The following is a 55,245-nucleotide window of genomic DNA, read 5'->3' on the forward strand; positions in this document are numbered from 1 at the left end:
CCGCGGCGGTTCTGCGGCGGGGGGTGCGCTTTGTTCAGGTGCCGACCACGTTGCTGGCGCAGGTGGACAGTTCCGTCGGCGGCAAGACGGGGATCAACTCCGCCCAGGGCAAGAACCTGATCGGCGCGTTCCATCAGCCCAGCCTTGTTCTTGCCGATATCGGCGTTCTGGAAACCCTGTCTGCGCGGGATTTTCTGGCCGGGTATGGTGAGGTCGTAAAATACGGCCTGCTGGGAGATGCCGCCTTTTTCGAGTGGCTGGAGACGAATGGGCCGGTGCTGTCGAAAGACAGGACCGCCCGTGCCCGGGCCGTGCGCCGGTCTTGCGAGATGAAGGCCGGGATCGTTGTCCGCGACGAAACCGAACAGGGCGACCGCGCGCTTCTGAATCTCGGTCACACCTTCTGTCATGCGCTGGAGTCCGCCACCGGCTATTCCGACCGCCTGTTGCACGGGGAGGGGGTGGCGATCGGCTGTGCGCTTGCGTTCGAACTGTCCGCGCGGATGGGGTTGTGCCCGCAAGAAGACCCATCGCGTCTGAGGGCACATTTGCGCGACATGGGGATGAAGGTGGACCTGTCCGACATTCCCGGCGATCTGCCCGGTGCAGAGACGCTGATCGGCCTGATGGCGCAGGACAAGAAGGTCCGGGACGGGCGCTTGCGGTTTGTCCTTGCGCGGGGAATCGGGCACGCCTTCGTGACCCCGGATGTGGATATCCCTGTCCTGCGCGGGATGTTGGAAGAAGCTTTGACGGGCTGAAATTAAGGTTGAGAAAATCAATATTTCGATTATTCTCGAAATATGGAAGAAAAAGCCGCCATCGCCGCCTTTGCTGCCCTGGCCCATGAAATACGCCTCGATGTTTTCCGGCTGCTTGTAAAGGTGGGACCGGGGGGGATGTTGGCCGGGCAGATCGGTGAAAAGCTGGGCGTATTGCAAAACACGCTTTCGACGAATCTGACCATCCTTCTCAACGCCGGGCTGGTGAAAAACCGGCGTGAGGGGCGCGCGATACGATATTTCGCGGATATGAATGGGGTCGGAATCGTACTGACCTACCTGCTGGAAGATTGCTGCGGCAATCGTTCGGAGTTGTGTCGCCCTCTTCTCGAAAACCTGCTGAAGGACAAGACAATGGCGGATGTGTACAATGTCCTGTTTTTGTGTACGGGAAACTCGGCCCGGTCGATCCTGGCCGAATCGATCCTGAACGCCGAAGGGGCAGGCCGGTTCCGGGCCTTTTCGGCTGGTTCACGCCCGGCGGGAAAGCCGCATCCTTTCGCGGTGGACCTGTTGGAAGGGCTGAAGCACGACACCTCTTTCGTGCGGTCCAAAAGCTGGGACGAGTTTTGCGGCCCCGGCGCACCGAAAATGGATTTCGTGTTCACTGTCTGCGACAGTGCAGCGGCAGAGCCGTGCCCCCTGTGGCCCGGTCATCCGATGAGCGCCCACTGGGGTATGCCGGACCCGGCCGCGGTGACCGGAACGGATGCCGAAAAGCGTCTGGCGTTTGCCGAAACCTACCGGATGCTGAACCGGCGCATCCTGGCCTTCGTGAACCTGCCGCTGGCGACGTTGGACGGGATGTCCCTGAAACAGCGCCTGGACACTATCGGCAAGGCGCGGGTGGGGCAGGAATGACCTTTTCACATTCGCGCAGGCTGGCGGCAGAGGCGCTTGGCACCGGGGCACTTGTGGCTGGGGTGGTTGGCTCGGGAATCATGGCCGATGGCCTGACCGGGGATGTGGGGCTGGCCCTTCTGGCCAATACCATCGCGACAGGCGCAATCCTGGCGGTTTTGATTACCGTGCTCGCCCCGGTTTCCGGGGCGCATTTCAACCCTGTGGTCAGCCTTGTCTTCGCGCTGCGGAAGGAGTTACGGGCTACGGAGGCCCTTGGCTATGTCGGGGTACAGGTCGGCGGGGGCGTGCTGGGCTGTTTTCTGGCCCATGCGATGTTCGATCTGCCGGTTTTTCAGGCCGGCACGACCCTACGCGGAGGTTCGGGCCAATGGCTGGCTGAAATCGTGGCGACCTTTGGTCTTGTCGGGACGATTCTCGCGGCTGTCCGGTTCCGGCCTCAGGCGGTCGGGGGGCTGGTGGGGCTCTATATCGCGGCGGCCTACTGGTTTACATCCTCAACCAGTTTTGCGAATCCGGCCGTGACAATCGCACGGGCCCTGACCCAAAGCTTTGCCGGAATCCGGCCCATTGATGTATTGCCCTTCGTGTCGATGCAAATTCTCGGTGCGCTTCTTGCGCTGGGGGTTTTCGGCTGGGTGCTGCGCGAAAACGAAAGCCCCCGAAGGGGGGCTTAGCGTCAAAAGGGAATTTCGTCGTCCAGATCGTTTGCCGGCCCCGAAGGGCCGCCATAGTCCTGCCCGCCGGAACGTCCGCCGTCATGGCCGCCGCCATACCCGCCATCGCCGCCGCGGGAATCGAGCAGTGTCAGCTCCCCGCGATAGGGGCGCAGGACGACCTCGGTGGTGTAACGGTCCTGCCCGGACTGGTCCTGCCACTTGCGGGTTTCCAGTTGACCTTCCAGATACACTTTCGACCCCTTGCGCAGGTATTGTTCCGCAATGCGGGCGAGCGGTTCCGAAAAGATGGCAACGGAATGCCACTCGGTGCGTTCGCGCCGTTCGCCGGTGTTGCGGTCCTTCCACGTTTCGCTGGTGGCAATGCGCAGGTTGCACACCTTGCCGCCATTGTTGAACGTGCGCACCTCCGGGTCGCGGCCCAGATTGCCGACGAGAATGACCTTGTTTACCGATCCGGCCATGATGGCTCCTTCGATTCTGAGGAAATATTCTGTTTGACATGTTTACACCATTCCCGCCGTTCCATGAAAAGCGCAAAAAACCGCGTATTTCGTATCCGGGCTTTGCAATGGTTGGCGGAGCGCCTTGTTGTAAGTATAGTTAACGCGCGGTGATCGAGGGAGACGACATGAAGGCGGGTATTGCGGCAGGGCTGAGTGCCATGCTGATAGCGGCTTCGGCACAGGCCGACAGCGCCCTTTCATCCAAATCGCGCGCGTCGCTTTTCCAGTCCCAGACACGGGTGCTGGATACACGCGCGGCATCCCAGTACGCGAATTCGATTCGCTTGCAACCCAAGCCGTTCGTGACGCCTTCGCGCTATGGCGGGCCGGGATATTCGGGCAAGTACCGTGGGGAGTACCTCAATCTTGCGCGGGCTGCGGCCCGTCAGCACGGGGTGCCGGAAGATTTGTTTCTCAGGCTGGTGCAGCAGGAATCCGGCTGGAACCCCCGCGCCCGATCACACAAGGGTGCAATCGGGTTGGCGCAGCTTATGCCGCAAACTGCACGCTATCTGGGCGTAAACCCCCACGATCCCCGGCAAAATCTCGAAGGCGGGGCGCGTTACCTCAAGACCCAGTATGACAAGTTCCGGTCCTGGCGGCTGGCCCTGGCGGCTTATAACGCCGGACCCTTGGCCGTGGAAAAACATGGCGGTGTGCCGCCCTACCGCGAAACCCGCAATTATGTGCGTGCCATTCTCGGCGGGTAGGATCGGCGCGGGGCGCGCGCAGATGCCTTCGGCGAGGATATTTTAACCAAAGCAAGGGTCTGTCAGGTGTCTTCTGTCTGGATGACGGGGCGCATGAGATGCAACTGTTCCTCCGAAAGGTGGCATTTCAGGCTGTGCCCCGGCGCGATTTCCCGCAAGGGCGGGGTTTGCGTTTCGCAAAGGGGGCCGACCTTGTCTTTCCAGCGACAGCGCGTCTGAAACGGGCAACCCGGAGGCGGGTTCACGGCGGAGGGGATGTCGCCCTCCAGCACAATGCGCTCTTTCTTCACTTTGGTGTCCGCGATGGGGACGGCGGAAAGCAGCGCCTCCGTATAGGGGTGATAGGGGGGGGCAAAAATCTGCGCAGTCGTGCCGAGTTCCACGACATGCCCCAGATACATTACAAGAACCCGATCGGCGAGGTACCGTACGATCGACAGGTCATGGCTGATGAACAGGAGTGTCGTGCGTTTTTCCCGCTGCAATTCCATCAGCAGGTCGGTCACCGCTGCCTGGACTGAAACGTCCAGCGCCGAGACCGGTTCATCCGCCACCACCACGCGGGCATTGCCGGCAAAGGCACGGGCAATGCCGACACGCTGTTTCTGCCCGCCCGAGAGCTGGCGCGGCATTCGGTTGGCAAAGGCTCGCGGCAGCTTGACCAGGTCCAGAAGTTCAAGCATGCGTTCGCGGCGCTCTGCCACGGTGGTACCGACGCCGAAGATTTCCAGCGCGCGCATGATCTGGTGGCCCACTGACATCGAGGGGTTCAGTGTGTCGAACGGATTCTGGAAAACCATTTGCAGGTTTCCAACCATCTCCCGCGGGCGTCTGGCCACGGGGATATTCTGAATTTCATTCCCGCCGAAGGTCACCGTGCCGCCGGTAGCGGGCTGGAGCCCCAAAATCACTTTGGCCAGGGTGGATTTGCCGCAGCCCGACTCCCCAACGATAGCGAGTGTTTCCGCCTCCCGTGCTTCGAAGCTGAGGGTTTCGTTGGCTTTGACCACGCGCTTTGCCCCGCCGGTCAGGGCATTGGCGGCGACGCGGTAGTATTTCTGCAACCCCTCGACCTTGAGCACCACCTCTCCCGGTTCGACCGTGCCGGTGGCGACCGGCAGCGGCGGGGGGGCCGACCAGTCGATTTCTGGCATGCGCAGGCAACGGCTTTCGTGGCGGTCATTGCCGGGGATGGGCTGCATCGTCACCTTGGCCGTGTCACACTGGCCTTCCCGGAAGAAGGTGCAGCGCGGGCCGAAATTGCACCCCGGCGGACGCTCGTGCGGAAGGGGAAAATTGCCCGGAATCGCCACCAGCGGGCGGGCGGTCTTGTCCGCGCCGGGCAGCGGGATCGAGCGGAACAAGGCCTGTGTATAGGGGTGGCGCATGTCCTCGAACACGTCGGAGATGGAGCCGCGCTCCACCGCCTCGCCGGAATACATCACGCAGATCCTGTCACAGGTTTCCAGGACCAGTCCGAGATTGTGGGAAATGAACAGCATCGAGGTGCCGTATTTGCGCCCCAGCCCCTTTACCAGATCCACGATCCCGGCCTCGACGGTCACGTCCAGCGCGGTGGTGGGCTCATCGAGTATCAACAAGGAAGGCTTCGACATCAGCGCCATGGCGATGACGATGCGTTGTTGCTGTCCGCCCGAAAGCTGATGCGGGTAGGCGCGGAAGATGCGTGCGGGATCGGGCAGGCGGACATCTTCGATCATCCGCAGCGCCAGCTTCCGGGCGGCCTCTTTGGAGGCGCTTTCGTGGATCATCGGGACTTCCATCAACTGCTGTCCCACACGCATGGCGGGATTCAGGCTGGCCATTGGTTCCTGATAGATCATGGCGATTTCATCGCCACGGATGTTGCGCAGTTCTGGCTCCCCCATCTTGCACAGGTCGCGCCCCTTGAAACGGATCGTGCCAGATGTGATCCGCCCGGTGCGCCCCAGATCCTGCATGATGCCCAGTGCCACGGTCGATTTTCCGCAGCCCGATTCCCCCACCAGCCCGACCGCCTCTCCCGGCTGGATGGTCAGAGAAAAATCCATTACCGCCGGGATTTCCCGCAACCGAGTGAAAAAGCTGATGGACAGGCGGTCGATTTCCAGAACGGGGCCTTCGTGGTGCCACTTCATGTCGTCTTCCTCAATCCTTCAGGCTTTCTTCCCGCAGGCCGTCCGCCAGCAGGTTCAGCCCCAGAACGAGGCTCATCAGTGCCAGTGCCGGCGGCAGGGCGGGGTGCGGATAGATCGAGAGCAATCCGCTGGCACTGGCGATGGTGGAACCCCAGTCAGGGCTTTCCGCCGACACGCCAAGCCCGAAGAATCCCAGCGTTCCCAGCAGGATCGTCGTATAGCCGATGCGCAGGCAGAAATCGACGATCAGCGGTCCGCGCGCGTTGGGCAAAATCTCCCACAGCATGATGTACCACGGCCCCTCGCCGCGGGTCTGGGCGGCGGCGACATAGTCGCGGGTCTGGATGTCCATGACCAGCCCGCGCACGATACGAAATACCGTGGGGGAGTTCACGAACACCACCGCCACGAACACGATCAGCGTGTTTGGGGGCATCGAGATAACCCCGAGCGGGTCGGCATCGAAGGCCAGCCCGGCGTAAAGCCATGCGCCAAGGGTTACGGTAATACCGACATACAGGGCGCGCTGGCTCGGTCGCGTCCGGTAGCGGGAATTCCACAAGATGACGAGGAACAGGATCGGAAACAGGAACAGAACCCCCGCCAGGCCCGAAGGAATGGCCGAGGCCATGATCTCCGGCGTAACCAGAAGATAGAACAGCAGGATGACCGGAAACGCGAGTACCAGGTTGGCGATGAAGGACAAGATCAGATCCAGCCGCCCCCGGTAATAGCCCGCAGGCACCCCCAGCGTGATACCGACCATGAAGGCGAAGGCCGTTGCCGCCGGCGCAATCTTGAGAACTTCGCGCGCCCCCATCACCATGCGCGAAAACACGTCGCGGGCCAGGTTGTCGCCTCCCAGAAGGTAGTAACCGTAGCCTTCGGCCCCGTCGGGAAGGGGGGTTCCGGGGGGCTTGTTCTTCATCCCAGACAGAACCTGGATCGGGTCATGGGGGGCGATGATGTCGGCAAAGAGCGCCGTGAAAAACCAGAACATCACCAACCCGTAGCCGATCATGCCCACGGGGCTGTCGAAAAGCTTCCCGTAAAGCCCCAGCCGCCGCCGGAAGGCGAAGGACAGGGCGAAACTGGTCGCCAGCGCCCCCCACACGGGCCAGAACCGAACGAACATGCGAGCAAGGATTTCGCCCCAGCCAAGAGCGTCCATCGCGGTCTCCTTATGAAATGCGGATGCGTGGGTTGAGAAACACGTAGCCGATATCCGAAATCAACTGCGTGACCAGCACCACCAGAACCGCAACGATGGAACAACTCAACAGCAACTCGATGTCGTTGGTGTCGGCGGCAGTGAACAGAGTCCAGCCAAAGCCCTTGTAATTGAACAGGGTTTCAACCACGACCACCCCGGTCAGAAGCCACGGAAACTGCAACATGATCACCGTGAAAGGGGCGATCAGCGCGTTCCGCAAGGCATGGCGCAGGATGATCCTGCGAAATTTCAACCCCTTCAGGCGGGCCGTACGGATGTATTGCGCCGTCATCACCTCGGCCATGCTGGCGCGGGTCATGCGGGCGATATAGCCCATCCCGTAAAGCGCCATGGTGGCGACCGGCAGGGCGAAGTTTTCAAATGTCACGTCGCGCATCGCCGACGCGGCAGAGCCTTTTACCCATTTCAGCCCCACCGCCGAAGATGCGAAAACCGCGATGAAGATCACGCCGGAGACGTATTCCGGCGTTGCCGTCCACAGGATCGAAAAAGACGACAGCACCCTGTCTGCGCGGGACCCTTCGCGCATCCCGGCCAGGACACCGATGATCAGCGCCGAGGGAATCATCACGATCATCACCCAGAACATCAGCGTACCGGTCAGGGCAAGCCGGGTGGCGATGATCTCTGATACATCGGCACGGAACCGGGTGGAGTAGCCGAAATCGCCCTGAAGGATACCGCAATAGGCCGGGGCGGTTTCCGGCGCTGCGCCACGATGGAGACAGCGCCCGGCAACGGTGCCGTCGGGGGCGGTTCGCGTCCAGCCGGGCACGACACCGATCCACTCTCCATAGCGGATCAGCAGCGGGCGGGCATAGCCGTTCTTTTCCAGCCAGCTCGCCACCTCGGCGTCGCTCATGCGGCTGTTGCCCTGGGTCTTGGCCAGTTTCTCGAGATTCGGATCGAGATTGGTCAGGAAGAAAACCACGAATGTAAGGCAGAGCGCCGTCAGGGCCATGACTCCGACGCGCTTGAGAAGAAACTTGATCATTCAGCCATCCTGTCACAGGGAAAGACGGGAGCAACCCGCTTAGGCCCAGCCCAGGTGGTGGATGTTGATTTCATCCTTCTGATGCCGGTCCGCATTCAGGACGCCGGGCCTCACATGTCGGTAAAGCGAACGCCAGTAAGGCTGAATGATGACGCCTTCATCACGCAGTATCTGCTGTAGTCGGGCCATTTTCTCTCGCCGGGAACCGGCATCGGCGATGGCCATGGCTTCGGTCAGAAGGGCGTCGAACTGCGCATTCGCAAAGGCGGTTTCGTTCCACGCGGCATCGCTGCGATAAGCCAGGGCATAGACCTGGACACCAAGTTCGCGCCCGTTCCAGTTGACGACGGCAAAAGGGTATTTCTGCCAGTCGTTCCAGAAAGATGTTCCGGGGATGATCGTGCGCTTTACCCGCAGCCCCGCATCGCGCAACTGTGCGGCGCAGGCATCGGCCGTGTTACGGCGCCAGTCGTCGTCAATGGAGATCAATTCATGCTCGAAATCCAGCATTCCGGCCTCTTCCATCAGGCGGCGGGCCTCGGCGGGGTCGTGTTTCAGCGGGGGAAGTTGCGCATATTCGGGATGAAGGGGGGAAACATGGTGGTTTTCGGCCACCTCGCCGCGCCCGGCATAACCCAACTCCAGAAGCACGGCGTTATCCACGGCCAGTTGCAGTGCCCGGCGCACGCGCACATCGGCATAGGGTTGGCGGCCATTCACCTGTGCTTTCTGGTTGGTGCGAATCACAACGGTGGAGGCGGTTACGATCTCGGACCGTTCCCAGCCGATGGCATCGAACACGTCGACGAAATCGCCGACGGAATCGTAGTTTACATCAAATTCCTCAGCCTCGGCGGCAGCGACGGTGGCGGCCGGGTCGGTGCCAAAATCGATGAACTCCACCCGGTCGAGATAGGCATCGCCCCAGTAGGTGTGATCGGGGTTACGCTCCAGCACCGCGGTCACGCCGACCTGATGCTCGGCAATGCGGTAAGCCCCGGTGCCCACACCGTGATCCAGCACGTTCTGTCCGATCAGGTCGCGGTGCTGCACGGCGGCAGGGTAATCCGCGAAACTGGGGATGAGCGTGATGTCGGAAACCGGCAGTTTCAGCCGCACGGTCAGCGCATCCTCGACCGCAACGGCACCTTCGACAATCCTGCCGGTTTGCGCATCCACCAGCGAGGCCAGACGCGTCGCCATGGAGTTACCCTCCACTTTGGTATCGCACCAGGCCTCGATATTCGCAACCACGTCCGCGGCGGTGAAGTCGTCGCCATTGTTCCATTTCACGCCGGGGCGCAGCTTCAGCCGGTATTCCGTGGCGTTCCCGTTGACTTCCCAGCTTTCCAGCAGAACCGGCCGGAAGCTGCCGTCGTGGCGGAGTTCGACAAGATATTCCAGAACGCCACGGCTGAGGTTGCCCATCTGGCTGAAGTCGTAGAGACGCGGCTCCTTGAGGGCAAGAACATCCATCTGGATGCGGAGGGTGCCCCCCTTTTTCGGGGTCGCCATATCCTGGGCGCGCGCCGGGGAAGGCAGCCCGGCCAATGTGCAGGCGGCGGCGGCAGTCGCGCCCAGCGCCGTCGCACGGGCCATGAATTCGCGTCGCGACATTTCCCCCGCACGGAACTCCCGGGCGAACATGCGCACGGCGGGGTGCACGGGCTTTCCGTTGATCGTATCCGTGGTCATTGCAATCTCCTTGTCCGGGCCACGCGACTGGCAGAGCGCGATACGCTCACGGGGCCCATGGGACCCGCCATGCCTGCAAGATGTGGAACGGCACATCTGTATCGATGCGTGGCGTCATGGTCTGAAAACGACATTCCGGCACAACAGAAACGACATTCTTCCAAAAGGCAACCCTCTAGGTTGGCGTGACGGCCCAGCGCGGCCAGTTGCCAAGCCGGGAACGAAACCAGGTGCGCTGACGTTTGGCATACTGGCGGGAGGCCGCCTGCGCCGCCGCCCGCGCCTCATCGAGTGACATTTCCCCCCGCAGATGGGCGATGAGTTCCGCGGCCCCGATCGCCCTGGAGGAGAGCAGCGCCGGGTTCCAGCGGTTCAGGTTGGCGCGGGCTTCGTCCAGGGCGCCGGTTTCCAGCATCCTGTCAAAGCGCGCCTCGATCCGCCGGGCCAGCCAGTCGCGATCAGCCTCGATCACCAGCGGTTGCGCCTGTGCCAGCGGCAAGAGCGGGGGGGGCGTATCATCCTGCCAGGCCGCCAGCCCTTTGCCGGTCGCCTGCAAGACCTCCCATGCCCGCTGGACCCGCGCGGGGTTGAACGGGTCAACGCGGGCACGGGTGGCGGCGTCCAGTTCTTTCAGCAGGGGGCGGTGGCCTTCCCTTGCGATACGCCGGTCGGCAAGGGCGCGAATCCCGGGCGGGGTCGGCGGGATATCGGCAAGCCCCCCGGTCAACGCGGAAAAATAAAGCCCCGTGCCGCCCACGACAATCGGACGCTCCGGGCCGCGCAGGATCGGCGCGATGTCCCTCAGCCAGTGGCCGACGGAATATGTTCCGTCAAAGGGCACATGCCCATACAGGCGATGGGGCCGTGCCGCCTCCTCCCGCGGGGTGGGACGCGCCGTCAGGATGCGCCAGCCCTCGAAGACCTGTAGCGCGTCGGCATTGACGATCACGCCGCCCACCTCGCGGGCGATCTCCAGCGCGAGGGCGGATTTTCCGCTGGCGGTCGGGCCGGCGATCAGAATCGGGCGGTCGTCAAGAGGCGGCAGAGACATGGGACAGAGGCCTGGGGCTGTGCTTCTTCGTTGAACCCGGAAGGATTTTCCGACATTTTGCGCGCAAACAACAATCCGGGATCGAACCATATGAGTGAGGCAAACGGCAATCAACCGGCACCCGCGTATAAACGCGTCTTGCTGAAAATCTCGGGCGAGGCCCTGATGGGCGATCAGGGATACGGCCTGCACCCGCCGACCGTGGAGCGCATCGCGCGGGAGGTTAAATCCGTTCACGACCTCGGGGTTGAGATCTGCATGGTCATTGGCGGCGGCAACATCTTTCGCGGGTTGCAGGGCAGCGCACAGGGGATGGAACGTACCACCGCCGATTATATGGGCATGCTGGCGACCGTGATGAACGCGCTGGCGATGCAATCGGCGCTGGAGGGTCTGGGTGTTTTCTGCCGGGTCATCACCGCCATCCGCATGGACGAAGTGGCCGAGCCCTATATCCGCCGCCGCGCCGTGCGTCACCTCGAGAAAAAGCGCGTCTGCATCTTTGCCGCGGGCACCGGAAACCCCTATTTCACGACCGACACCGCCGCCACCCTGCGCGCCAATGAAATGGCCTGTGAGGTGATCTTCAAGGGAACCAAGGTCGACGGCGTCTACGACAAGGATCCTGTCAGGTACGGCGATGCCCGGCGGTATGACGATATCACCTATGACGACGTCCTGCGCGACAACCTGGGCGTGATGGACGCCTCGGCCATCGCGCTGGCGCGGGACAACAATCTGCCCATCATCGTCTTCTCGCTGGATGAGCCGGGGGGGTTTCGCGGGATTCTCGCGGGGGAAGGCACCTATACAATCGTGCACGGTTGAGGCTATAGCAGAAGGCAGAGGCCCTGCCGGCAAAACAAGAGACAAAGACAATGGCTGACGAAGATCTTGAAATCGACCTCGATGACCTGGCGCGCCGGATGGACGGTGCGATGAATGCGCTCAAGCAGGAATTTGCGTCGCTGCGCACCGGGCGGGCCTCTGCGTCGATGGTGGAACCGGTGATGGTGGATGCGTACGGCGCCACGACCCCGATCAACCAGGTAGGCACCGTCAATGTGCCCGAACCGCGAATGGTCACCATCAATGTGTGGGACAAGTCCCTGGTGGGCAAGGTCGAAAAGGCGATTCGGGAATCCGGCCTGGGGATCAATCCGCAGACCGACGGCACCATCATCCGCCTGCCGATTCCCGAACTGAACGAAGAGCGCCGTCGTGAGTTGACCAAGGTCGCCGCCCAGTATGCCGAACACGCCCGCGTCGCGATCCGCAACGTGCGCCGGGACGGTATGGACCAGTTGAAGAAGGCCAAGGCCGCTGGCATGGGGGAAGACGACGTCAAGATCTGGTCGGACGAAATTCAGGAACTGACCGACGCTTACATCGGCAAGGTCGATGCGGCGCTGGAGCACAAGCAAGACGAGATCATGCAGGTCTGACGGGCCGCATGGCCGGAAAGGAACAGCGCGTGGCCGCGAAAGAACCAGAGCAGGGCGCGCCGACCCATGTTGCGATCATCATGGATGGGAACGGTCGCTGGGCACAAAAGCGGGGGCGGCCCCGGCTGTTCGGTCACAGGGCGGGGGCGCGGCGTGTGCGTGAAATCGTCACGGCCTGCCCTGACCTCGGCATCCGGTACCTGACGATTTTCGCCTTTTCCACGGAAAACTGGCGCCGCACGCAGGTTGAGGTGGCCGGGCTTATGAGCCTTTTCCGCCGGTATATTCAGAAGGAGGCGCTGGCCCTTCGGGCGGAGCGGGTCCGGGTCCGGTTCATCGGCGACCGTGACAGGCTGGATGCGAAACTCGTGGCGCTGATGCAGTCGCTTGAGACGATGACCGAGGCCAATGACCGCGTTCACCTGACGATCGCGTTGAATTATGGCGGACGCGACGAAGTGGCCCGTGCCACCCGCCGTCTGGCGCGCGAAGTGGCCGCCGGGCGGCTTTCGCCCGAGGATGTCGATGCCGAAACGCTGGCCAGTTTTCTGGATACCTGCCTGCTGCCCGACCCGGATCTTGTCATCCGGACCTCGGGGGAGGCGCGGATCTCGAACTTCTTGCTGTGGCAGTCGGCCTATGCGGAATACGAGTTCACGCCGGTGCTGTGGCCCGACTTCACGGCAGACCATTTTGCGCGAATTGTCGGGACTTATTCGACTCGGGACAGGCGCTATGGCGCGGTGAAAATATGATGGCACAAAAATGGGACGATCTGGCAAAGCGCACGCTTTCGGCCCTGGCGATGGCTGCGGTCGGGGTGGTGGCGGTTTGGCTGGGGGGCATCTGGTTTGCGGCTCTCGCGGCGCTGGCCTGTGGCGTGATGCTGTGGGAACTGGCGCGCATGCTTTCGCCCACGCAAACGCACCTGGCGCTGACGCTGGCCGCTCTGGGCGGGGGAGCCGTGCTGTTGGGGCGCGTGCTGCCCGGGTCTTTGGGCTATGTGGGGGTGGCGGGGCCTGCGATGGTCGGGGCGGCCTTGCTGATGAGGGAAAAGGCGGTCTTCGCGGTCTATGGGGTGGCGATAACCGTGGCAGCCTGCGGGTTGGTGGATTTTCGTGTGACGCACGGGGCGGTCTGGCTGGTCTGGCTGGTGCTGGTGGTTATCGCCACGGATGTGTTCGGGTATTTCGCAGGGCGGATGTTTGGCGGGCCGAAATTCTGGCCCCGTATCAGCCCCAAGAAAACATGGGCCGGTACGGTGGCGGGCTGGGTTGCTGCCGGGGTGATCGGGGTGCTGTTCCTGACTTTCACCAATGCCGGGCGCGATTTGCCCTGGATTTCAATGCTGCTGTCGCTGGCCAGCCAGATGGGCGACATTGCCGAAAGCGCGATCAAGAGGCGCGCAGGGGTGAAGGACAGTTCCTCGCTTTTGCCGGGTCACGGCGGGCTGCTCGACCGGTTTGACGGTTTGCTTGGGGCGTCGCTGTTCATGCTGCTGGTCGCCCAACTTGTCTATGTGCCCGAAGTGAGGTTTTGAAGAATGCGCAAACGCATCACGATTTTCGGTGCAACCGGATCGATCGGTGAAAACACGGTGGATCTTCTGACTCGCCAGGGCGGGGCGGAGGTTTATGACGTGGTTGCGCTCAGCGGGGGGCGAAATGTTGCCCGTCTGGCGGAGCAGGCAAAGGCGTTACGGGCCAGCCTGGCCGTGACGGCCTTTCCCGAATGTTACGAAGATCTGAAAGCCGCGCTGGCGGGCAGCGGTGTCGAGGCTGCCGCGGGCCCGCAGGCCCTGATCGAGGCGGCGGACCGCCCGTCCGACTGGATCATGTCGGCCATCGTGGGCGCGGCGGGGCTGGTGCCGGGGATGAGGGCGCTGCGCCACGGAACGACGCTGGCGCTGGCCAACAAGGAAAGTCTTGTGACTGCCGGGCCGCTTCTGATGGCGACGGCACGCGCAAACGGAGCACGCATCCTGCCGGTCGACAGCGAACATTCCGCTGTGTTCCAGGCGCTGGCGGGGGAGGATATAGACGCCGTGGAGCGCATCATCATCACCGCTTCGGGCGGGGCCTTCCGGGATTGGCCGCAGGAGGATATCGCCCGCGCCACGCCGGAGCAGGCCTCCAGCCATCCGAACTGGGCGATGGGGCAGCGGATCACGGTGGACAGCGCCTCTATGTTTAATAAGGCCCTTGAACTCATTGAAACAAAAGAATATTTCGGGATAGATCCCGGCAGAATAGAGGCTGTCGTGCACCCCGAATCCCTGGTTCACGCGCTGGTGGGATTTCGTGACGGGGGGATCATGGCCCATGTCGGCCCGCCGGATATGCGCCATGCCATCGGTTATGCCCTGAACTGGCCAAACCGGGCGGAACTGCCTGTCGCGCGGCTGGATCTGGCGGAAATCGGCAGGCTGACCTTTCGCCCGGCCTGCGAGACACGCTGGCCCGCGTTGCGGCTTGCGCGGCTGGTCATGGCGCAGGGCGGGTTGAGCGGTGCGGTTTTCAACGGCGCAAAGGAGCGCGCGCTGGATGCCTTCCTTGACCGCCGGATCGGGTTTTTGCAGATGAACGATGTAGTGGAGGCCAGTCTTGAGGTCCTTTCCGATCACATCGTTCACAGCGATACGGTTATGGACCTTGACGTCATCCTGCACACGGACCATCTGGCCAGAGAAGCCGCCGAGGGTGTGATCAGCCGCCTGCACGCCGCCTGACCGGAAGGAAAGCTCTTGGATATCCTCACATTGATTCCGTCATTCGGGAACCTCCTTTTCACAGGGGGGGCGTTCGTTGTCGCGTTGAGCGTGATCGTGGCGATTCATGAATACGGGCATTATATCGTCGGGCGCTGGTGCGGTATCCATGCGGAGGTGTTTTCCATAGGCTTCGGTCCGGTTCTTACCTCACGGGTGGACCGGCGCGGGACGCGTTGGCAGATCGCTGCGCTGCCTTTCGGGGGCTACGTTCGTTTCCTGGGCGATTCCGACGCCGCCAGCGGCAAGGATGGCCGCGCGATCGAGGCGATGGGGGCTGAAACCCGGCGCCGCACCATGCATGGTGCGCCCCTTTGGGCCCGCACGGCGACAGTGGCGGCGGGGCCTTTGGCAAATTTCCTGTTGGCGGTGGTAGTGTTTGCGGCACTTTCGCTGGTGCGCGGCACGGCGATTGAGCCGCCCACGGTCGGTGAGTTGAAGCCTTTGCCGCGGGCGGTGGCGGCGCTGGAGCCGGGGGACGAGATCGTGGCGATCAACGGGCAGGCGACGCCGGATTACGCCAGCTTCTACGGGGTGGTGGGGGGGCTGCCGCCCGGTGGCGCGGTGACTTATCGGCTTCGGCAGGGGGGGGAAACCCGCGAAATTACTGGCACGCATCCGTTTCCACCGATCATCGACGAGGTACAACCCGGCCTTCCGGCCGGGGAGGTCGGGCTGAAGCCCGGTGACGTAATCGTGTCGATCGACGGGCAGCCGATTTCCGCATTCCCGCAAATGCAGCAGGTGGTGAACACGGGCGGCGGCGCACCGATGGTGTTGGGCGTGTGGCGAGATGGCAGGGAGTTTGCCGTTACGCTGGCGCCGCGCTCGGTCGACCTGCCGCAGCCCGATGGCGGGTTTGAGACGCGCTGGCTGATCGGCATGACCGGCGCGCTGGCCTTCTCCCCGCAAACCCGGACCCCCGGCGTGATCGAGGCGCTGGCCTACGGGGGCAACCAGATCGTCTATATCATTCAGGCCAGCCTGTCGGGACTTTATCATATGGTGACCGGGGCGATCAGTTCCTGCAACCTGTCCGGGCCTTTGGGCATTGCCGAAAGCGCCGGCGCGGCGGCGGCTCAGGGACCTTCCAGTTTCATTTGGCTCATCGCCATGCTTTCCGTCGCGATAGGGCTTTTGAACCTGTTTCCGGTGCCGGTTCTCGATGGGGGGCACCTGGTCTTTTACGCTTATGAGGCAATCGCCGGGGCCCCGCCGCCCGAACGGGCGATGCAGGCCATGATGGCCTTCGGGTTTGCAATGCTCGTCATGTTGATGGGGTTTGCCATTTTCAACGATATGGTGTGCCGCTGATCCTGTTTTGACAAGGACGGGTTAAGCGGCTAGCAAAGCGCGTGAACATGCGAGATGCGGGGAGCGCAATGACCCAGAGGAATGGCAAGGCGGCAACCCTGTCGCGGCGGGCAAAATGGATGCTGACTGCGGCAGTGATCGGCGCGGTGTCCGTACCCGTGGACATGGTGCCCCCGGCGGCAGCGCAGAGTTACCGATTCACCCAAGTGGAGATCGAGGGCAACCAGCGCGTCGCAGGGGAGACCATCCTCAGCTATGCCGGGATCGGGCGCGGGCAGAACATATCCGCAGCGGAACTGAACGATGCCTATCAGCGCATCGTTGCCAGCGGCCTGTTCGAAACCGTTGAAATCGTGCCGCGTGGCAGCACGCTTGTTGTCAAGGTCAGCGAATATCCCACGATCAACGTTATCAATATCGAAGGCAATCGCGCGCTCAAGGATGAGGACCTGCAAAATATCATCCAGTCGAGATCGCGCCGGGTTTACAGCCCCGCCCTGGCCGAGGCGGATGCCGCGACCATCGCCACCGCCTATGAACAGACCGGTCGCATCTCCGCCACGGTAACGCCGAAGATCATCCGCCGTTCCGAGAACCGCGTTGATCTTGTGTTCGAGGTCGCGGAGTCCAAGGTCGTCGAGGTGGAGCGGATTTCCTTTGTCGGGAATCGCAGCTTCAGCGAACGTCGCCTGCGCCGGGCGCTGCAAACCAAGCAGGCCGGACTTTTGCGCATGTTCGTGCGCAGCGATACCTTCATTGCCGACCGCATCGAGTTCGACAAACAGGTTCTCAGGGATTTTTATGCCTCCCGCGGGTTCATCGATTTCGAGGTGCTTTCGGTCAATTCCGAACTGACCCGTGAACGCGATGCGTTCCTTATCACCTTCAATATCCGGGAGGGACAACCGTTCAGGTTCGGTGAAATCACCGCCAGCAGCGACTTGAGCGAAGTGGACCCGGAAGCGTTCGAACAGGCCATTCGGATTCGCGAAGGGCAGGGTTATTCTCCGCAGGCGGTGGAAAATACCATCGCCCGGCTGGAGCGTCTTGCCATCCAGAAGGGGCTGGATTTCATCCGCATCGATCCGCAGGTCACCCGTAACGACCGCGACCTGACCCTGGATGTCGATTTCCGCGTCGTGCGGGGGCCGCGCATTTTCGTGGAACGTATCGATATCGAGGGCAACGCCACCACGCTGGACCGTGTCGTGCGCCGCCAGTTCCGTACCGTCGAGGGCGATCCTTTCAACCCCCGTGAGATCCGCGAAACCGCCGAGCGTATTCGGGCACTCGGGTTTTTCAGAAAGGCAGATGTCGAAGCGCGGGAGGGAACCTCGCCGGGGCAGGTCATCGTCGATGTCGATGTGGAGGAACAGCCGACAGGGTCGCTCAATTTCGGGCTCAGCTACTCGGCTTCGTCCGGGCCGGGTGCGGCTCTGTCGTTCTCGGAGCGCAACTTTCTTGGCCGCGGGCAGCATCTGAACTTTTCGGTCAATACCGGGGCCGACAACGCGGTGTCGCGTTTCCGTTTTGCCGAGCCTGCCTTTCTGGGGCGCAATGTCCGCTTTGCCTTCGATGCGTCCTACGCGGTATCGGACGACCAGGACGATGAGCTTTACAAGACCCATCGCATCCGGCTCCAGCCTTCTCTGGAATTCCCGATCAGTGAGAACGGGCGGCTCGAACTTCGCTACACGCTTGAGGAAGACCGCCTCTATGACTACACGGGCGAGTCCAACATCATCGCCGCCGAGGCCGAGGAAAATGCCCTGATCGCGTCCAAGCTGGGCTATACCTACAGCTACGATACCCGAACCACCGGGCTGAACCCGAATGCGGGCATCGTGTTTCGATTCAGCCAGGATTTTGCCGGTCTGGGGGGAGACAGCGAGTATATAGAGACGACCGCTCTGCTGGGGGGGCAGACCCGCGTATGGAACGAAGAGGTCACCCTGCGTGCGGAGCTGGAAGGCGGTGCGTTGCACATGCTCAGCGGGAACAGCCGGGTGACAAACCGCTACACCCTTAACGGCAAGATGCGTGGCTTCCAGCCCAACGGGCTTGGCCCGCGCGATCCGGCGGAAGACGATGGCGAGGCGCTTGGCGGCAACATGTTCGCCGTGGCCCGGTTCGAGGCCGAGTTCCCCGTTGGATTGCCCGAAGAATACGGTATCACCGGCGGTCTTTTCGCAGATTTCGGGACGGTCTGGTCTCTGGACAATACCGATAACGGCCGCGTGGATGACGATTTCAACCTGCGCTCGGCTGTCGGGGTTTCCATTTTCTGGACCACGCCCATCGGGCCTTTGCGGTTCAATTTCGCCGCGCCGCTGATGAAGGAAGACTACGACGAGGAGCAGACCTTCGATCTTACGATTTCGACCCGGTTCTGATGTGGCGCATGGCTGGCATTGCGGTTTTTGCGGTGGCGCTGGGGGGATATTCCCCGGTGTGCGCCCAGGAACCGGTGTTGTCCACCCCCATCGTCACCGTCGATCAGGAGCGTCTATTCACCGACTCCGCCTATGGCGCCGCGCTTTTGAAACAGATCCATGAGGAATCCACCACGCTGGCCGCCGAGAACCGTGAGATCGAGGCAGAACTGATCGAGGAGGAGCGCGCCCTCACCGATCAGCGTGCCAGCTTGCCGCCGGAGGACTTCAGGAACCTTGCACAAGTCTTTGATGAAAAAGTCATTTCCATTCGGCAGGCGCAAGATGCAAAAACCCGTGCGCTGGCCCAGAAGCGTGAGGTTGCCCAGCAGGAGTTCTTTCAGGCCATCGTTCCGATCCTGACACAGATCGTCCGCGAACGCCGTGCGGTGGCGGTACTGGAAACCCGCGCGGTTGTGTTGTCGGCGGACCAGATCGACATCACCGACGAGGCCATCGCCCGGATCGACGCGCGCCTTGGCGAAACGTCTCAATAGGGCACGCTTGTACCGGGCGAGGCAAGTTGCTAACCCGGACTGCAACAAAACCAAAGCCGGGGGCACCCATGACCGATTGTCCGAAAGAGGCCGACATTCACCTGATCCAACGGATCATTCCACATCGTTATCCGTTTCTCCTGGTGGACAAGGTCATCGATATCGTTCCTGGCGAAAGCGCGGTGGGCCTCAAGAACGTTACCTTCAACGAACCTCATTTTCAGGGCCATTTTCCCGGCGCACCGATCATGCCCGGCGTCACCATCATCGAGGCAATGGCCCAGACGGCGGCTGTGATGGTGGGCGTATCGCTGGATATGGCCGACAAGAACATGCTGGTTTACTTCATGAACATCGACAAGGCCAAGTTCCGCCGCAAGGTCGTGCCCGGCGATGTTCTTGAACTGCACGTCCGCGCCACACGCGGGGGAAGCAAGGTCTGGAAGTTCGTGGGTGAGGCGAAGGTCGGGGCCGAAGCGGCCGCCCAGGCGGAATTTTCCGCCATGATGGATCTGCCGAAGGACTGATGATGCCGATCGACCCCACAGCGCAGGTACATCCCTCGGCAGTGGTCGATGAGGGTGCAAGCCTCGGCCCCGGATGCCGCATCGGGCCGTTTTCGGTGGTCGGTCCCAAGGTCGTCCTTGGACGGGGCGTGGTGGTGAAAAGCCACGCCGTTATCACCGGATTGACCGAAATCGGAGAGGAAACCGTCATCTTTCCCTTCGCCAATATTGGGGATATCCCCCAGGATCTGAAATTCAAGGGGGAAGAAACCCGCCTGGTCGTGGGGGCGCGCAACCGTATCCGCGAAGGCGTGACGATGAACACCGGAACCCAGGGCGGTGGCGGCATCACCCGTGTTGGCGATGACTGCCTGTTCATGACTGGCGCCCATGTCGGCCACGACGCACAGGTGGGCAACCGTGTGATCATGGCCAACAATGCCGCGCTGGCCGGGCATTGCATCATCGAGGATGATGTCATCATCGGCGGGCTGTCGGGCATTCACCAGTTCGTACGCATTGGGCGCGGCGCGATTATCGGTGCGGTGACAATGGTGGCAAATGATGTGATTCCCAATGGTCTGGTGCAGGGGCCGCGTGGCGTTCTGGACGGGCTGAACCTTGTGGGGCTGAAGCGCCGGGGCGTGGCGCGGACAGATATTTCCGCCCTGCGTGCCGCCTACCAGGAACTCGCCCAGGGCGAAGGCGCTTTCGCCGAACGTGCCCGCCGCCTGTTCGACGACTCCGACAGCGCCTATGTACGTGAAATGGCGGAATTCATCCTGGGCGAGAGCGACCGTTCCTTCCTGACCCCGAGGTGAGGCATGAAAACCGCGATCATCGCCGGACACGGGCAATTGCCGCTGATACTGGGCCGGGCCTTGACGGATCGGGGCGTGCCCTTTGTCTTTGCGCCTGTCATGGGTGCCGGGGCCGAGGTGCCCGCAGAGTGGGCGGCGGAGCCTTTCGCGGTGGAGAGGCTGGCGTTGTTTCACGACCGCCTGCACGAATTGGGAGTGACCCGCGTGGTTCTGGCCGGAGCCCTGACGCGTGTGCGGCTGGAACCGGAAAAGATCGATCCGAAAACCGCGATGCTTCTGCCGCGGGTTCTTCCTGCCTTGCAGCAGGGGGATGATGCGCTTTTGCGTACGGTCATCGCGTTGTTCGAGGAAGACGCGTTCGAGGTCACCGGGGCCGAGACGATCTGCCCGGACCTGTTGCCTGCCCCCGGCGTCACCGGGCCGCAACCGTCGCGGCAGGACAAGGCCGATGCCGCCCGTGCCGCCGATCTGGTGGCGCTGTTGGGGCAGGCGGATGTGGGGCAGGGGGCGGTGGTTGCGCAGGGGCAATGCCTTGCGCTGGAAACGTTGCCGGGCACGGACGCGATGCTGGGTTGGGTGGCCGATGTGGCCCATGCCCGCCGCCCGGATCCAAAGGGCGCGCGCGGAATCCTGTACAAGGCCTGCAAGCCGGGCCAGGACCGTCGTGTGGATCTGCCCGCCATCGGGCCAGACACGATCTCCAACGCAGCTGCCGCCGGGTTGGCCGGCGTGGTCCTCGAGGCGGGCGGCGTCATGGTTCTGGACAGCAACGATGTGGAGACTCGCCTGCGCGATACGGGCCTTTTCCTGTGGGTCAGACAGCCGTGAGACGCTTTTTTCTCATCGCCGGCGAACCCTCGGGCGATGCCCTTGGCGCCGCGCTGATGAGGGGGCTGCGCCAGCTTTGCCCGAAGGTGCGGTTCTGCGGCGTGGGCGGTCCGCTGATGCAGGCCGCGGGGCTGGAGAGTCTCTTCCCCATGGAGGAGCTTTCGGTCATGGGACTGGCAGAGGTCTTGCCCCGCTACCGCCATCTGATGCGCCGTATCCGGCAATGTGCGCAAGCGATCCTGGACGAAAGTCCCGATGCGCTTGTCACCATCGACAGTCCGGATTTCAGCCTGCGTGTCGCCCGTCGTGTCAAGGCCGCCAGCCGTATCCGCACGGTGCATTACGTCGCGCCCACGGTTTGGGCATGGCGCCCGCGCCGCGCCGTTCGCATGGCGGAGGTCATCGACCATGTTCTGGCACTGTTTCCGTTCGAGCCCCCTTACATGGAGGCCGAGGGCATGCGGTGCGACTTTGTCGGTCATCCGGTCGCCACCCGCCCACAAGCCAGTTCGCAGGATGTCGCACGGTTTCGTGCCGACCATGGGGTGGGCGACGCGCCGTTGCTTCTGGCGTTGCCCGGCTCCCGCATGGGGGAGGTCACGCGGCTGGCGCCGGTTTTCGGTGCGGCATTGCATCCGGTTCTGGCGCGCTATCCGCAGGCCCGCATCGTTGTCCCCAGCCCCGCGCCGGTGGCAGATACGGTTGCGCGGCTTGTTCGGAACTGGCCCGGCGCACCGGTGGTCCTGCGGGGCCAGGGCATGGAGAAAGGGGCAGCCTTCCGCGCGGCGGACGTGGCCTTGGCGGCGTCGGGGACGGTTTCGCTGGAACTGGCGGCGGCGGGCACGCCGATGGTCATTGCCTATGACATGAACTGGCTGACGCGTCAGATCCTCGCCCGGATACTGCGGATCGATACGGTGACGCTGGTCAATATCGTGAGCGAAACCCGTGCGGTACCGGAATTTCTGGGCGAACGGTGTCAGCCTGCGCAGATTGCCGGGGCGCTTGGGGCGCTGCTGGAGGACCCTGCCGCCCGTTCCGCACAGGCCACAGCAGCACAGATCACGATGCAGCGGCTCGGGCAGGGGGGGGAGGACCCGGGGGTACGGGCCGCGCGCGCGGTGCTGAACGGGCTTTAGCGACAGATCCAGCCGCCGCCCAGAACCCGTGTGCCGCCGGTTTCATAAAACACGCAGGCCTGTCCGGGGCTGACACCTTCTTCGGGGGTCAGCAGTTCGACCTTGGCCTCGGCGTCCGAGACCGGGCGCAGGATCGCTTCACGCGGGGGGCGGGTGGAGCGCACCTTGACCGACACCGCCCATTCGGAACGGGACGTCAGCGGCGCATCGCCGAGCCAGTTGATCTCCCGTACCGGGACGATGCGGGTTGCCAGCATCTCTTTCGGCCCGACAACCACCTTGCGGTTTTCCACATCCAGCCGAACCACGTAGAGCGGGTCCGACAGCCCGCCAATGCCAAGCCCGCGCCGCTGCCCGATGGTGTAATGAATGACCCCGTCATGCCGACCCAGAACGCGCCCGTCTGCGTGGACGATCTGCCCCGGTTCCGCCGCGCCGGGGCGCAGCTTTTCGATCACCGAGGCATAGTTGCCCTCGGGCACGAAGCAGATGTCCTGACTGTCGGGCTTGTCCGCCACGGGCAGCCCGTATTTTGCCGCCAGTGCGCGGGTGGCATCTTTGTTGGGCAGGTGCCCCAGCGGAAAACGCAGATAGGACAACTGCTCGGACGTGGTGGAAAAGAGGAAATAGCTCTGGTCGCGGGAAGGATCGGCAGCGCAGTGCAATTCCGGGCCATTTGGCCCCATCCTGCGCTGGATGTAATGGCCTGTGGCCATGCAGTCGGCCTCCAGATCCCTGGCGGTTTCCAGAAGGTCACGAAACTTTACCCGTTCGTTGCAGCGAATGCAGGGCACCGGCGTCGCGCCGGCAAGATAGCTATCTGCGAATTCTTCGATCACCGCGTCGCGAAAGGTATTCTCATAATCCAGAACATAATGGGGAAAACCCATGGCCTCAGCCACGCGGCGGGCATCGTGAATGTCCTGCCCTGCGCAGCAGGCGCCCTTTTTCGCCAAGGCCGCGCCGTGATCGTAAAGCTGAAGCGTTACGCCGACCACATCATAGCCTTCCCCGACCAGTTGGGCGGCCACGACGGAACTGTCCACCCCGCCCGACATGGCAACGACCACCCGTGTTTCGGCGGGCGGTTTCGCAAACCCAAGCGAATTCAGCGTGTGTGGGCTGTCAAGCGGCATCTCGGTCTCCTGGAAAGGTCCAAATATAGGAAAATGCCGGATACTCTCAACCCCTTGTTTCACCGGCTGTTAAAACGTGACCCCCAGTTTCTTCTGAACCAAAACGAGGGGGCAACATGTATATCAAGCGCACGGATGGGCCGCGCACCGTGACCTTGCCGGATGGAAGCCATCTGAGTCTGGGCGATCTGCCCGCCGCCGATACGACCCGGTGGGTGGCGCGGCGCAAGGCCGTGGTCGCGAACGCGGTGCAGCACGGGCTGATCGCGGCACAAGAGGCGCGGTCTCTTTATAACCTGTCGGAAGAGGAACTGGAGGGTTGGATCCGGGCCCTGAACGTCGAGGGGCTGAAAGGACTTAAAGTCACGAAAAGAAATACGAAGTAGAGGATGGACAACCAAAGAGAGATTAAAATAAATATTTTATGACGATAACGTGTGGTTAACCAAATTTCGACAGGGTGCGTCAGGAAAACAGAAACTTCGTGGAACGGAGAAGCAGAATGCGAGTCTTGCTGGTCGAGGACGACCCGACAACGGCAAAAAGTATCGAAATGATGCTGACCCACGCCAATCTCAACGTCTATGTCACGGATCTTGGGGAAGAAGGCATCGACCTTGCCAAGTTGTATGATTACGACCTGATTCTGCTGGACCTGAACCTGCCGGATATGACCGGGCATGAGGTCCTGCGGCAACTGCGCCTTGCCAAGGTCGATACGCCGATCCTGATCGTTTCGGGAGCAGACGACACGGACAACAAGATCAAGGGCTTCGGTTTCGGTGCCGATGATTATCTGACGAAGCCTTTCCATCGTGATGAACTTGTCGCACGCATCCATGCGATCATCCGCCGGTCCAAGGGGCATTCGCAGTCAGTGATTCAGACCGGGCGCGTGGCGGTGAACCTTGACGCCAAGACCGCCGAGGTGGACGGACAGGTCGTGCATCTGACCGGCAAGGAGTATCAGATGCTCGAACTTCTCAGCCTGAGAAAAGGGACGACGCTGACCAAGGAAATGTTCCTTAATCATCTGTACGGCGGCATGGATGAGCCGGAGCTGAAAATCATCGACGTCTTCATTTGCAAGCTGCGCAAGAAACTCAGCCAGGCGACGGGCGGTGAAAACTACATCGAAACCGTTTGGGGGCGCGGCTACGTCCTGCGCGATCCGGAGCCGGCGTCGAACACCGACATCGCCCTGCACGCCTGACCCGGCTGGACGTCTTCCGGGCATCGCCGTATCACCAGAGAACGTGATACCCGGGAGACAACCATGCATGCCGACACCCCCGTCGAAGCCCTGACAGAGGCCCAGGCGAAAGACGAGCTTGCCCGCCTTGCCGCAGAGATCGCGCGGGCGGATGCCGCCTATCACGGGGCCGATGCGCCGGAGATTCCGGATGCGGTCTACGATGCGCTCAAGCGGCGCAACACGCAGATCGAGGTCCGGTTTCCGACGCTCAAGCGGGCGGACAGCCCGTCGGAACGTGTTGGGGCGGCCCCTGCCGACGGGTTTTCAAAGGTCCGCCACGAACAGCGGATGCTCTCCCTGGGAAACGCCTTTAGTGCCGAGGATGTACAGGAGTTCGACGACCGTATCCGCCGGTATCTTGGGTTGGGGGCGGATGCCCCGCTGCCCTTCACCGCGGAGCCGAAGATCGATGGCCTCTCTCTCAGCCTGCGCTACGAAAGCGGGTGCCTGGTGCAGGCCGCCACGCGGGGGGACGGGGAAACCGGAGAAAACGTCACGGCCAATGCCCGAACGATTACCGATATTCCGCATACCCTGACCGGCGCGCCTGAGGTCCTGGAAGTTCGCGGAGAGGTTTACATGCCTCATGCGGATTTTGCGGCGCTGAACGCGCGTCAGGTGGAAGCCGGGGGCAAGACCTTCGCCAATCCGCGAAACGCGGCGGCAGGGTCGCTGCGCCAACTGGACGCCACCATCACCGCAACCCGGCCGCTGAAGTTTTTTGCCTATGGGTGGGGCATGGTGTCAGAGCCGCTGGCAGACACCCAGAAAGGCGCGCTTGAACGGCTGGCCGTGCTCGGGTTTTCCACCAACCCGCTGACGCGGCTTTGCGACGGGCCGCAGGCGCTTCTGGACCACTACACCGTCATCGAGGCACAGCGCGCCACGCTGGGCTATGATATCGACGGGGTGGTTTACAAGGTGAATGATCTCGCCCTGCAGGGGCGCCTCGGGTTTCGTTCCACGACGCCACGCTGGGCGATTGCGCACAAGTTTCCCGCCGAACTGGCCTGGACCCGGCTGGAAAAGATCGAGATCCAGGTCGGACGGACCGGCGCGCTCAGCCCCGTGGCAAGGCTGCATCCGGTGACCGTGGGCGGGGTGGTGGTGTCGAACGCGACCCTGCACAATGAAGATTACATTGCCGGGCGCAATGCCAGCGGGGCGGAAATCCGCAGCGGCAAGGATATCCGGGAGGGGGACTGGGTGCAGATCTACCGGGCTGGCGACGTCATCCCCAAAGTGGCGGATGTGGATCTGTCCAGGCGTCCCGCAGGCGCGCGCCCCTTTGTTTTTTCCCATGCCTGCCCTGAATGCGGCTCCGACGCAATCCGGGAGGAGGGGGACGCCGTCCGCCGCTGCACGGGGGGAATGATTTGCCCCGCACAGGCCGTGGAGCGGCTGAAGCATTTCGTCGGGCGCAGCGCCTTCGATATCGAGGGACTCGGCGCCCGGCAGGTGGAGCAATTCTACAATGACGGCTGGATCACGGAACCCGCCGATATTTTCACGCTGGAGGACCGTTTCGGCCACGGCGGCATGAAACAGTTGAAAAACCGCGAAGGCTGGGGCGAGAAATCCGCCGCCAACCTGTTTGCAGCAATCCGCGATGCGCGCCAGATTCCCCTGGCGCGGCTGATTTATGCATTGGGAATCCGCCATGTGGGTGAGAGCGCGGCGAACCTGTTGGCCCGAAATTACCTGACATGGCGGACCTTCGAAACCGCGATGACCAACGCCACCGTGGGCGAAGGGGCGCAGTGGGATCACCTACTCTCCATCGACGGGGTGGGGCAGGTGATGGCGGCCTCACTGATCACCGCGTTCCACCAGGAGGCTGAGCGCGCCTCGATCGACCGCTTGGTGCGTCACCTCACGGTGCAGGATGCGACCCCGCGCGGACAGGTGGATGGCCCCGTCGCAGGCAAGACGGTCGTCTTTACCGGAACGCTTGAAAGGATGACTCGCGCGGAAGCCAAGGCCCGTGCCGAGGCGCTTGGCGCGAAAGTTGCCGGGTCCGTTTCGAAAAAGACCGATATTCTCGTGGCCGGGCCGGGGGCCGGTTCCAAGGCGAAGAAGGCCGCGGAGCTGGGCATCGAAATACTGGACGAAGACGGCTGGCTGGCGCTGATCGGGGCATGAGCGGGCGGCCGGATATCCTGTTTCCGCTTTTCGCGGAGCTGGAGGGGTTGGACGGTGTCGGCCCCAGGACGGCAAAGCTTTTTGCCCAGATCGGGGTGGAAAAGCCGCGTGACCTGCTGTTCACCTTACCCCATTCGGGTGTGGACCGGAGTCGGCGCGTCTCCGTACGGGGCGTTGCGCCGGGGGAGGTTGTGACCGTGGAGGTTGCCGTAGGCCCCCACAGCCTCCCGCGCGGCAAGGGCCGCCCCTACCGCGTTCAGGTCCGGGATGCCGAGGCAGAGTTCGAACTGGTGTTTTTTCGCGGCAAACCCGATTATCTGCGTCGTCTGCTGCCAACCGGGGCACGGCGCATTGTGTCTGGCCGGCTTGAGATATTCGATGGCCAGCCCCAAATTCCCCACCCGGACCACGTTCTGTCGCCTGAAGATGCTGCCGGCCTTCCCGCTTTTGAACCTGTGTATGCCCTGACGGCCGGTCTGACGCAAAAGACCGTGCAGCGCGCGATGCGGGGGGCGCTGACGCGTGTGCCTGAGTTGTCGGAATGGATCGACCCGGCGCTGAAAACCCGCGAGGGATGGCCGGACTGGAACGTGGCCATCCGGCTTGCCCATGGCCCGGCCCGCGCGCAGGATCTGGCCGCAACGGCCCCGGCCCGCCAACGACTGGCCTATGACGAATTCCTGGCCCATCAACTGACCCTTGCGCTGGCCCGGCAGGACATGCGTCGGAGCAAAGGCCAGCCGACGCGCGGCGGGGGACACCTGCGCCGGACGGTTCTGGCGGCGCTGCCCTATGCCCCCACCGGCGCGCAAATCCGCGCAATAGAAGAGATCACCACAGATATGGCGGCGGATCTTCGCATGAACCGGCTGCTGCAAGGAGACGTGGGGGCGGGGAAAACGCTGGTGGCGTTCATGGCGCTGCTGGCGGCGGTAGAAGCCGGCGGGCAGGGTGTCATGATGGCGCCGACGGAAATTCTGGCGCGCCAGCATCTCGACAATTTGCGTCCCCTGGCCGAAAGCGCGGGCGTCACGCTGGATCTTCTGACCGGACGCGACCGGACAGCGGAACGCCGGGCGAAGCTTTTGGCGCTGGCTGCGGGGGAAATCCAGGTACTGGTCGGAACCCATGCGGTGTTCCAGAAGGATGTCGTTTTCCACGATCTGCGTCTTGCCATTGTCGACGAACAGCATCGCTTTGGGGTTACCCAGCGGATGGAGCTGTCCCGAAAGGGGCGGGGCGTGCATGTTCTGGTGATGACGGCCACGCCGATCCCGCGCAGCCTTGCGCTGGCGCAGTATGGAGACATGGACATATCGGTGCTGGATGAAAAGCCGCCGGGCCGCAAGCCGGTCAAGACCGCGCTGGTTTCCGCCGGGCGGATCGAAGAGGTCGTCAGCCGCCTGCGCCAGGTGATCGCCGAGGGGCGGCAGGCCTATTGGGTCTGTCCTCTGGTCGGGGAATCCGAAATGGTGGACATGACCGCCGCCGAGCAACGCTTCGAGAATCTGCGCGCCGCCTTTGGGGCGGAACGGGTCGGCCTTGTACATGGTCAGATGCCCCCCGCCGAGCGGGATGCCGCCATGGCCCGTTTCATAGCGGGGGAAAGTGCGGTTCTGGTGGCAACCACGGTGATCGAGGTGGGGGTAGATGTGCCCAATGCCTCGATCATGGTGGTGGAACGGGCAGAGAATTTCGGCCTGGCACAATTGCACCAGTTGCGGGGTCGCGTGGGGCGGGGGGCGGCGGCATCCACATGCCTGCTGATGTATCAGCCGCCGCTTGGCGAAACGGCACGACGCCGTCTGGAAATCCTGCGGGAGACGGAGGACGGCTTTCGCATCGCTCAAGAAGATCTCACCCTGCGGGGGGCGGGCGACCTGATCGGCACTGCACAATCCGGTCTGCCCCGGTTTTATATCGCCGATATCGAGCGGCAGGCGGGGCTTCTGGCCACCGCCCAAAGCGACGCACGCGCCCTATTGTCGGCTGATCCGGAGCTGTCCGGCCCAAGGGGGCAAGCGGCGCGCGTGTTGCTGTGGCTGATGGAACGGGACAAGGCCATCCGGCTGATCTCGGTCGGATAATTGGCGGTTTCCCTGCGGCATCGATGCGCCGGGGTGCCGGATCGGACAGGCCACCGCCCTGGTTTCCGGAACTCCTGCGGAGCAGCTTAATCAACGGGGTTTGCCCTTATGTTCCATTAATGTTCTTTACATTCCTTCCGAATCATGAGAACAAAAGAGAAACAAGAGGCCATAAGGAGAACGCGCCATGTTGACCGACCTCAAGGATGTACTGACGCGCTGCCACGCCACGCTGTTGCAAGACGCGTTGGGGGCGGCTTCTCTGGGTGTCATGCTTTATGTCGGGCTACACCTGCCGGTCCTTGTCTGACTGCCTGCGTTCCGACGGCTGCCCTGTCCCCTGCCTGTTGCCTCGGATCGCGCCTGCCGCCGCTTTCCCCAAAGCGGCGGCTTTTTCATGCGCAGGCGATGGATTCGGCGGCATCGAAGGCCGCCAGAGTCGCCTCAAGGCAGAGCAGGATGGAGGCGTGACGGTTCCTGTAGCTCCGTGCGGGAATCAGTACCTCAAGCCCGTCGAAGGGGGCGGACGGGGCGGGACCGTCTTCGTTCAACATTGCCAAAAGCTGGTCCCGGGCGGTTTGCAACTCATCCCGGCTGCGCCCGATCACATTTGCCCCGACGACCGAGGCAGCCGCCTGCCCAAGGGCGCAGGCCTTTACGTCCTGCCCGAAGGCACTGACGCGCCCCTCTGTCACATTCACATCCACCGAAACGGTCGATCCGCAGAGCGGCGCGCGCTTGCGGGCAGCTCCCATCGGGGCCTCCAGCCGGTCCAGATACGGAATATCCGCTGCGAGAGCCAGTATCCGCTGGGAATACAGTTTGATCAGATCGGAGTCGTCGGACATGGCTTTCCCTCGTGGCATATCCCCTATACCTACCTCCTTGAAACAGGTTTTCAAAGGAGAAGCCGCGATGGCTTTCGATCCCGATACCCTGCGTTTCAACGCCGACGGGCTGATACCGGCAATTGCCCAGGCAGAGGATGGGCAGGTTCTGATGATGGCGTGGATGAACCGTGAGGCCGTACTGCGCACGCTGAAGACCGGCAGGGTCACTTATTGGTCGCGTTCCCGGCAGGCGTTCTGGGTCAAGGGCGAAACCAGCGGCCATCTGCAAAGGTTGGTCGAAATGCGGGTGGATTGCGATCGCGACTGCCTGTTGATGATTGTCGACCAGACCGGCCCGGCTTGCCACACCAACCGGCGCAGTTGTTTCTACACCGCCCTGCGCAGGGGGGAGGAAGTCGAACTCATGACGCCGGACCGTTAAAGCCCAACCATACGGCGGATATCGCCGGGGGTGGCGCCCTCCGCCCGGTAGCGGGCAATGGCGCGGGCGTCATCGCGTTTGGCAAGGCGTCTTCCGGCGGCATCGGTGATCAGTCGGTGGTGGTGATAGCGCGGCGTGGGCAGGTCCAGAAGCGTCTGGAGCAGAACGTGAATCTGTGTCGCCTCGAACAGGTCTTGCCCGCGCACGACCTCGTCGATCCGCTGGCAGGCATCGTCCACCACCACGGCCATGTGGTAGGAAATGCCGATATCGCGCCGGGCGAGCACCACATCCCCGACATGGCAGAGCAACTGCGCGGGAGGAACGGTATGAACACCGGCATAAAGGCCGGTTTCGACAAACCGCAGCGGGGGGTCTTCCAGACAGTCCAGAGCCCGCGCCATGTTCAGGCGGATGGCGTCCGTCCTGGCGGCTTCCGCCATCGGACGGTTGCGGCAGGTGCCGGGGTAGACCAGCCCGTCCGGCCCGTGAACCGGCGTACCTTGCGGGGCGGAAAGGGCCTCTCGAATATCGCCGCGGGTGCAGCGGCAGGGATAAGTGAGGCCCATGCCCGCAAGCCGTGCCAGTGCCGCGTCATAGGCAGAACGGCGGTCGGATTGGCGCAGGGGCGTCTCCGGCCAGCGCAGACCCAGCCAGCGCAGATCTTCATGAATCGCGGCCTCGAATTCAGGCTTGCAGCGCGGGGTATCGATGTCTTCGATGCGGAGCAGAAAAACATCTGCCCGCGCCGCTGCCGTCAGGGCCGAAAACGCATGCCCAAGATGCAAAAGCCCCGTAGGCGAGGGGGCAAAGCGGGTGCGAATTACGCCGCCAGCCATTCCAGCCAGGCAGCTTTGGCACGGTCGGTATACGCCTTGTAGCGATCGCGACGTCCGCGCCGCCCACCGCGCAGCCCTTCGACCGGGGGGAACAGACCGAAATTGACGTTCATCGGTTGAAACGACTTCGCGTCTGCTCCGCCCGTGATGTGATGGAGAAGTGCGCCGGTGGCCGTGACGTGGGGGATTGGAGGCAGGGTGCGGCCCTGCATTTCCGCGACCGCCAACCGCCCGGCCAAAAGCCCCATTGCGGCACTTTCAACGTAGCCTTCAACGCCGGTAATCTGCCCTGCAAACCGGAGGTTTGGCCGCGACTTCAACCGAAGCCGGTCATCGAGCAGCGTGGGGGCGTTCAGGAACGTATTGCGGTGAATGCCGCCAAGGCGCGCGAAACGCGCATTCTCAAGCCCTGGAATCATTTTGAAAACAGCCGCCTGAGCTCCATATTTCATCTTGGTCTGAAAGCCCACGATGTTGAATAATGTGCCAAGGGCATTGTCCCGGCGCAGTTGCACAACGGCATGGGGCTTGACCTGTGGCTGGTGCGGATTGGTCAGGCCGACGGGCTTCATCGGGCCGTGGCGCAGGGTTTCGCGCCCCCGCTCGGCCATGACTTCGATCGGAAGGCAGCCATTGAAATACCCGGCGGTTTCGCCTGCGTGAAATTCGGTCTTGTCAGCGGCCAGAAGCGCGTCGATGAAGGCTTCGTACTGGTCGCGGTCCATCGGGCAGTTGAGATAAGCGGTACGCTCTTGCGGTGTTTCACCCTTGTCATAGCGGGACTGGAACCACGCCTTTTCCATGTCGATGCTGTCGGCGTAGACGATGGGCGCGATGGCGTCGAAGAAGGCCAGTGCCTCGGCCCCGGTTTCCGCACGCAAGGCCTCCCCCAGCGGGGCGGATGTCAGTGGGCCAGTGGCGATGATCCAGCTTCCATCTCCGGGAAGATTTTTGAGTTCAGTTGTTTGAAGGGTTATATTCGGGTGATGAATTAACTTCTCCGTCACCGCGGCAGAGAATGCCTCCCGGTCCACGGCCAGCGCGCCGCCCGCGGGCAGGCGATGGGCATCGGCCATGCTCATGATCAGCCCACCGGCCTGCCGCATCTCCCAATGGAGAAGGCCGACGGCGTTCTGCTCATCGTCGTCGGAGCGGAAAGAGTTGGAGCAGACCATCTCCGCGAGCTTGCCCGTCTGGTGGGCAAAAGTGCCTGTGGCGGGGCGCATCTCATGCAGAACGACCTTTGCCCCGGCCCGCGCGGCCTGCCAGGCGGCCTCCGACCCGGCAAGCCCGCCGCCAACGATATTCAGCGTTTGCGTCACTGCCTTGCCCTCCGGGGTCAGCCGTCCTGCTCATCCTCGTTATCCGCAATCCACGCGACGGAGACGACCTCCTCCCCCTCGGCGGTATTGAAGACACGCACGCCCCCCGCGCTGCGTGAGCGGAAAGAGATATCTTCTACCGGGCAGCGGATGGACTGGCCGGTAGACGTCACCAACATGATCTGATCTTCCATCGCGACCGGGAAACACGCAACCAGCGGGCCGCTGCGCAGGGCCTTGTCCATCGCCTGGACACCCTGGCCGCCGCGCCCCCGGACAGGGTAATCATGGCTGGAAGACAACTTGCCCGCGCCGCCCGTGGTAATGGTCAGCATCAAGTCTTCGCAGGCGGACATCTCGGCATATCGTTCGGGCGAGAGCTGGCCGGGCTCCACCTCGGTCTCGTCGTCTTCGGCGGTATCTTCGGTCGCGCCCGCGACGAGGCGGCGTTGCTTGAGGTAAGCGGCGCGTTCTTCTGGTGTGGCCTCAAAATGGCGGATCACCGCCATCGAGACGACATGATCCCTCTCCGCCAGCCTGATTCCCCGTACGCCGGTGGATTTACGCCCCTTGAAGACCCGCACAACGGTCGAAGGAAAGCGGATCGCCCGGCCAAGGGCCGTGACCAGCACGACATCGTCGTCTTCGGTACAGATGCGCGCGTTGACCAGGCTTACACCGTCGGGCAGGTCCATCGCGATCTTTCCGTTGCGCTTGACATTGGTGAAATCCGACAGCGCGTTGCGGCGCACGTCGCCCGCGGTGGTGGAAAAGACGATTTGAAGGTCGTCCCATTCGTCTTCGGGCCGGTCGACCGGCATGATCGCCGCCACGGACACGCCGGAGGGGATGGGAAGGATGTTGACGATTGCCTTGCCCTTCGCAGTGCGCCCACCCTGGGGCAGGCGCCAGCACTTCAGCTTGTAGACCATGCCGTCGGTGGTGAAGAACAAAAGCTGGGTATGCGTGTTCGCCACGAAGAGGGTGGTGACGACGTCCTCCTCCTTGGTCTGCATTCCCGAAAGTCCCTTGCCGCCCCTGCGTTGCGCGCGGAAATCGACCAGCGGGGTGCGCTTGATATAGCCCGACTGGGTAACCGTCACGACCATGTCCTCCCGCTCGATCAGGTCCTCGTCCTCCATGTCGCCGGACCAGTCGGCAATCTCGGTGCGCCGGGGGACTGCGAACTGCTCTTTCACATCGCGCAATTCGTCGGAGATGATCGACATGATCCGCTCCCGCGAGCGCAGGATGTCGAGGTAATCGCGGATCTTTCCGGCAAGCTCCCGCAACTCGTCGGTGACCTCTTTTACCCCCATCGCGGTGAGACGTTGCAAGCGCAGATCAAGGATCGCGCGGGCCTGCAGTTCGGAAAGATTGTAGGTGCCGTCCCCGTTCATCGTGTGGGTCGGATCGTCGATCAGGCGGATGTATTCCGCGATGCTTTCGGCCGGCCAGCGGCGTGACATCAGCCGCTCCCGCGCTTCTGCCGGGTCGGCGGAGGCGCGGATCGTGGCGACCACCTCATCGACATTCGACACCGCGACCGCGAGTCCGCACAGGATATGGCTGCGCTCCCGCGCCTTGCGCAAATCGTAGGCGGTGCGCCGGGCAACGACTTCCTCACGGAAGCTTATGAAGTAGCTTAGAAAATCATGCAGGGTCAATTGCTCTGGCCGGCCGCCGTTCAGGGCCAGCATGTTGCACCCGAAGGACGTCTGCATCGGTGTGAAACGAAAAAGCTGGTTCAGAACCACGTCGGGGGTGGCATCGCGCTTGAGCTCGATCACCACGCGCACGCCGACCCGGTCGGATTCGTCCTGGACATGGGCAATGCCCTCGATCCGTTTGTCGCGGGCGGCCTCGGCGATCCTTTCGATCATCGTGGATTTGTTCACCTGGTAGGGGATCTCATCGACGACGATGGCAAAGCGATCCTTGCGAATCTCCTCGATCCGCGTTTTGGCGCGAAGGATCACGCTGCCGCGCCCTTCCAGGTAGGCTTTGCGCGCGCCGGACCGGCCAAGGATCAGGCCGCCTGTGGGAAAATCGGGGGCGGGGACATACGCCATCAACTGCTCGGTCGAGAGGTCCGGATCCTCGATCAGGGCCAGCGTGGCATCCACCACTTCGCCAAGATTATGGGGCGGAATATTGGTGGCCATGCCAACGGCGATACCGCCTGCACCGTTGACCAGCATGTTTGGAAAGCGCGCCGGAAGGACAGTCGGTTCGCGGTCCTTGCCATCGTAGTTGTCCTGGAAATCGACGGTCTCTTTCTCGATATCCGCCAGCAAGGCCTGGGCGGATTTGTCCATCCGCACCTCGGTGTATCGCATGGCGGCGGGGTTGTCCCCATCCATGGAGCCGAAGTTGCCCTGGCCGTCCAGAAGCGGCAGCGACATGGAAAAGCCCTGCGCCATCCGCACCAGCGCGTCGTAGATCGCACTGTCGCCATGGGGGTGATATTTCCCCATCACGTCACCGACGGGGCGGGCGGACTTGCGATAAGGTTTTTCATGGGTGTTGCCGGTTTCGTGCATCGCGTAAAGGATGCGCCTGTGAACGGGCTTGAGACCGTCCCGCAGGTCCGGAATCGCGCGGGAGACGATCACGCTCATCGCGTAATCGAGATAGGAGGTTTTCATCTCCTCCTCGATCGCGACAGAGGGGCCATCGTAGGTGGGGCGCTTTGAGCCGGTTTCTTCTTCGTTTTCAGGTGTTTCCGGGGTGTCGGTCAACTTTTTTCCTGCCCTTTTGCCCGTGATCAAGATATTGTTGGCGGCACTATATCGCAGGGCGCATATAGGGTGCAACATACCCCCCGCACCAGGATTTGGCAGCAGGGAAGGAAGAGTGATAACAGATTGTTTTTATTGAAAACTCCTTTGTTTCAGGCATCATTTCCCATGCGGCAGGAGGATAAGGGATGTCCAAAACGGAAACGGAATTGATGTTGAAAGGCTACGGTCTGACCACGGCGGAGTTCTTCTACCGGATGCCGGATTACCTTAATGTGCTCAACAGTTTCGTCTGGCAGGACTACGATCTTGCGCCCGATCATCCGCGGCTTTTTCGTTTCATAGAGTACTGGCAGAAGGAGATCGAGGGGCCGCTCCACTCGGTCCGGTTTACGCATCGCAAGCTGATCGCACCGGGGGAATGGCGCAATGTGGTGGGGGAATTCACCTTGCACTGAGCCGGAGCGCCATCAGCCAGATTCCCGCCAGGACAAGCGACCCGGCGGCGTTGTAGGTTGCCATCGACAATCCCAGAAGAGACCATGGCACCTCATCGCACAACACGACGGCAGGCCCCGCGGCGTCAAAGCTCAGCAGGTCCGCCCCGGACATCTTTCCCAGTCCGCCGCCGGCGCTGGTGCATGAGGCCGGACCGGGCCACCAGCCGCGCTCCACTCCCGTATGGTAGCCGCCCAGCCCGGTGGATATGAGCATCGTTCCCAGCCCGGCCAGTGGCAGGCTGCGCCCCATCGACACAAGCGCCAAAGGCCCCAGCACCGCAGCGATCACATGGGGCCATCGTTGCCAGATACAAAGTTTGCAGGGCGCAATGCCGAAAACATACTGGAACACCAGCGCCGCGCCGATGATCGCAGCAGATCCAAGGGCCGCAAGTAAAACCATGTGGGTGCGGGTCATATGAACTTCACCAGATAGAATCCACCCAGAAGGATCACGACGAACAGGGTGAAGATCAACCCAAGACGCCGCTCTATGAAATCGCGAATGGGCCCCCCGAATTTCCACAGCAGCGCGGCGATCAGGAAAAACCGCAGACCCCGCGCCAGAATACTGGCCATCATGAAGACCCAGATGTTCAGGGCCGTTGCCCCCGACAGGATCGTGATGACCTTGTAGGGAAAGGGCGTCACCCCCGCGATCAGAACCGCCCAGGCCCCCCACTGGTTATAGGTTTCCCGAAACTCGTCGAAATAGGCGTCCTTGCCGTAGAACTCCAGCACGGGCTGCCCGACGGTTTCGAACACCCCCCAGCCGATATAATACCCCAGCAGCCCGCCCAGAACAGACCCCGCCAGGGCTATCCCCGCGATCCCCCAGGCCTGCGCCGGACGCGCTAGAATCATGGGAATCATCAGCACATCGGGCGGGATCGGAAAGACAGAGCTTTCGACGAACGCAACAATGAACAGCGCCCATAGCGCGTGGGGGCTGTGGGCCAGAGAAAGGGTCCAGTCATACAGGCGGCGGATCATGGGGGGCTCCGGCAGTGTCTTGCCCATGCAGCATGCGCGGCGCGAGGGGTCAAGCCTGAAGGCTGTGCGCTTGCCGGCAGGCAGACCGCCCGGTAAACGCAAGAGAACAGAGAAAAGGAGGCGCCATGACACTTTTATCCCTGTCTCTCACGCGCGTCGCCCGCGTGCTTGCGATGACGGGAGGGGCGGTGTTGCTGGCCATTGCCGGTGTCACGGTGGTTTCGATTCTGGGGCGTGCGCTGCCGGGGTTGCCGCCCGTTACGGGCGATTACGAACTGACAGAAGCCGGAACGGCCATCGCGCTGTTCTGCTTTTTGCCTTGGTGCCAGCTGAACCGCGCCCATGTCAGTGTCGATCTGCTGACCCGCCGTTTGCCCCGGAGGCTGGAGGCGCTTTCCGGCCTTCTGGCGGATGCGGTGATGATGGCTGTGGCCGGTGTCATCTTGTGGCGGCTGTGGCTGGGCTTTGCCGAGAAATTTCCCCATGGCGGCCCGGCCCTGCGTGCGGTGCTGAACATGGGGCCACCACCCGTCTTCGCAGAGACCACCTATGACTTGCAGATCCCGCTCTGGGTTCCATATGCGCTGTGCCTGCCGGGGGCGGGGCTGTTTGCGCTGGCGACACTGGCCAGCCTGATAGAGGCATTCCGCCGCGGGGCGGGGCATCTATGAGCGGGCCGGAAACCGCGCTTTATGGTTTTGCCGCGCTCCTGGCGCTGATCTTCCTGCGCGTACCGATCGGGGCGGCGATGGCTCTGACAGGGTTTTGCGGAACATGGATCGTCCTGGGAAGCCCGGCGGCAATGCTGGGACAGCTGAAAAGCCTCAGCTATGACAGCTTCGCCTCTTATTCGCTGTCGATCGTTCCGCTTTTTCTGCTGATGGGCCAGTTCGCCACCCGCTCGGGGCTGAGCGCGGCGCTCTTTGCCGCTGCGTCCGACTGGCTGGGCCACCGCAGGGGGGGCGTGGCCATGGCGGCCATCGGCGCCTGTGCCGGATTTGGGGCTGTCAGCGGATCTTCCCTGGCAACGGCGTCGACCATGGGGCAGGTGGCCCTGCCGGAGATGCGCAAGCGCGGCTACAGCCCGGCGCTGGCCACGGGCACACTGGCGGCGGGGGGAACGCTGGGTATCCTGATCCCGCCTTCGGTAATCCTTGTGATCTATGCAATCCTGACCCAGCAGAACGTGGTCAAGATGTTCCTTGCCGCACTGATCCCCGGTCTTGTCGCAACGCTGGGATACATGGGGGTCATCGCCATCTATGTGCGGGTCTGGCCCGATGCGGCCGGGGCCGGGATGCGCCTGCCGTTGCACACCCGGCTGCGCAGCCTGCGCGCGGTCTGGCCCGTGGCGGCGATCTTCGTGCTGGTCATCGGTGGAATCGTGGCGGACTGGAACTGGTTCCGTCCGGGCGTGCAGGCACTTTTCACCCCGACCGAGGGCGCGGCCGTGGGGGCCGTGGCAACCGGGCTTTACGCGCTCGCAACGGGGCGGCTAACCCGCGCGGCCCTGTCCGGGGCGTTGCTGGCCACGGCCAGCGGTACGGCGATGGTCTTTTTCATCCTGCTGGGGGCACAGATCTTCGGGGCATTCGTGGCATATACCCAGGCTCCCCAGGCGCTGAGCGCGTGGGTTGCCGGACTGGGCCTGCCCCCGATGGCGGTGCTGCTGGCGCTTTTACTTTTTTACCTTGTTCTGGGCTGTGTGATGGACAGCCTGTCGATGATCTTGCTGACCATCCCGGTTTTCTTCCCCTTGATCCAAAGCCTCGATTTCGGTCTCTCGCCGGAGGCGGTTGCGGTCTGGTTTGGCATCCTTGCGCTGATGGTGGTTGAGATCGGGTTGATCACCCCCCCGGTTGGCATGAACCTTTTTGTTATCAATGGAATGTCCCGCGACATTGATGTCACGAAAACCTATGCCGGGGTATTTCCCTTCGTTCTGTCGGACATTCTGCGGGTCGGGCTGATCGTCGCCCTGCCGGGCATGGCTCTTTGGCTGCCGGGGCTGTGATGGTACGGGTGGGGGGACTCGAACCCCCACGGCCAAAGGCCGGAGCATTTTGAATGCTCTGCGTCTACCATTCCGCCACACCCGCTCTGTGCTGCTTATCCCCCAGCCCGCGTGCGGACGCAAGACCCATCACGCGCCGTTTTCGCAGACGGTCTTTTCCGTCCCGACCCCGCGCCACCCGATGAAGGAACCTGCGCCTCGGTCTCGTTTTTCTCTTTTCAATGCAGCCTGCGCGGCCCGGTCCCCCATCCCGAGGATGGCGATTGCACAAATGTGGCGGAAGCGGGACGACTTGGGACACGCCGTGCCAGCGTGCAGCGGGACTTCGAACCGTGCCCGGTGGTTGTGAAGGGCCCATGGCCGCCCGTCAGGCCGGAAATCCCATCGTTTTCAGGGTTTCTTCGCGAATATCTCCAAGAATTTTCCGTTTCAGCGCGATGAACTCCGGCTCCGCGACGATGTCATAGGCGCGAGGGCGGGGCAGGGGAACGGGCAGGTCGCGCTTGATCCGCCCCGGACGGCTGGCCAGCACCACGACGCGGTCGGCAAGAAACACAGCCTCTTCGACATCATGGGTTACGAACAGCACCGTGACCTTGTGATCTTCCCAGACACGGAGCAACAGCTCCTGCATCATTCCACGGGTCTGGGCATCGAGCGCGCCGAAAGGCTCATCCATCAGCAGAATGCGGGGCCGGTAGACCAGCGCGCGCGCAATCGCCACGCGCTGGCGCATACCGCCGGAAAGTTGGGCAGGCCATGCCCTCTCAAACCCGGCCAGGCCGACGGCCTGGATGAAATGCGCGACACGTTCATCCTTTTCCGCCCGGCTGAGGCGGGTTTTCTCCAGCGCGAAGCGAATGTTGCTTTCGACGGTTTTCCACTCGAACAGGCTATAGCCCTGGAAAACGAAGCCCCGGTCCCGGCCCGGCCCTTCGACCGGGGAACCGCCGATACGAACCATGCCCGACGTGGTCTCCTCCAGACCGCCGACAATGTTGAGCAGCGTCGACTTCCCGCAGCCGGAGCTTCCCACGATCGAGACGAACTCGTTCTCCGCAACGCTCAGGTCCACGTGGTCGATGGCACAGATATCGTTGCCGTCGACGCGAAAGGTCTTTCCGATACCGTCGATTTCAAGAAGGGCCATGCCTACCTCTGCCGCTGCCAGGCGAACAGGGCCCGTCCGGTGCGTTTGAAGAAATAATCCGTCAGCAGGCCCAGAAACCCGATGAACAGAGTCCCGAACAGAATGGTTTCGGTGGCGAGGTAACGCTGTGCATCCATGATACGCCGGCCCAGCCCCGCATTTGCGGCAACCAGTTCCGCCACCACGAGGTAGGTCCATGTCCAGCCGATGGTGATGCGCAGCGTGTCCCAGATGCCCGGGGCGGCGGCGGGCAAGATGATGCGGGCCAGAATTTCGCCATTGGAAAAGCCCAGCGTCTGCCCGGCGCGGATCAGGTTTCTGTCGATTGTCTTGACGTTATCCATGACCATCAGCACCTGCTGAAAAAAGGTGCCCAGAAACAGGATCAGGATCTTTTGCGCATCTCCGATTCCCGCCCACAGGATCGACAGCGGGATCAGCGCCACCACCGGCATGTAACGCACGGTGGAGATCAGCGGCTCCAGCGCGCCTTCGATCAGACGATAGTTGCCCATGAGTATCCCCACGGGCAGCGCCACAAGGGTCGCCGACAGCCACCCGGCGAGAATGCGGTAAATGCTGACGGAGGCGTCCTCCCACAAGATACCCTCCCGCGCCTGGCGCAGGCCTTCGACCATCACGTCACCGGGGCCGGGCAGAAACAGCGGACGCACAAGGCCAAGTTCGCTTACCAGCCACCACATAAGAATCAGAGCCGCCGGGAAGGCGATTCCGGCCAGCGTGAACAGCCAGTTGGGTATGTCTTGGCGCAGGCGCATATAGCGCCCCCGGCGCCGGGAAGAAACGGGCATCAGTTCGCGGCGTTGTGCATCGGCTCAAGGGCCATAATGTCTGTTGCCGCGGGAATGATGGAAATTTCCCCGGGGTTGGTGGCTTTCATGATCTCGGCGATCTCACGCAGGGTGGCGGGGAATTCACCGTCGACCAAGGCGATATTGTCAGCAAGATCGTAAAGGCGCACGCCCTCGAAGGCGGGCTGGAATTCCTCCATCGGGCTGCCGACGGCGCGGGCAATCATCGCACCGCCGTCCTCGGGGTTCTCATGGATGAAGACGACCGCATCGTTCCAGGCGCGGATGACGGCCTCAACGGCATCGGGGTTCTCCGCGATCCAGTCGCCTCGGGCGGTCAGCAGATCCGAGATCAGGCCCGGCTTTTCCGCTGCGGTATAAACCACCTTGTAGCCCGCATCGCGCCCCAGAGCGGCGGAGACATACGGTTCATAGGTCACGGCGGCGTCGACCCGCCCGGACAAAAGCGCCAGCCCGGCCTCTGACGCGCCCATCGGGATATGCTCCACATCCGCAAGGCTCATCCCGCTGGCCTTCAGCGCATAGTTCATCAGCAGGTCCGAGGTTGCGCCCGTCTCGAAGGCGACGGTCTTGCCGCGCAGGTCTTCGAGACTGTTCACGTTTTCACCGGCGAGGATCGCATCGGCCTCATGGGCAACGTCCATCACCAGAACGCCTTTCTGGTCCACCCCCTGGTTGTAAGCGGCAATGACCGCATTCGTGGCGGTCGCGATCATGTCGAGATTTCCGGAAGCCAGCGCCGCGGTCATGTCCTGGTCCCAGTTGAAGCTGGACAGCGCCACATCCACGCCGTGCTTGTCAAAATAGCCCTTCTCTTCGGCCACCCAGAGCGGCCCATAACCCAGCCAGGGCTGAAGCCCGATTCTGACGGTTTCCGCGGTAACGGCCGTCGCCCCGAAAACGAGGGCGGCGGCCAGCATGATCTTGTTCGGCATAGGTCTCTCCGTGCTCGGCCCCCGGTCTGATACCCAGCCGCCCCGCAGCCTTCAAGCGCGCATTTTCACACACGTATAAAGCGCGCAATACCCCGAACGGGGTAGACAGAAGGTCATCTTTCGCGGCAGTTTGCCCGCAGGTTAACGCGTGAAAGGCAAGCTCATGACCGAAGACACACCGACATGGCACCTTTACCCGGTGGCTATTCTGGCCATCCTGTGGAATCTCGCGGGATGCGTCGATTATGTGATTACGCAATACGGAATTGAACCCTTCCTGACGCTCTTCACCCAGGCGCAGGCGGACTATTTCACCTCATTCCCGTCCTGGATCGACGGCATTTGGGCGATGGCGGTTTGGGGCGGCTTGCTGGGCGCGGTGCTGTTGTTTTTCCGATCGGGCGCAGCGCCATGGATTCTGGCGCTGGCGATGGGGGCGATGGCGGTTCTGGCGGTTTGGATGCTGGGCATCGCAACACCCCGCGTGACCGAAGTGGTTGGCCCGATGGCGGCCTATATGCTGCCCGCAGCGGTGGCGGTTGCGGCGGTATTCTACCTTTATGCCCGGTCGCTGCGGGTGGAGGGTGCGCTGGTCTGAGCCGCCAGCCACGCGGCCCAGTCCCGGGGCGTGTCAATGTCCTGAATCGCACGCTGACCCGGCAGGGGAATCCCCTGTACGCGGGCCTGGCAGGCGGCCAGAACCCGTTGTCCGCCGCGATCGCCCTTGCAGCCGCGCAACATGGGGATCAGATCCGCGGGGAAGACGACAGGATGCCCCCGGATTCCGTCTTCGGTTTCGCCATGAAGGATGGCATGTGGTGCATTGTCATGTGCCCGGGCCAGACGCCTGAAGTCTGAAGCGTCAAGGCCGGGCATATCCCCCAGAACGATCATGACGCCACTGGCGTCTTTGGGCAGAATCTCAAGTCCGGCCCGCAACGACCCCCCCATCCCATCATCGCCCTCTACCTGGGCCAGGGTAACCGCAAGCCCCGACAATGCGGTCACACGCGGGTGGGCGGGGCCGGGAACAGTTACCGTAACCGTAAGCCCCGCCTCCAGACAGGCCCGCGCCTGACGGCGCAGCATCGCAACCCCGTCCACCGGCAACAGAAGCTTGTCCGTCCCGCCCATGCGGCGGGACGCCCCGGCAGCCAGAAGCAGAACGGCAAGAGCAGTGTGCATGGGCCCAGGTTAGATGCACCCGCCCGGGCCGGCAAGTCATCGCTCGGGGATCAGCCCGCGCGGGCTGAAGCGCAGGACCAGCAACAAGATCACCCCCATGGTCAGCAGCCGCATATGCGCCACGCTGTCCAGCAGGTGTGTCTTGAGAGGCGATCCATCAGTCATTCCGGATGTGACAACCTCCATCAGGAAGGCGCCCAGCGGTTCGACCTGCACCCAGAAAAACCAGATAAGAAAACCTCCCAGGACTGCACCCAAGTTGTTACCGGACCCCCCTACGATCACCATCACCCAGACAAGGAAGGTAAAGCGCAGCGGCTGATAGGCAGAGGGAATGAACTGCCCGTCCAGTGTGGTCATCATCGCCCCTGCCAGCCCGCAAACCGCGGAGCCGAGGATGAAAATCTGAAGGTGCCGGGCCTTGACGTTTTTACCCATCGCCTCGGCGGCGGTTTCGTTATCGCGGATCGCGCGCATCATTCGCCCCCAGGGGGATTTCAGGGCCGTCTCCGACAACCAGATCAGAGCCAGAAGGATCACCGCGAAGATCCCCGCATAACACAGTTTGACGAACAGGGTCGACGCTATGACCGGGTCCAGCCCCAGTTGTTCGGCCTGAGCCAGGAATTCGGCGCTTTCCTGAAGGTCGACCTCGTAAGGGACGGGGCGGGGCAGGCCGATGACGTTCTTGACCCCACGGCTGAGCCAGTCTTCGTTTTTCAGGATTGCAATGATGATCTCTGCAATGCCGAGCGTCGCAATGGCCAGATAATCCGCCCGCAATCCCAACGCCGTCTTGCCGATCAGCCACGCGGCCCCCGCAGCCAGAAGGCCGCCCACGGCCCAGCCCAGCATGACAGGTAACCCCAGACCGCCCAGATAGCCGGTCGCGGCGGGGTCGATCGCCTCGATTGCCTGGACGGCCGGATCGAATACCGCGCGATAAAGGAAAAATCCGGCCACCAGCCAAACCGTCAGTACCGCCGGACGCAGTGGCCCCTTACGCATCCGCCGCCACAGCATCACCGCACCGGCAATTGTCCCCACGCCCAGCGCCAGGGCAGACAGGACACGGGGGCCACCCGCGGCCCAGGCGGGCTCCACCGGCGGCATGGCCGTGATGACCGCCCCCAGGCCGCCAAGCGCGACAAAACCCATTACGCCGATATTGAACAGGCCGGCATACCCCCACTGCATGTTCACGCCCAGCGCCATGATGGCTGAGATCAACCCCATGTTCACAATCGCCAGCGCCGAGTTCCAGCTTTGCAGGACGCCGGTCCCGGCGATCAGGGCCGCCACGATAACGAAAAGCGATGCGTCGCGTCTGGTCATGCCGTTTTCCCCCGGAACAGGCCCGTCGGGCGGAACAGAAGAACGATGATGAGGATCACGAAGCTGACCGCGAACTTGTAGTCGGTAGACAGGAGTTGCACCAACCCCTCGGGTTCCATGTTTTCAGGCAGCAAATACCCCAGGACCTTCTTGTAGGCATAGGTGACGGAGACCTCCGAAAACGCGATCAGGAACCCCCCGGCGATCGCCCCCAGCGGACTGCCCAGACCGCCGACGATCGCCGCGGCGAAAATCGGCAGCAAAAGCTGGAAATAGGTGAACGGCTTGAAGCTTTTGTCCAGCCCGTACAGCACCCCCGCGATGGTCGCCAGCGCGGCGACGATGACCCAGGTAATGGCAACGACACGTTCGGGATTGATGCCGGAGAGCAGTGCGAGATCCTCGTTGTCGGAGAACGCACGCATCGACTTGCCCGTTCGGGTGCTCTTGAGAAACCAGAACAACAGCGCCACGACGATCACGGCGGTAATGATCGTGATCCCCTGAGTGGTGCGGATTGCCAGGCCTTCCTCCAGCCCGGTGATTTCCTTGAAATCTCGCGCACTGATAAGAAAGCGTTCCCCATCCGCAAATCGCTGTTCATCCGGGCCGATGATGAAGCGGACAAGGCCGTTGAGGATGAACATCACCCCCATGGAGACGATGACAAGGATCACCGGCTTGGCCTTTTGTTCCCGGTAGAAACGATACACGATCCGGTCCGTCCCCAAAAGCAGCAGCGCCGTCACGACGATTCCGAAGGGCAGGGCGGCCAGGGCGGTCGGCAACGGGTCAAGACTCAGCCCCATGCTCTGAAACCACCAGGTAAACAGGATCGTTACCATGGTCCCGAAGGCCATCGTGTCGCCATGGGCGAAGTTCGAAAACCGCAGGATGCCATAGATCAGCGTCACCCCAAGCGCACCAAGCGCAAGCTGGGCGCCATAGGCCGTTGCCGGGATCAGCACGAAATTGGCAAGGGCCACGAATGCGTTCAGAAAATCCATGCTCAGCCCCCAAGAAACGTACGGCGGACGTCCGGGTCGGCCAGCAAGGCCTTTCCGGTATCGGTGTAGGCGTTCGCGCCCTGGACAAGAACAAACCCCTTGTCAGCGATCTCCAGCGCCTGTCGGGCGTTCTGTTCGACCATGAGGATGGAGATGCCCGTTCGGGCGACCTCTATGATGCGGTCGAAAAGCTCATCCATCACGATAGGGCTGACCCCGGCGGTCGGTTCATCCAGCATCAGAACGCCGGGACGGGTCATCAGGGCGCGGCCCACGGCGACCTGCTGGCGCTGCCCGCCGGAGAGTTCCCCGGCCGGCTGGCGGCGTTTGTCGCGCAGGACGGGAAACAGGTCGTAAACCTCCGCGATCGTGGCCGAGATGTCATCGCGGCGCAGGAAGGCGCCCATCTCCAGATTTTCCTCCACGGTCATCGAGGTGAAGATGTTGTTGGTCTGCGGAACAAAGGCCATCCCTCTGGCCACCCGCGCCTGCGGGGTCAGGCGGGTGATGTCCTCGCCGTTCAGCCGTACCGCGCCGCCGCGCAGGGTCAACATCCCGAACACCGCCTTCATCGCCGTGGATTTGCCCGCGCCATTGGGCCCCACGATCACCGCGATCTCCCCCCTTTCGACCGAGATCGTGCAGTCTTGCAGAATATTCGCGCCGGTGCCGTAGCCCCCGGTCATGCCGTCGCCGATCAGGAACGGACCATCGCCGTTCACGCGTTCCGCCCGGCCGCCGGAACGCACCGCGCCGGTCCATTCAGAGCCGCCGGTGTTGGTGATCGTCCGGTCCTTGTTGCCGCGGTCGTCCTGATAAGGGTTTCCGCTCATGCCTGAACCTTGTCCTTGTTCTTGAGACCGGTGCCCAGATATGCCTCGATCACGGCCTCGTTTTCCATGATGCGTTCCGCACTGCCCTCAGCCAGCACCTTGCCCTCGGCCATCACGATGACCGGGTCGCAAAGACGGGCAATGAAATCCATGTCGTGTTCGATCAGGCAGAAGGTGTAGCCACGTTCCCTGTTCAGTCGCACGATGGCATCGCCAATGGTGTTGAGAAGCGTCCGGTTGACGCCTGCACCGACCTCGTCGAGAAAAACGATTTTCGCATCGACCATCATCGTGCGGCCGAGTTCAAGCAGCTTTTTCTGCCCGCCCGACAGATTACCTGCCTTTTCATCGGCGAGATGATCGATTGTCAGAAATTCCAGCACGTCGTCGGCCTTGCGGGCCAGCGCCCGTTCTTCCCCGGCGACACGGCCTCGGGAAAACCAGGCATTCCAGAGCGTTTCCCCGGATTGACCGGCGGGAACCATCATCAAATTCTCACGCACGCTCATGGACGAAAACTCATGCGCGATCTGGAACGTACGAAGCAAACCCCTGTGAAACAGCTCATGTGGTTCAAGACCGGTAATATCTTCCCCGGCCATCGTCACGGATCCGGACGTTGGATTCAAAACCCCCGCTATCACATTGAAAAGAGTTGATTTTCCAGCTCCGTTTGGACCGATCAATCCGGTGATGGATTCTTCCGCAATTTCAAGGGACGCGCCGTCGACGGCGTGGAATCCCCCGAAATGTTTGTGCAGGTTTTCGACGACGATCATTTCTGACGTCCCGTATGAATTTTGATACTCGATGAAAGTCAGACAGCCCGGCGGGGCCGGGCTGTCATATCGGATGCGTTGTAAATGTCAACGATATCCGACCACTTTCATCTCGCCCCCTTCGAAGGTTACCTCACGATAGGATCCGGCGCTTTCGCCCGAACCGATGAGTTCGATCGACGAGACGCCGACATAATCTACATCGCCGCCATCGGCCAGGATTTGCAACGCCTTCCCGATTTCACCGGGCAGGATTGGCTCACCCGGTGCATTGGCGACCATTTCCAGCTTCTGGACATAAGCCTTCGGGTCGCTGGAGCCGGCGGCCTGCATCGCCAGAACCATCAGTGCGCCGGCATCGTAGGCCTCCCCCGAGAAAGCTGAAGTGCCGTCGTAGCCGGCGGCTTCGGCCATGCCGTTGTAAATATCACGGCCCTCTCCCGCAGCGGCGGGGTTTTGCCCGAAGGATCCGTCGATATCGCTGCCGAACCGTTCCACCAGTGCGTCTCCGACCATTCCGTCGGGGAAGACGAACGTGTCGAATGCGCCCGTATCCAGAGCCGCCTGAACGATGCCCGATCCCCCCTGGTCGACATACCCCACAACGGCCAGCGCGTCCCCGCCGGCAGAGGCCAGCGCGCCAACCTCGGCAGAGTAGTCGGCCTTGCCGTCCTCATGCGCGGCGTTGAGCGTCACGGTGCCGCCTTTCGCGGTAAAGGCCGCTTCGAAGGCCGAGGCCAGGCCCTTGCCGTAGTCGTTGTTGGTGTAGGTCACCGCGATTTCAGAAATGCCTTTTTCCAGGACGATATCGGCCATCACGGCCCCCTGGCGGGCGTCCGAAGGGGCGGTGCGGAAGAACAGGCCATTATCCTCGATATCGGACAGCGACGGTGAAGTGGCCGAGGCAGAGATGACCACCATGCCGTTGGGCACGGCCACGTTCTGCACAACCGACCCCGTCGCGCCTGAACACATCGGCCCCAGAATGCCCGAAACCCGATCCGAGGTAATCAGCCGTTCGACCGCAGCGGTGGCGGCGGCGGCGTCGATACATGTGGAATCGCCGCGGACGGGCGCGATGCTCGATCCGCCAAGGAATATCCCGGACTCACTGGCTTCCTTCAGGGCCAGTTCGTGGCCGGCCGCGATTGGCGGGGCGAGAGTTTCAAGCGGCCCGGTAAATGCAGCGACCACGCCGATCTTGACCTCTTCCGCACCGGCGGCACCGGCCAGAAGGGCTGTGGCGGCGGTGGCAAAAAGAAACTTCTTCATGTGTCAACTCCCATGTTGAACCTATCCCGGCGCAGACTATTCCGCGCAACCGGAAAAGGGAAGGCCGACACATGCGTCAGGCACGCACAATTTTAGCTATTGTTACGGATCAGAGGGGGCGTACTGAAAGAAAATTTGCCGCAGCCTCAAAAGGATTCGGATCGGTCCTATTCGGGCAAGGCCGGTCCGCGGGTGCCGCGCTCCCGGTAGGGGGTGGTGCTGTAATGGGCGCGGTAGCACTTGGAAAAATGGCTGGGCGAGGTAAACCCGCAGGCCAGCGCCACGTTGATGACGCTCATGTCCGTCTGCATCAGCAGATTGCGGGCCTTTTGCAGCCGCAATTCCATGTAATAGCGTTTCGGGCTGCGGTTGAGATAGCGGCGAAACAACCGCTCAAGTTGCCGGGTGCTCATGCCCGCATTGCGGGCCAGAACGACAGGGGGGATCGGCTCTTCGAGGTTGCCTTCCATCGTCTGGATGACCTGCGACAGCTTCGGGTGGCGCACCCCGATACGAGAGGGCACCGAAAGCCGCTGGGTGTCCTGATCCGTTCGGATTGCACTGTATATCAACTGATCCGCGACGGCGTGGGCCAGCTCCTCGCCATGATCCTGCGCGATCAGCCGCAGCATCAGATCGGCTGACGCCGCCCCTCCGGCAGAGCTCAGCCGGTTGCCGTCCAGAACGAAGACCGCCCGCGTCAGGTGGACGTTCTCGAATTCCTCGGCAAACCCGTCATGGTTTTCCCAGTGGACCGCCACGCGCCGTCCGTCAAGCAACCCGGCCCGCGCCAGCACGTAGCCCCCCGTACACAACCCGCCAATGGTCGCCCCGCGCCGCGCTTCGCGTCGGAGCCAGTTCACGAGACGTCTGGTGGTTGCCTTCTGGATGTCGAGACCGCCGCAGACAAGAATGATCTCGTCCCGGCCCAGTTCGGCCAGATCCATGTCCAGCTTCAGCACCGCCCCCGCCGAGCAGGCCATTTCCGTTCCGCCTTCTCCCGCCAGCCGCCAGCGGTAAAGCGTCTTGCCCGACATCCGGTTGGCCAGCCGCAGGGGTTCGATGGCACAGGAAAAACTCAGCAAGGTGAAGGACTCCACCAGCACGAACACCACGTCGCGCGGTCTTGTCTCCCCGATTGCGACCCGGAACTCTTCTTTCAGCGGCTCGCTCATGTGCCCCTCCGCTCCCCCAATCAAAGCGAAAGCAGGTTTGACCGGAGCGTTCAAGACCGGCCGTGGAAAATTGTCGGAATTCACTGTAGCCGGGCAGGCCCCGAGCTTTTATAACACCGGCCAGACGATAGCTGTGGAGCAAGACCAATGACAGACTGGCGAAAATCGGATTGGCGCAGCAAGCCCCGCATTCAGATGCCTGACTATACCGATCAGGCGGCCCTGGATGCCGTCGAGGCGCAGATTGCGAATTATCCGCCGCTGGTCTTTGCCGGCGAGACCCGCAACCTGACGCGCAAGCTGGGCCAGGTTGCACGGGGGGAAGCGTTTCTTCTTCAGGGCGGCGATTGCGCCGAAAGCTTTTCCGAGTTCTCGGCCGACACCATCCGCGATACCTTCAAGGTCTTGTTGCAGATGGCCGTCGTCCTCACCTATGGCGCGAAGCTTCCGGTTGTGAAGGTCGGTCGCATGGCCGGGCAATTCGCCAAGCCGCGCTCTGCCCCGACGGAAATCGCGGGCGGGGTGGAACTGCCCAGCTACCGTGGCGATATCATCAACGGCTTCGAGTTCACCGAGGCGGCACGCATACCCGACCCCGCGCGCATGTTGCAGGCCTATACCCAGGCGGCGGCCTCGCTGAATCTGTTGCGGGCCTTTTCAAAGGGCGGCTTTGCCGATATTCACCGCGTCCACAGCTGGATTCTGGGCTTCACCGACAGCGAGGAAGCCGAACGTTACCGCGAGATGGCGACGCGTATCGGAGATACGCTGGATTTCATGACCGCCGCCGGGGTTAACGCCGAAACCATGCACGGCATGGGCACGGTGGATTTCTTCACCTCGCATGAGGCCTTGCTTCTCGAATACGAAGAGGCCCTGACACGGGTGGATTCGACCTCGGGCAACTGGGTCGCCGGTTCAGGCCACATGCTGTGGATCGGGGACCGGACCCGGCAGGTGGATGGCGCCCATGTGGAGTTCTGCCGCGGCGTCATGAACCCGGTCGGGCTGAAATGCGGCCCCTCGATCACCGGCGATGACCTGAAAGCCTTGATCGAACGCCTGAACCCGGAAAACACCCCCGGTCGTCTGACCCTGATTACCCGTTTCGGCGCAGGGGTTGTCGGGGATCACCTGCCACGTCTCATCCGCGTGGTACGGGAGATGGGTGCCAATGTCGTCTGGACCTGTGACCCGATGCACGGCAACACGATCAAGTCCGCCAGCGGTTTCAAGACCCGTCCGTTCGAGTCCGTGCTGCGCGAAGTGCAGGAGTTCTTCTCCGTGCACAAGGCAGAGGGCACAATCCCCGGCGGGGTACATTTCGAGATGACCGGCAAGGACGTGACCGAATGCACCGGTGGGGTGCGGGCCGTCACCGACGAAGACCTGTCTTCGCGTTACCACACCGCCTGCGATCCGCGTCTCAACGCCAGCCAGGCGCTGGAGCTGGCCTTCCTCGTGGCCGAGGAACTCAGCACCAGCCATGCCGGGCGCACCGCTGCCGCCGTTTAAAGGGTGGGGTGAACGAGAACAAGCCGTGGCCTCCGGCGCGCCGCCGGGGGCCTTGCGGACATCTCCTCCGGGCGGGGGGCAGGCCGGGTCGTCAGCGGCAGCAATTGCCCGCGGCCAAGGCACAGCCGTTGGGGCACACAAGCGCCCGGGCGCCCGGATACCGCCACCACCCCGAGGGCCTGGCTGATCTCGCCCCCGGAATCTGAGAGGGGCAGAACCAGCATCGCCCCGTCGCCCCGGTGGGAACCTCCGGCCCGGATCTCCACCCGCATACGGGATGGGGTACGAAACATCCCGTCCAGCAGGCGCCTCATCCGGATTCGGTCATCGGGTACGACAAGGGCCGAAAACGGCATGCCGCGCAGGTCCATCCCCATCAGATCCGCCAGGGCGCTTCCGGCCACGCGGAACCGGGCCTCGTGGGGGGAGATCCGCTCCAGCAGAAAGCAGCCGGGCAGGGCATTCTGGAACCCCCGCGGGTCGATCTCGGCACGCCGGGGCAGGGGGCGCCCTTTGCGAAGGCCATGCCAGTAGGCATCTACTTCTTCGAGGGTTGGAAAATGTGCCATCGTCAAAACCGGAGCTTGCTGAATTGGAAAGACATGCGGGCAATGATTGAGCTTTCGCCGTAACGCGTGCTAACCGTTGCAAACAGCCCTTGCCGCCCCTTTGTTATGTCACTTTGGACGCGGAGCTTAAAGGAAAGTCTTAACAGATGGTTAACCGCTGACATGGTCAAGTCAATGACCGCTTTCGCAACCCGCAGCGCGCCCGGCTGGACATGGGACATCCGCGGCGTGAACGGACGTGGGCTGGATCTACGCCTGCGCCTGCCCGAGGGAATGGCCGCTGAGCAGAGCGTCCGCAAGATGGTCGCCTCGCGGATCACAAGAGGCAATATTTCACTGACCTTGCGACTGACGCGGGAAACCGTGCTGCCCGCACTGACGGTGGTGCCGGAGGCGCTGTCGGTGGCTCTTGTCGCCCTGCGGCAGGTACAGGATGCCGCAGAAGCCGCGGGCGTAACATTGGCGCCTGCCAGTGCGGCAGAGGTAATCGCCCTGCGCGGAGTGATGGACGGCACTGCCAGCGAGGCGTCGGAACCTCTGGTACAGGAGGCCATGGACAGCCTGCCCGCGCTTCTGGACGCTTTCATCGAGATGCGGGCGGCCGAGGGGAGGGCGCTGGCGGAGATCCTGGCGGCCCGGCTGGACGAGATCGCGGCCCTGACCGCCGCGGCCCGCACGGAAGCCGCCGCGCGCGCCCCCCGGATGGCCGAAACCCTGCGTGCGAATCTGGCCCGCGTGCTGGAAAACGCCGACGGGATCGGCCCCGACCGTATCGCGCAGGAGCTGGCCCTGATCGCGATAAAGTCCGACGTTCAGGAGGAACTGGACCGCCTGGATGCCCACATCGCGGCGGCCCGTGCGCTGTTGAAGGCGACCGCCCCGGTTGGTCGCAAGCTCGACTTCCTGACACAGGAGTTCAACCGCGAGGCCAATACCTTGTGCTCGAAGGCGCAATCGGAAACGCTGACCAGAATTGGAATCGAGATAAAATCGGCCATCGATCAGATGCGCGAACAGGTTCAAAATGTGGAGTAGGAGCAGAGCATGAGTGCGCGCCGCGGTCTTCTCATCATCCTGTCCTCGCCCTCCGGGGCCGGGAAATCCACCCTGGCCCGCCGGTTGCGGGCATGGGATCCGCAGATCGTGTTTTCGGTGTCCGCCACCACCCGCGCGCCGCGTCCGGGGGAGGTGAATGGGCAGGACTACCATTTCATGACAGAGGCTGCTTTCAAAGCCGAGGTCGGCAAGGGCGCAATGCTGGAGCATGCTCATGTGTTCGGCAATTTCTACGGCTCTCCCGAGGGGCCGGTGCGCACTGCAATCGATGAGGGGCGCGATGTGTTGTTCGATATCGACTGGCAGGGCGCACAGCAGATTCGCAACTCTGCGCTTGGTCAGCACACATTGTCGCTTTTCCTGCTGCCACCGTCCATCCGGGAACTGCGCCGCCGGCTGGAAAGCCGCGGTCAGGACGATGGCGCCACAATTTCCCGCCGGATGCAGAAAAGCTGGGACGAGATCAGTCACTGGGACGGGTACGATTTCGTGCTGATCAATGACGATCTGGATACTACCGAGGCCCGGCTGAAAACCATCCTGAACGCAACCCGCCTGCGCCGCAGCCAGCAACCGGAGCTGGTGGATCACGTGCGTGCGCTTCAGGCTGAATTCGAGGCCATGTGACATGCCCCTTTACGCTTTGGACGGCATCGCGCCGACACTTCCCGCAGATGGCGATTTCTGGCTCGCCCCCGATGCCAACCTGATCGGACAGGTGGTACTTGAAAGCGGTGCCTCGGTCTGGTTCGGGTGTACCCTGCGCGGGGATAACGAACCGATTGTCGTGGGCGCCGGAACGAATGTGCAGGAAGGGAGCGTCTGCCACACCGACATGGGGTTTCCCCTGACCATCGGGGCAGGCTGCACCATTGGCCACAAGGCGATGCTGCACGGCTGTAGCATCGGTGACAATACATTGATCGGAATGGCCGCAGTCGTTTTGAACGGTGCGAAAATCGGCGCCAATTGTCTGATCGGGGCCGGGGCCCTGGTAACGGAAGGCAAGGAAATCCCGGACGGATCTCTGGTGATGGGGGCGCCGGGCAAGGTGGTTCGCCAACTGGACGACGCAACGATCGCAAAGCTGCGCGATTCCGCCCTGGGGTACCAGGCCAACATGCGCCGCTTCCGCAACGGGCTAAAGCCTGCCTGACCTCAGTGGGTCTTGCGGGCGGCAAGTTCCACGGTCAGGCCGGGGCAGGTCTGAAGGATTTCCTGTAATACCAGATCGTTGCAGGGCAGGGTGGGGGTAAGCACGATGTAATGTCCGCAAAACCCGCCCCGCCGCAGTATTGCGGCAAATTCCACGGCATCGACTTCCCGCCCGATGAGCGGCGCGACCACGAATTCGGCCTCTCGCGCGATGGAAAGTACGCAGGGGAGCCGGCTTGCAGAAAGTTTTTCCAGCCGCGCCCCTTCGGGAAGGCAGATATGGGCGATATCTTCTTGCGGTACGTCAAACAACAGGCCGACAGGCTGGATTCTGGGATGTTTCTCGGTATGACCGTCCTGGGGGGCGGATTTCATAAGGCCTCACACACTATTTACTGCGCGCATTATGCACAGAAAACTGAGCATCGTTAGCAAAATCTCTGCATTTATAATAATTCCATAATACCAAATATTTACTTTTTCGGAGTGCCCCATAGGCTTCGCCCCACCTAAAAGCAGGACACCGGCATGTCGTCTGACTTGATCGAATCACTCATTTCCGGGCTTCCCTTGCCGGTTTTCCTGGTCTCCGGTGACGAGAGAATCGTCCACATGAGCCCCGCGGCACAGGAAATGTTCGGCCGGGCGCTGACGGGACGCCACTATATCGGTGTTCTGCGTCAACCCGCGATTCTGGACTGCATAGAGGAAACTCTGCGCCTGAATCAGATGCGGCGCTCACGCTACCTGACGACCGAACATGGTGCAGATGCCACCTATGAGGTGATCTCAAGCCCTGTGCGCGCACCTGATGGTGAAGGGGCGCTTGTAACACTGCTGGACGTGTCGGAGCGTGAAAAGGCCGGCCAGATCCGGCGTGATTTCGTTGCCAATGTCAGCCACGAGCTGAAAACCCCGCTGACCGCGCTTTTGGGGTTTATCGAAACCCTCAAAGGCGCCGCGCGTGAGGATGCCGCGGTACGGGCCCGATTCCTCGATATCATGGAGCGCGAAGCCGGCCGTATGAACCGGCTGGTCAGCGACCTGCTGTCACTCAGCCGGGTCGAATCGGAGGAGCGGATGCGCCCTTCTGAGCGCGTCGATATCGTTGCCCTTGTCCATGCCGCGGCGCTGACCCTGCGCTCGGTGGCGCAGGACGCCGGCGTTGCGCTGGAAATCGACACGCCGGATGCCCCCATGGAGGTGCAGGGGGATTCCGATCAGCTTGTCCAGGTCCTCACGAACCTGGTTGAAAATGGAATCAAGTATGGCGGGGCCGGCGGTCGGGTGCGCATTATCGTTACGCACAGTCCGCGTGAACTGGCGTTTCGCGGCCCCGCCGTGCGAATCGACGTGGTGGATTACGGCGAAGGGTTCGACCCGGTTCATATCCCCCGCCTGACCGAGCGGTTCTACCGCGTGGACAGCCATCGCTCCCGCGAGATGGGGGGGACGGGCCTGGGGTTGGCCATCGTCAAGCATATCGTCAACCGGCACCGGGGGCGTTTTCGTATCGCAAGCGAGAAAGGGCAGGGCAGCCGGTTCTCCGTGATGCTGCCACTCGCATAAGAAACGCCCTCCTGCTTCTTTGTCATGAAAAAGTTACGTATTCGTCACAAAACTATCGGGCATGGTGCCTAACATGTGGGCAGGCTGGCGGGAACGCCGCCCGACATCAGATATCAGGAGCTCTCTCATGTCCTATGCGAAACTGACGGTTTCGGCGCTGGCGATGGCCGCCATGTCGG

At 62.5% G+C, this 55,245-nt stretch carries 57 protein-coding genes and 1 tRNA gene (2 of these 58 running past the window's edge); 32 read left to right on the forward strand and 26 right to left on the reverse strand.

Going from position 1 to position 55,245, the window contains the following annotated elements; genetic code table 11:
* The 3 genes in view from aroB to C8N32_RS05920 are tightly spaced (at most 42 nt apart) and all read left to right on the forward strand, a layout consistent with a single transcriptional unit that may run on beyond the window.
* Positions 1–761 carry the 3' portion of a 3-dehydroquinate synthase gene (gene aroB, locus C8N32_RS05910; RefSeq protein ID WP_107891554.1) on the forward strand. Its footprint begins 349 nt before the window's first position, so 761 of the gene's 1,110 nt are visible here — the last part of the coding sequence; its start codon lies off the left edge, out of view; its stop codon occupies positions 759–761.
* A gap of 42 nt (positions 762–803) precedes the next feature.
* Positions 804–1,643 carry an arsenate reductase/protein-tyrosine-phosphatase family protein gene (locus C8N32_RS05915; RefSeq protein WP_107891555.1) on the forward strand — a complete coding sequence of 280 codons (840 nt, stop codon included), beginning with the start codon at positions 804–806 and terminating at the stop codon, positions 1,641–1,643.
* Positions 1,640–2,320 carry an aquaporin gene (locus C8N32_RS05920; RefSeq protein ID WP_107891556.1) on the forward strand — a complete coding sequence of 227 codons (681 nt, stop codon included), beginning with the start codon at positions 1,640–1,642 and terminating at the stop codon, positions 2,318–2,320. Before C8N32_RS05915 ends, C8N32_RS05920 begins: the two co-directional genes overlap by 4 nt.
* Before the next feature lie 2 nt (positions 2,321–2,322).
* Here C8N32_RS05920 and ssb read toward each other — a convergent pair whose 3' ends face one another.
* Entirely contained in the window at positions 2,323–2,784 is a 462-nt protein-coding gene (ssb, locus tag C8N32_RS05925; RefSeq protein WP_107891557.1) for a single-stranded DNA-binding protein, read from the reverse strand.
* Positions 2,785–2,951: 167 nt separating this feature from the next.
* On the opposite strand from ssb, the gene C8N32_RS05930 reads away from it, so the two are divergent.
* A complete protein-coding gene (locus C8N32_RS05930; protein WP_107891558.1) occupies positions 2,952–3,536 on the forward strand; it encodes a lytic transglycosylase domain-containing protein in 585 nt (194 codons plus the stop codon).
* Between the two features lie 62 nt (positions 3,537–3,598).
* Here C8N32_RS05930 and C8N32_RS05935 read toward each other — a convergent pair whose 3' ends face one another.
* The 5 genes from C8N32_RS05935 to miaA all read right to left on the reverse strand — a co-directional run bounded on the left by C8N32_RS05935 (position 3,599) and on the right by miaA (position 10,648).
* Positions 3,599–5,674: a dipeptide ABC transporter ATP-binding protein gene (locus tag C8N32_RS05935; protein WP_107891559.1), complete on the reverse strand. Its 2,076-nt coding sequence runs from the start codon at positions 5,672–5,674 to the stop codon at positions 3,599–3,601.
* A 10-nt stretch (positions 5,675–5,684) separates the two neighbouring features.
* Positions 5,685–6,845 (reverse strand): ABC transporter permease, encoded by a 1,161-nt coding sequence (locus C8N32_RS05940; protein ID WP_107891560.1) that lies wholly within the window; start codon positions 6,843–6,845, stop codon positions 5,685–5,687.
* Positions 6,846–6,855: 10 nt separating this feature from the next.
* Positions 6,856–7,902, reverse strand: coding sequence for an ABC transporter permease (locus tag C8N32_RS05945; protein WP_107891561.1), 1,047 nt, complete (start codon positions 7,900–7,902; stop codon positions 6,856–6,858).
* A 39-nt stretch (positions 7,903–7,941) separates the two neighbouring features.
* Positions 7,942–9,597, reverse strand: a complete 1,656-nt coding sequence (locus C8N32_RS05950) for an ABC transporter substrate-binding protein (RefSeq protein ID WP_107891562.1) — start codon at positions 9,595–9,597, stop codon at positions 7,942–7,944.
* Between the two features lie 175 nt (positions 9,598–9,772).
* Complete coding sequence (miaA, locus tag C8N32_RS05955; protein ID WP_107891563.1) at positions 9,773–10,648, reverse strand: tRNA (adenosine(37)-N6)-dimethylallyltransferase MiaA; 876 nt, start codon at positions 10,646–10,648, stop codon at positions 9,773–9,775.
* 90 nt (positions 10,649–10,738) lie between these two features.
* On the opposite strand from miaA, the gene pyrH reads away from it, so the two are divergent.
* From pyrH to lpxB, 12 genes are all read left to right on the forward strand, one after another.
* Positions 10,739–11,476 carry a UMP kinase gene (gene pyrH / locus C8N32_RS05960; protein ID WP_107891644.1) on the forward strand — a complete coding sequence of 246 codons (738 nt, stop codon included), beginning with the start codon at positions 10,739–10,741 and terminating at the stop codon, positions 11,474–11,476.
* Between the two features lie 50 nt (positions 11,477–11,526).
* A complete protein-coding gene (frr, locus tag C8N32_RS05965) occupies positions 11,527–12,093 on the forward strand; it encodes a ribosome recycling factor (RefSeq protein ID WP_107891564.1) in 567 nt (188 codons plus the stop codon).
* Positions 12,094–12,101: 8 nt separating this feature from the next.
* A complete protein-coding gene (uppS, locus tag C8N32_RS05970; RefSeq protein ID WP_107891565.1) occupies positions 12,102–12,848 on the forward strand; it encodes a polyprenyl diphosphate synthase in 747 nt (248 codons plus the stop codon).
* Entirely contained in the window at positions 12,848–13,633 is a 786-nt protein-coding gene (locus C8N32_RS05975; RefSeq protein WP_107891566.1) for a phosphatidate cytidylyltransferase, read from the forward strand. The genes uppS and C8N32_RS05975 overlap by 1 nt, the downstream gene beginning before the upstream one ends.
* Positions 13,634–13,636: 3 nt before the next feature.
* Positions 13,637–14,821: a 1-deoxy-D-xylulose-5-phosphate reductoisomerase gene (gene dxr / locus C8N32_RS05980; RefSeq protein WP_107891567.1), complete on the forward strand. Its 1,185-nt coding sequence runs from the start codon at positions 13,637–13,639 to the stop codon at positions 14,819–14,821.
* A gap of 15 nt (positions 14,822–14,836) precedes the next feature.
* A complete protein-coding gene (gene rseP / locus C8N32_RS05985) occupies positions 14,837–16,174 on the forward strand; it encodes an RIP metalloprotease RseP (RefSeq protein ID WP_107891568.1) in 1,338 nt (445 codons plus the stop codon).
* Between the two features lie 119 nt (positions 16,175–16,293).
* Positions 16,294–18,567, forward strand: a complete 2,274-nt coding sequence (gene bamA, locus C8N32_RS05990) for an outer membrane protein assembly factor BamA (protein WP_242509555.1) — start codon at positions 16,294–16,296, stop codon at positions 18,565–18,567.
* 8 nt (positions 18,568–18,575) lie between these two features.
* A complete protein-coding gene (locus C8N32_RS05995; RefSeq protein ID WP_170106743.1) occupies positions 18,576–19,103 on the forward strand; it encodes an OmpH/Skp family outer membrane protein in 528 nt (175 codons plus the stop codon).
* Positions 19,104–19,171: 68 nt separating this feature from the next.
* A complete protein-coding gene (gene fabZ, locus C8N32_RS06000) occupies positions 19,172–19,630 on the forward strand; it encodes a 3-hydroxyacyl-ACP dehydratase FabZ (RefSeq protein ID WP_107891571.1) in 459 nt (152 codons plus the stop codon).
* Positions 19,631–19,632: 2 nt separating this feature from the next.
* A complete protein-coding gene (gene lpxA / locus C8N32_RS06005) occupies positions 19,633–20,430 on the forward strand; it encodes an acyl-ACP--UDP-N-acetylglucosamine O-acyltransferase (RefSeq protein ID WP_107891645.1) in 798 nt (265 codons plus the stop codon).
* 3 nt (positions 20,431–20,433) lie between these two features.
* Entirely contained in the window at positions 20,434–21,258 is an 825-nt protein-coding gene (locus tag C8N32_RS15285; RefSeq protein ID WP_242509547.1) for an LpxI family protein, read from the forward strand.
* Positions 21,259–21,314: 56 nt separating this feature from the next.
* Positions 21,315–22,397 (forward strand): lipid-A-disaccharide synthase, encoded by a 1,083-nt coding sequence (lpxB, locus tag C8N32_RS06010; protein WP_242509553.1) that lies wholly within the window; start codon positions 21,315–21,317, stop codon positions 22,395–22,397.
* On the opposite strand, the gene mnmA is transcribed toward lpxB, so the two are convergent.
* Entirely contained in the window at positions 22,394–23,533 is a 1,140-nt protein-coding gene (mnmA, locus tag C8N32_RS06015) for a tRNA 2-thiouridine(34) synthase MnmA (protein ID WP_107891573.1), read from the reverse strand. The genes lpxB and mnmA overlap by 4 nt on opposite strands.
* Positions 23,534–23,649: 116 nt before the next feature.
* On the opposite strand from mnmA, the gene sciP reads away from it, so the two are divergent.
* The 5 genes from sciP to C8N32_RS15470 all read left to right on the forward strand — a co-directional run bounded on the left by sciP (position 23,650) and on the right by C8N32_RS15470 (position 29,327).
* Entirely contained in the window at positions 23,650–23,919 is a 270-nt protein-coding gene (sciP, locus tag C8N32_RS06020; RefSeq protein ID WP_107891574.1) for a CtrA inhibitor SciP, read from the forward strand.
* 116 nt (positions 23,920–24,035) lie between these two features.
* Positions 24,036–24,746, forward strand: a complete 711-nt coding sequence (ctrA, locus tag C8N32_RS06025) for a response regulator transcription factor CtrA (protein WP_107891575.1) — start codon at positions 24,036–24,038, stop codon at positions 24,744–24,746.
* A gap of 63 nt (positions 24,747–24,809) precedes the next feature.
* Complete coding sequence (gene ligA, locus C8N32_RS06030) at positions 24,810–26,930, forward strand: NAD-dependent DNA ligase LigA (RefSeq protein WP_107891576.1); 2,121 nt, start codon at positions 24,810–24,812, stop codon at positions 26,928–26,930.
* Positions 26,927–29,017: an ATP-dependent DNA helicase RecG gene (gene recG, locus C8N32_RS06035; RefSeq protein WP_107891577.1), complete on the forward strand. Its 2,091-nt coding sequence runs from the start codon at positions 26,927–26,929 to the stop codon at positions 29,015–29,017. The genes ligA and recG overlap by 4 nt, the downstream gene beginning before the upstream one ends.
* 187 nt (positions 29,018–29,204) lie before the next feature.
* A complete protein-coding gene (locus C8N32_RS15470) occupies positions 29,205–29,327 on the forward strand; it encodes a hypothetical protein (RefSeq protein WP_274610743.1) in 123 nt (40 codons plus the stop codon).
* An 85-nt stretch (positions 29,328–29,412) separates the two neighbouring features.
* On the opposite strand, the gene C8N32_RS06040 is transcribed toward C8N32_RS15470, so the two are convergent.
* Positions 29,413–29,865 (reverse strand): iron-sulfur cluster assembly scaffold protein, encoded by a 453-nt coding sequence (locus tag C8N32_RS06040; protein ID WP_107891578.1) that lies wholly within the window; start codon positions 29,863–29,865, stop codon positions 29,413–29,415.
* Positions 29,866–29,932: 67 nt separating this feature from the next.
* On the opposite strand from C8N32_RS06040, the gene hisI reads away from it, so the two are divergent.
* Positions 29,933–30,289, forward strand: coding sequence for a phosphoribosyl-AMP cyclohydrolase (gene hisI, locus C8N32_RS06045; RefSeq protein WP_201132391.1), 357 nt, complete (start codon positions 29,933–29,935; stop codon positions 30,287–30,289).
* Here the strand turns inward: hisI and gluQRS are convergent.
* The 3 genes from gluQRS to gyrA are packed head-to-tail and all read right to left on the reverse strand — an operon-like array spanning position 30,286 to position 35,191.
* The gene (gene gluQRS, locus C8N32_RS06050; protein WP_107891580.1) at positions 30,286–31,128 is read right to left on the reverse strand and encodes a tRNA glutamyl-Q(34) synthetase GluQRS; all 843 of its coding nucleotides are present in this window, start codon (positions 31,126–31,128) and stop codon (positions 30,286–30,288) included. The genes hisI and gluQRS overlap by 4 nt on opposite strands.
* Positions 31,113–32,450: a methylenetetrahydrofolate--tRNA-(uracil(54)-C(5))-methyltransferase (FADH(2)-oxidizing) TrmFO gene (gene trmFO / locus C8N32_RS06055; protein ID WP_107891581.1), complete on the reverse strand. Its 1,338-nt coding sequence runs from the start codon at positions 32,448–32,450 to the stop codon at positions 31,113–31,115. Before trmFO ends, gluQRS begins: the two co-directional genes overlap by 16 nt.
* A gap of 17 nt (positions 32,451–32,467) precedes the next feature.
* Positions 32,468–35,191, reverse strand: a complete 2,724-nt coding sequence (gene gyrA / locus C8N32_RS06060; protein WP_107891582.1) for a DNA gyrase subunit A — start codon at positions 35,189–35,191, stop codon at positions 32,468–32,470.
* 188 nt (positions 35,192–35,379) lie between these two features.
* On the opposite strand from gyrA, the gene C8N32_RS06065 reads away from it, so the two are divergent.
* Positions 35,380–35,649, forward strand: a complete 270-nt coding sequence (locus C8N32_RS06065) for an usg protein (protein ID WP_107891583.1) — start codon at positions 35,380–35,382, stop codon at positions 35,647–35,649.
* Here the strand turns inward: C8N32_RS06065 and C8N32_RS06070 are convergent.
* A complete protein-coding gene (locus C8N32_RS06070) occupies positions 35,636–36,109 on the reverse strand; it encodes a disulfide bond formation protein B (protein WP_107891584.1) in 474 nt (157 codons plus the stop codon). The genes C8N32_RS06065 and C8N32_RS06070 overlap by 14 nt on opposite strands.
* Positions 36,106–36,684 carry a YqaA family protein gene (locus C8N32_RS06075; protein ID WP_107891585.1) on the reverse strand — a complete coding sequence of 193 codons (579 nt, stop codon included), beginning with the start codon at positions 36,682–36,684 and terminating at the stop codon, positions 36,106–36,108. The genes C8N32_RS06070 and C8N32_RS06075 overlap by 4 nt, the downstream gene beginning before the upstream one ends.
* Before the next feature lie 125 nt (positions 36,685–36,809).
* Between C8N32_RS06075 and C8N32_RS06080 the strand changes: the two genes are divergently transcribed.
* Together C8N32_RS06080 and C8N32_RS06085 are read left to right on the forward strand one after the other, a co-directional pair.
* Positions 36,810–37,355 (forward strand): TRAP transporter small permease, encoded by a 546-nt coding sequence (locus tag C8N32_RS06080; protein ID WP_107891586.1) that lies wholly within the window; start codon positions 36,810–36,812, stop codon positions 37,353–37,355.
* On the forward strand, positions 37,352–38,698 hold the full coding sequence (locus tag C8N32_RS06085; RefSeq protein WP_107891587.1) for a TRAP transporter large permease: 1,347 nt from the start codon (positions 37,352–37,354) through the stop codon (positions 38,696–38,698). The genes C8N32_RS06080 and C8N32_RS06085 overlap by 4 nt, the downstream gene beginning before the upstream one ends.
* On the opposite strand, the gene C8N32_RS06090 is transcribed toward C8N32_RS06085, so the two are convergent.
* The 4 genes from C8N32_RS06090 to C8N32_RS06105 all read right to left on the reverse strand — a co-directional run bounded on the left by C8N32_RS06090 (position 38,699) and on the right by C8N32_RS06105 (position 41,616).
* Positions 38,699–38,783 (reverse strand) — tRNA-Leu (locus C8N32_RS06090).
* A 282-nt stretch (positions 38,784–39,065) separates the two neighbouring features.
* Positions 39,066–39,848 carry an ABC transporter ATP-binding protein gene (locus tag C8N32_RS06095; RefSeq protein ID WP_107891588.1) on the reverse strand — a complete coding sequence of 261 codons (783 nt, stop codon included), beginning with the start codon at positions 39,846–39,848 and terminating at the stop codon, positions 39,066–39,068.
* A gap of 2 nt (positions 39,849–39,850) precedes the next feature.
* Positions 39,851–40,627 (reverse strand): ABC transporter permease, encoded by a 777-nt coding sequence (locus C8N32_RS06100; protein ID WP_242509545.1) that lies wholly within the window; start codon positions 40,625–40,627, stop codon positions 39,851–39,853.
* 32 nt (positions 40,628–40,659) lie between these two features.
* On the reverse strand, positions 40,660–41,616 hold the full coding sequence (locus C8N32_RS06105; protein WP_107891590.1) for an ABC transporter substrate-binding protein: 957 nt from the start codon (positions 41,614–41,616) through the stop codon (positions 40,660–40,662).
* A 163-nt stretch (positions 41,617–41,779) separates the two neighbouring features.
* On the opposite strand from C8N32_RS06105, the gene C8N32_RS06110 reads away from it, so the two are divergent.
* The gene (locus tag C8N32_RS06110; RefSeq protein ID WP_107891591.1) at positions 41,780–42,214 is read left to right on the forward strand and encodes a hypothetical protein; all 435 of its coding nucleotides are present in this window, start codon (positions 41,780–41,782) and stop codon (positions 42,212–42,214) included.
* On the opposite strand, the gene C8N32_RS06115 is transcribed toward C8N32_RS06110, so the two are convergent.
* The 7 genes from C8N32_RS06115 to C8N32_RS06145 all read right to left on the reverse strand — a co-directional run bounded on the left by C8N32_RS06115 (position 42,175) and on the right by C8N32_RS06145 (position 49,202).
* Positions 42,175–42,801 (reverse strand): nucleotidyltransferase family protein, encoded by a 627-nt coding sequence (locus C8N32_RS06115; RefSeq protein WP_107891592.1) that lies wholly within the window; start codon positions 42,799–42,801, stop codon positions 42,175–42,177. The genes C8N32_RS06110 and C8N32_RS06115 overlap by 40 nt on opposite strands.
* Before the next feature lie 36 nt (positions 42,802–42,837).
* Positions 42,838–44,136 carry a branched-chain amino acid ABC transporter permease gene (locus tag C8N32_RS06120; RefSeq protein ID WP_107891593.1) on the reverse strand — a complete coding sequence of 433 codons (1,299 nt, stop codon included), beginning with the start codon at positions 44,134–44,136 and terminating at the stop codon, positions 42,838–42,840.
* Positions 44,133–45,143 carry a branched-chain amino acid ABC transporter permease gene (locus C8N32_RS06125; RefSeq protein WP_107891594.1) on the reverse strand — a complete coding sequence of 337 codons (1,011 nt, stop codon included), beginning with the start codon at positions 45,141–45,143 and terminating at the stop codon, positions 44,133–44,135. Before C8N32_RS06125 ends, C8N32_RS06120 begins: the two co-directional genes overlap by 4 nt.
* 2 nt (positions 45,144–45,145) lie before the next feature.
* Complete coding sequence (locus tag C8N32_RS06130; RefSeq protein WP_107891595.1) at positions 45,146–45,976, reverse strand: ABC transporter ATP-binding protein; 831 nt, start codon at positions 45,974–45,976, stop codon at positions 45,146–45,148.
* A complete protein-coding gene (locus tag C8N32_RS06135) occupies positions 45,973–46,755 on the reverse strand; it encodes an ABC transporter ATP-binding protein (protein ID WP_107891596.1) in 783 nt (260 codons plus the stop codon). The genes C8N32_RS06130 and C8N32_RS06135 overlap by 4 nt, the downstream gene beginning before the upstream one ends.
* Before the next feature lie 87 nt (positions 46,756–46,842).
* Positions 46,843–48,027, reverse strand: coding sequence for an ABC transporter substrate-binding protein (locus C8N32_RS06140; protein WP_107891597.1), 1,185 nt, complete (start codon positions 48,025–48,027; stop codon positions 46,843–46,845).
* Between the two features lie 167 nt (positions 48,028–48,194).
* Complete coding sequence (locus C8N32_RS06145) at positions 48,195–49,202, reverse strand: GlxA family transcriptional regulator (protein ID WP_107891598.1); 1,008 nt, start codon at positions 49,200–49,202, stop codon at positions 48,195–48,197.
* 147 nt (positions 49,203–49,349) lie between these two features.
* Here C8N32_RS06145 and C8N32_RS06150 point away from each other — a divergent pair, with 147 nt between their 5' ends.
* Positions 49,350–50,717, forward strand: coding sequence for a class II 3-deoxy-7-phosphoheptulonate synthase (locus C8N32_RS06150; RefSeq protein WP_107891599.1), 1,368 nt, complete (start codon positions 49,350–49,352; stop codon positions 50,715–50,717).
* Here C8N32_RS06150 and C8N32_RS06155 read toward each other — a convergent pair.
* Positions 50,714–51,286: a PAS domain-containing protein gene (locus C8N32_RS06155; RefSeq protein ID WP_107891600.1), complete on the reverse strand. Its 573-nt coding sequence runs from the start codon at positions 51,284–51,286 to the stop codon at positions 50,714–50,716. The genes C8N32_RS06150 and C8N32_RS06155 overlap by 4 nt on opposite strands.
* A gap of 162 nt (positions 51,287–51,448) precedes the next feature.
* Here C8N32_RS06155 and C8N32_RS06160 point away from each other — a divergent pair, with 162 nt between their 5' ends.
* From C8N32_RS06160 to C8N32_RS06170, 3 genes are read left to right on the forward strand one after another with little or no spacing between them, the layout of a single operon-like run.
* Positions 51,449–52,321 (forward strand): YicC/YloC family endoribonuclease, encoded by an 873-nt coding sequence (locus C8N32_RS06160; protein WP_107891601.1) that lies wholly within the window; start codon positions 51,449–51,451, stop codon positions 52,319–52,321.
* Positions 52,322–52,330: 9 nt separating this feature from the next.
* Complete coding sequence (gene gmk, locus C8N32_RS06165; protein WP_107891602.1) at positions 52,331–52,969, forward strand: guanylate kinase; 639 nt, start codon at positions 52,331–52,333, stop codon at positions 52,967–52,969.
* A gap of 1 nt (position 52,970) precedes the next feature.
* Positions 52,971–53,498 (forward strand): gamma carbonic anhydrase family protein, encoded by a 528-nt coding sequence (locus tag C8N32_RS06170; protein WP_107891603.1) that lies wholly within the window; start codon positions 52,971–52,973, stop codon positions 53,496–53,498.
* Between the two features lie 2 nt (positions 53,499–53,500).
* Here C8N32_RS06170 and C8N32_RS06175 read toward each other — a convergent pair whose 3' ends face one another.
* A complete protein-coding gene (locus C8N32_RS06175; protein WP_107891604.1) occupies positions 53,501–53,872 on the reverse strand; it encodes a hypothetical protein in 372 nt (123 codons plus the stop codon).
* A gap of 153 nt (positions 53,873–54,025) precedes the next feature.
* Here C8N32_RS06175 and C8N32_RS06180 point away from each other — a divergent pair, with 153 nt between their 5' ends.
* Positions 54,026–55,066: an ATP-binding protein gene (locus C8N32_RS06180; protein WP_107891605.1), complete on the forward strand. Its 1,041-nt coding sequence runs from the start codon at positions 54,026–54,028 to the stop codon at positions 55,064–55,066.
* Positions 55,067–55,193: 127 nt separating this feature from the next.
* On the forward strand, positions 55,194–55,245 hold the 5' portion of the coding sequence (locus C8N32_RS06185; protein WP_107891606.1) for a substrate-binding domain-containing protein. 983 nt of this gene lie beyond the right edge of the window; 52 of the gene's 1,035 nt are visible here — the first part of the coding sequence; the start codon lies at positions 55,194–55,196; its stop codon lies off the right edge, out of view.

The organism is Rhodovulum imhoffii (assembly GCF_003046545.1).
Lineage (GTDB): Bacteria > Pseudomonadota > Alphaproteobacteria > Rhodobacterales > Rhodobacteraceae > Rhodovulum > Rhodovulum imhoffii.

What these genes read in the sequence shown, in the direction of transcription:
- C8N32_RS05915 (WP_107891555.1), top strand. Translation starts at nt 804, where the DNA reads ATGGAAGAAAAAGCCGCCATCGCCGCCTTTGCTGCCCTGGCCCATGAA.
- C8N32_RS05920 (WP_107891556.1), top strand. Translation starts at nt 1,640, where the DNA reads ATGACCTTTTCACATTCGCGCAGGCTGGCGGCAGAGGCGCTTGGCACC.
- ssb (WP_107891557.1), bottom strand. Translation starts at nt 2,784, where the DNA reads ATGGCCGGATCGGTAAACAAGGTCATTCTCGTCGGCAATCTGGGCCGC.
- C8N32_RS05930 (WP_107891558.1), top strand. Translation starts at nt 2,952, where the DNA reads ATGAAGGCGGGTATTGCGGCAGGGCTGAGTGCCATGCTGATAGCGGCT.
- C8N32_RS05935 (WP_107891559.1), bottom strand. Translation starts at nt 5,674, where the DNA reads ATGAAGTGGCACCACGAAGGCCCCGTTCTGGAAATCGACCGCCTGTCC.
- C8N32_RS05940 (WP_107891560.1), bottom strand. Translation starts at nt 6,845, where the DNA reads ATGGACGCTCTTGGCTGGGGCGAAATCCTTGCTCGCATGTTCGTTCGG.
- C8N32_RS05945 (WP_107891561.1), bottom strand. Translation starts at nt 7,902, where the DNA reads ATGATCAAGTTTCTTCTCAAGCGCGTCGGAGTCATGGCCCTGACGGCG.
- C8N32_RS05950 (WP_107891562.1), bottom strand. Translation starts at nt 9,597, where the DNA reads ATGACCACGGATACGATCAACGGAAAGCCCGTGCACCCCGCCGTGCGC.
- miaA (WP_107891563.1), bottom strand. Translation starts at nt 10,648, where the DNA reads ATGTCTCTGCCGCCTCTTGACGACCGCCCGATTCTGATCGCCGGCCCG.
- pyrH (WP_107891644.1), top strand. Translation starts at nt 10,739, where the DNA reads ATGAGTGAGGCAAACGGCAATCAACCGGCACCCGCGTATAAACGCGTC.
- frr (WP_107891564.1), top strand. Translation starts at nt 11,527, where the DNA reads ATGGCTGACGAAGATCTTGAAATCGACCTCGATGACCTGGCGCGCCGG.
- uppS (WP_107891565.1), top strand. Translation starts at nt 12,102, where the DNA reads ATGGCCGGAAAGGAACAGCGCGTGGCCGCGAAAGAACCAGAGCAGGGC.
- C8N32_RS05975 (WP_107891566.1), top strand. Translation starts at nt 12,848, where the DNA reads ATGGCACAAAAATGGGACGATCTGGCAAAGCGCACGCTTTCGGCCCTG.
- dxr (WP_107891567.1), top strand. Translation starts at nt 13,637, where the DNA reads ATGCGCAAACGCATCACGATTTTCGGTGCAACCGGATCGATCGGTGAA.
- bamA (WP_242509555.1), top strand. Translation starts at nt 16,294, where the DNA reads ATGCTGACTGCGGCAGTGATCGGCGCGGTGTCCGTACCCGTGGACATG.
- C8N32_RS05995 (WP_170106743.1), top strand. Translation starts at nt 18,576, where the DNA reads ATGGCTGGCATTGCGGTTTTTGCGGTGGCGCTGGGGGGATATTCCCCG.
- fabZ (WP_107891571.1), top strand. Translation starts at nt 19,172, where the DNA reads ATGACCGATTGTCCGAAAGAGGCCGACATTCACCTGATCCAACGGATC.
- lpxA (WP_107891645.1), top strand. Translation starts at nt 19,633, where the DNA reads ATGCCGATCGACCCCACAGCGCAGGTACATCCCTCGGCAGTGGTCGAT.
- C8N32_RS15285 (WP_242509547.1), top strand. Translation starts at nt 20,434, where the DNA reads ATGAAAACCGCGATCATCGCCGGACACGGGCAATTGCCGCTGATACTG.
- lpxB (WP_242509553.1), top strand. Translation starts at nt 21,315, where the DNA reads ATGAGGGGGCTGCGCCAGCTTTGCCCGAAGGTGCGGTTCTGCGGCGTG.
- mnmA (WP_107891573.1), bottom strand. Translation starts at nt 23,533, where the DNA reads ATGCCGCTTGACAGCCCACACACGCTGAATTCGCTTGGGTTTGCGAAA.
- sciP (WP_107891574.1), top strand. Translation starts at nt 23,650, where the DNA reads ATGTATATCAAGCGCACGGATGGGCCGCGCACCGTGACCTTGCCGGAT.
- ctrA (WP_107891575.1), top strand. Translation starts at nt 24,036, where the DNA reads ATGCGAGTCTTGCTGGTCGAGGACGACCCGACAACGGCAAAAAGTATC.
- ligA (WP_107891576.1), top strand. Translation starts at nt 24,810, where the DNA reads ATGCATGCCGACACCCCCGTCGAAGCCCTGACAGAGGCCCAGGCGAAA.
- recG (WP_107891577.1), top strand. Translation starts at nt 26,927, where the DNA reads ATGAGCGGGCGGCCGGATATCCTGTTTCCGCTTTTCGCGGAGCTGGAG.
- C8N32_RS15470 (WP_274610743.1), top strand. Translation starts at nt 29,205, where the DNA reads ATGTTGACCGACCTCAAGGATGTACTGACGCGCTGCCACGCCACGCTG.
- C8N32_RS06040 (WP_107891578.1), bottom strand. Translation starts at nt 29,865, where the DNA reads ATGTCCGACGACTCCGATCTGATCAAACTGTATTCCCAGCGGATACTG.
- hisI (WP_201132391.1), top strand. Translation starts at nt 29,933, where the DNA reads ATGGCTTTCGATCCCGATACCCTGCGTTTCAACGCCGACGGGCTGATA.
- gluQRS (WP_107891580.1), bottom strand. Translation starts at nt 31,128, where the DNA reads ATGGCTGGCGGCGTAATTCGCACCCGCTTTGCCCCCTCGCCTACGGGG.
- C8N32_RS06065 (WP_107891583.1), top strand. Translation starts at nt 35,380, where the DNA reads ATGTCCAAAACGGAAACGGAATTGATGTTGAAAGGCTACGGTCTGACC.
- C8N32_RS06070 (WP_107891584.1), bottom strand. Translation starts at nt 36,109, where the DNA reads ATGACCCGCACCCACATGGTTTTACTTGCGGCCCTTGGATCTGCTGCG.
- C8N32_RS06075 (WP_107891585.1), bottom strand. Translation starts at nt 36,684, where the DNA reads ATGATCCGCCGCCTGTATGACTGGACCCTTTCTCTGGCCCACAGCCCC.
- C8N32_RS06080 (WP_107891586.1), top strand. Translation starts at nt 36,810, where the DNA reads ATGACACTTTTATCCCTGTCTCTCACGCGCGTCGCCCGCGTGCTTGCG.
- C8N32_RS06085 (WP_107891587.1), top strand. Translation starts at nt 37,352, where the DNA reads ATGAGCGGGCCGGAAACCGCGCTTTATGGTTTTGCCGCGCTCCTGGCG.
- C8N32_RS06095 (WP_107891588.1), bottom strand. Translation starts at nt 39,848, where the DNA reads ATGGCCCTTCTTGAAATCGACGGTATCGGAAAGACCTTTCGCGTCGAC.
- C8N32_RS06100 (WP_242509545.1), bottom strand. Translation starts at nt 40,627, where the DNA reads ATGCGCCTGCGCCAAGACATACCCAACTGGCTGTTCACGCTGGCCGGA.
- C8N32_RS06105 (WP_107891590.1), bottom strand. Translation starts at nt 41,616, where the DNA reads ATGCCGAACAAGATCATGCTGGCCGCCGCCCTCGTTTTCGGGGCGACG.
- C8N32_RS06110 (WP_107891591.1), top strand. Translation starts at nt 41,780, where the DNA reads ATGACCGAAGACACACCGACATGGCACCTTTACCCGGTGGCTATTCTG.
- C8N32_RS06115 (WP_107891592.1), bottom strand. Translation starts at nt 42,801, where the DNA reads ATGCACACTGCTCTTGCCGTTCTGCTTCTGGCTGCCGGGGCGTCCCGC.
- C8N32_RS06120 (WP_107891593.1), bottom strand. Translation starts at nt 44,136, where the DNA reads ATGACCAGACGCGACGCATCGCTTTTCGTTATCGTGGCGGCCCTGATC.
- C8N32_RS06125 (WP_107891594.1), bottom strand. Translation starts at nt 45,143, where the DNA reads ATGGATTTTCTGAACGCATTCGTGGCCCTTGCCAATTTCGTGCTGATC.
- C8N32_RS06130 (WP_107891595.1), bottom strand. Translation starts at nt 45,976, where the DNA reads ATGAGCGGAAACCCTTATCAGGACGACCGCGGCAACAAGGACCGGACG.
- C8N32_RS06135 (WP_107891596.1), bottom strand. Translation starts at nt 46,755, where the DNA reads ATGATCGTCGTCGAAAACCTGCACAAACATTTCGGGGGATTCCACGCC.
- C8N32_RS06140 (WP_107891597.1), bottom strand. Translation starts at nt 48,027, where the DNA reads ATGAAGAAGTTTCTTTTTGCCACCGCCGCCACAGCCCTTCTGGCCGGT.
- C8N32_RS06145 (WP_107891598.1), bottom strand. Translation starts at nt 49,202, where the DNA reads ATGAGCGAGCCGCTGAAAGAAGAGTTCCGGGTCGCAATCGGGGAGACA.
- C8N32_RS06150 (WP_107891599.1), top strand. Translation starts at nt 49,350, where the DNA reads ATGACAGACTGGCGAAAATCGGATTGGCGCAGCAAGCCCCGCATTCAG.
- C8N32_RS06155 (WP_107891600.1), bottom strand. Translation starts at nt 51,286, where the DNA reads ATGGCACATTTTCCAACCCTCGAAGAAGTAGATGCCTACTGGCATGGC.
- C8N32_RS06160 (WP_107891601.1), top strand. Translation starts at nt 51,449, where the DNA reads ATGGTCAAGTCAATGACCGCTTTCGCAACCCGCAGCGCGCCCGGCTGG.
- gmk (WP_107891602.1), top strand. Translation starts at nt 52,331, where the DNA reads ATGAGTGCGCGCCGCGGTCTTCTCATCATCCTGTCCTCGCCCTCCGGG.
- C8N32_RS06170 (WP_107891603.1), top strand. Translation starts at nt 52,971, where the DNA reads ATGCCCCTTTACGCTTTGGACGGCATCGCGCCGACACTTCCCGCAGAT.
- C8N32_RS06175 (WP_107891604.1), bottom strand. Translation starts at nt 53,872, where the DNA reads ATGAAATCCGCCCCCCAGGACGGTCATACCGAGAAACATCCCAGAATC.
- C8N32_RS06180 (WP_107891605.1), top strand. Translation starts at nt 54,026, where the DNA reads ATGTCGTCTGACTTGATCGAATCACTCATTTCCGGGCTTCCCTTGCCG.